Here is a 55,411-nt window from a genome sequence, read left to right as displayed (position 1 = left end):
CCGCCGGAGCCAGCGCCTCCTGCTGCTCCCGCGGCACGAACCGCACCCGGGGATGCCCCCGGTGCCAGCCCACCGACAGGCGGAGGTTGCCGACGCGGGCCAGGATCAGGCCGATCACCGCCGCGGCGAGTGCCGCCACCGCGCCGCCGGCCGCGAGGCCGATCCGGGCGCCGTAGGTGTCGGTGATCCAGCCGACGATCGGGGCGCCGACCGGCGAGCCGCCGAGGAAGACCATCATGTAGAGGGCCATGACGCGGCCGCGCATGGCCGGGTCCGTGGCCATCTGGATGCTGGTGTTCGTCGTGACGTTGACCGTCATGCCGAACAGGCCCAGCGGGATCATGAACAGGGCGAACATCCACAGCGTGGGGGTCGTCGCGGCCAGGATCTCCAGCGCGCCGAAGGCCATGGCCGCCACGATCAGCAGCCGCAGCCGGGCCGTGCCCCGCCGGGCCGCGAGCAGTGCGCCCACGAGCGAGCCGACCGCCATCAGCGTGTTGAACATGCTGTAGGCGCCCGCACCCGCGTGGAAGACGTCGTCCGCGAAGGCCGAGAGGTAGACGGGGAAGTTGAAGGCGAACGTCCCGACGAAGCCGACCAGGACGATCGGCCAGATCAGCTCCGGGCGGCCGGTGACGTAGCGCACGCCCTCCCGCAGCTGCCCCTTGCCGCGCGGTGCGCGCTCCACGGCGTGCAGCTCACGGGCGCGCATCAGCAGCAGGCCGGTGAGCGGCGCGATGAAGGACAGGCCGTTGAAGAGGAACGCGAAGCCGGTGCCGACGCCGGTGATGAAGAGGCCCGCGACGGCGGGGCCGACCAGGCGGGCGGACTGGAAGTTCGCCGAGTTCAGGCTGACCGCGTTCTGCAACTGCCCCGGACCGACCAGCTCGGAGACGAAGGACTGCCGGGCCGGGTTGTCCACGACGGTGGCCAGACCGACCGCGAAGGCGGCGACGTACACGTGCCACACCTGGACGTGCCCGGTGAGGGTGAGGACGGACAGGGCGATCGCCGTGAGCGCCATCGAGGACTGCGTCACGAGCAGTGTGGGCCGCTTGCGCAGCCGGTCGACGAGGACACCGCCGTAGAGGCCGAAGAGCAGCATCGGCAGGAACTGCAGCGCGGTCGTGATGCCGACGGCGGCGGAGGAGCCGGTGAGGCTGAGCACCAGCCAGTCCTGGGCGATGCGCTGCATCCAGGTGCCGATGTTGGAGACGACCTGGCCCATGAAGAACAGGCGGTAGTTCCTGACCTTCAGGGAGGAGAACATCGAGGACTTGCGCGAGAGCGGATCGGAGGCGGGCGGGGAATCGTGGGGGTCAGGTGCGGGGGCGGAAGCTGCTCCGGGTCCCGAACTCAAAGGGTTCGCCTCCTTGCGACGACTGCTGCTTACAGGTGCGCGAGCTTCTCCAGCACGGGGGCGGCGGCGCGGAGTTTCGCCCACTCGTCCTCGTCGAGGTTCTCGACCAGCGTGGCCAGGAACGCGTTCCGCTTGGCGCGGCTCTCCTCGAGCATGGCCTCGGCCTGCTCGGTGCGTGTGACGACCTTCTGGCGACGGTCCTCGGGGTGCGGCTCCAGCCGGACCAGTCCCTTGGCCTCCAGCAGGGCCACGATGCGGGTCATCGACGGCGGCTGGACGTGCTCCTTGCGGGCGAGCTCCCCCGGTGTGGCCCTGCCGCACAGCGAGAGGGTGCCCAGCACCGACATCTCGGTGGGGCTGAGCGATTCGTCGACCCGCTGGTGCTTGAGCCGACGGGACAGCCGCATCACTGCGGATCGGAGGGAGTTCACGGCGGCCACGTCGTCGCCATGGTTGAGGTCCGGCATGTTCTTTAGCGTAACTCATTACTCTCGCTAAATACCAACCGGAACACGCGCGACCGCCCGTGACGCCCGCCACTGAACCGTGACATCACTCATATGAGTGACAAGGCGGTGGAACGCGCCCCGCCGGACCGAACGCTGCCGCGACCCTCATGCCCATGGGGACCAGCGTGCTCAGCCTGCGAATAGACCACGACCTGCTCGAACGGCTCAGGCACCAGGCCGCGAAAAGGGGAATGAGCGTCCAGGACCATGTCCTCCGGACGCTCATTCGGGATGACTTCGACCAGCGCTTCCAGGCCGCCGTCGAGGAGACGGAGAGGTTCTACGGCGCCCCCGACTCCGGCGACGACGATCAGGTCAGACCCAGCGCCGGCATCAGGTAGTAGAACGCGAACACCGCCGCCACCGCGTACATCGCCGACGGCACCTCCCGGCCCCGCCCGGCGGCGAGCCGCAGCACCGCGAAGGTGATGAAGCCCATGCCGATGCCGTTGGTGATCGAGTAGGTGAACGGCATCATCAGCATCGTCACGAAGGCCGGGACGGCGATCGTGTAGTCCGCCCAGTCGATCTCCTTCACGGACCCGGCCAGGATCAGGAAGCCGACCGCGACCAGGGCGGGCGTGGCCGCCTGGGAGGGGACCATCGTGGCGACCGGCGTCAGGAAGAGGGCCGCGGCGAAGAGGCCGCCGGTGACGACGTTCGCGAGACCGGTCCGGGCCCCCTCGCCGACACCGGCCGTCGACTCGACGAACGCGGTCGTCGCGGAGGAGGAGCTGGCGCCACCGGCGGCGACCGCGAGGCCGTCGACGAACAGCACCCGGTTGATGCCCGGCATCTGCCCCTCGCCGTCGGTCAGCTTCGCCTCGTCGGAGACGCCCATGATCGTGCCCATCGCGTCGAAGAAGCACGACAGCAGCACGGTGAAGACGAACAGCACGCCGGTGAGCACGCCGACCTTGCCGAAGCCGCCGAACAGGCTGACCTGCCCGATCAGCCCGAAGTCGGGGCTCGCGACCGGGTTGCCGGGCCACGTGGGCGTGGTCAGGCCCCAGCTCGGCACCTCGGCCACCGCGTTGATGACCACCGCGAGGATCGTCATGGCCACGATGGAGATCAGGATCGCGCCCGAGACCTTGCGCACGATCAGCGCGAGGGTCAGCAGCACACCGAGCACGAAGACGAGGACCGGCCAGCCGTTCAGATGGCCGTCGCCGCCCAGCTGGAGCGGGACGGTGGTCTGGGCGGCGTCCGGAATCCGGGAGACGAAGCCCGCGTCGACCAGCCCGATGAGCATGATGAACAGGCCGATACCGATGGAGATGGCCTTGCGCAGCCCGTAGGGCACGGCGTTCATGACGCGCTCGCGCAGCCCCGTGGCGACCAGCAGCATGACCACGAACCCGGCGAGCACCACCATGCCCATCGCGTCCGGCCAGGACATGCGCGGGGCGAGCTGGAGGGCGACGACGGAGTTCACGCCGAGACCGGCGGCCAGGGCGATCGGGACGTTGCCGATGACGCCCATGAGGAGAGTGGTGAGCGCGGCGGTCAGGGCCGTCGCGGTGACCAGCTGCCCGTTGTCGAGCTGGTGACCGTACATGTCCTTGGCGCTGCCGAGGATGATCGGGTTCAGCACGATGATGTAGGCCATCGCGAAGAAGGTGGCCAGACCGCCCCGGACCTCGCGGGGCACGGTGCTGCCCCGCTCGGAGATCCGGAAGAAGCGGTCGAGTGCGCCGTACGTGCGCCCGGCTCCCGGCTGTTCAGGGGCGGGGACCTTGGCGGGAGCCGAGGAGGACATGTATTTGGTGTTTCCTACGAAGAGAAGTGGTCAGACATAAACCGTTTCAGTATGAACATATAAAGTCCCCCTCGGCCATCTCCGCGCGTAGACCTGATCGCCTCGTAAGCTGTCCCCATGGCGAAGTGGACCCCCCGACACGAGGCGCCGGAGCCCCTGGAGGGCCCCGTGGTCGCCACCATCACCGGCGGCACCATCCTGTGGTTCGTCCTCTTCCTGGTCCAGCTCCCGTTCTACGGCTGGTTCGACGACCACGGCCACACCTGGTGGGTGTGGACCTGCCTGGCAGGCGCCGGGCTGGGCCTGATCGGCATCTGGTACGTCCGCAAGCGCGACGCCGCGATCAAGCGCGCGGCGGCACAGGACCCGGCGGCCACGCCCCAGTAGCCGGAGCCGAGCCGCACCCGCGTACGGCGGGAAGGGGCCGTGTCGGGGGGTGTCTGGGTGTCCGCCCGCAGCGGTTGTCGCGTCAACGCACAGTCAGTCGGCACGCAAGCCCATCGCGACGTTCCGAGGACGGACACCCCCCGGCGCGGCCCCGACCCACACCCCGCGCCACGCGAAGAGGCGAACCCCCACCCGGCGCCACGCGAAGAGGCACGACCCCACCCGGCGCCGGACGAAGACACAACCCCGCGCTCTCCGACGAGACACGCACCCGCCCCCTCCCTACGCTCAGGAGATGGCGGCGAACGCTCGAGGACCGTCGGCGCGCCACCGCCGCCCGACCGGTGAGGAGCGCAGCGATGACGACGCGGAACAGTGCGGTCGAGGCCGACCGTGCCCTGAAGTCCAAGCACCGGGCGATGTGGGCCCAGGGCGACTACCCGTCCCTGGCCGCCGAGGTCATCCCCGAACTGGGAGCGACCCTGGTCGAGGCCTGCGGCGTGCGCCCCGGCCAGCGGGTCCTGGACGTCGGCGCCGGCTCCGGCAACGCCGCGATCCGGGCGGCCCTGGCCGGTGCGGACGTGGTGGCCTCCGACCTGACGCCGGAGCTGTTCGACGCCGGCCGGCGGGCGGCCGAGAAGCAGGGGGCGCGGCTCGCCTGGCAGGAGGCCGACGCCGAAGCCCTGCCGTTCGGCGACGCGGAGTTCGACACCGTGCTGTCCTGCGTCGGCGTCATGTTCGCCCCGCACCACCAGGAGGCCGCCGACGAACTCGTCCGGGTCTGCCGTCCGGGCGGCACCGTCGGGCTGCTGAGCTGGACGCCGCGGGGCTTCATCGGCCGGATGTTCGCCGTGATGAAGCCGTACGCGCCCCCGCCCCCGCCCGGGGGCAAGCCGCCGCCGCTGTGGGGGGACGAGGACCACGTCCGCGCACTCCTCGGCGACCGGGTCACGGACGTGCGCGCCGAGCGCCGCACGGTCCGGGTCGAGCGCTTCGAGACGCCCGAGGCGTTCCGCGACTACTTCAAGGAGCGCTACGGCCCCACCATCAGCGTCTACAAGAACCTCGCCGGTGATCCCGAACGCGCCGCCGCCCTCGACGCCGCCCTGGTGGACCTCGCCCGCGACGGGGACCTGGGAACGGGCTCGGGCGCGACCGTCCTGGAGTGGGAGTACCTGCTCCTCACGGCCCGGCGGGCGGGCTGACGGCGGGCCCCGGCACCGTGGTCCGACGGCGTACAACTGCCCTACGACCACGGCACGAAGTCCGTCCTTCCCAGGTCGGATCTTCGCCACATTCAGCGGGTGAAGCGGCAAAACCGCACGTACCGTCGAATGCATGACGCATCTCGACGCGGGTGCCCGGCCCGACTCCGCGCGGCCGGCGACGGTCACCTCACGCGAGACCGGCCTGACCGGTGCTCAGGTCGCCGAACGGGTGGAGCGCGGGCAGGTCAACGACGTGCCGGTGCGCAGCAGCCGGTCCACCGTCGACATCGTCCGGGCGAACGTCTTCACCCGCTTCAACGCGATCATCGGCGTGCTGTGGCTGATCATGCTGGTGGTGGCGCCGATCCAGGACAGTCTGTTCGGGTTCGTGATCCTCGCGAACACCGGCATCGGGATCGTCCAGGAGTGGCGGGCGAAGAAGACGCTGGACTCGCTCGCGCTGATCGGCGAGGTCAGGCCCACCGTGCGCCGCGACGGGACCGCCGCCGAGGTCAGCACGTCCGAGATCGTGCTGGACGACCTGATCGAGATCGGGCCCGGGGACAAGGTCGTCGTCGACGGGGTCTGCGTCGAGGCGGACGGTCTCGAGATCGACGAGTCGCTGCTCACGGGCGAGGCCGACCCGGTCGTGAAGCAGCCCGGCGACCAGGTCATGTCCGGCAGCTTCGTGGTGGCGGGCGGCGGGGCCTTCCAGGCGACGAAGGTCGGCCGCGAGGCCTACGCCGCCCAGCTCGCCGAGGAGGCCTCCCGCTTCACCCTCGTCCAGTCCGAGCTGCGCTCGGGCATCTCCACGATCCTCAAGTACGTCACGTGGATGATGGTGCCGACCGCGATCGGCCTGGTCGTCAGCCAGCTGTTCGTCAAGGAGAGCGGCTTCGACGACTCCGTCGCCCGCACGGTCGGCGGCATCGTCCCGATGGTCCCCGAGGGACTCGTCCTGCTCACCTCGGTCGCCTTCGCCATCGGCGTGATCCGGCTCGGCCGCAAGCAGTGCCTGGTGCAGGAGCTGCCCGCGATCGAGGGGCTGGCCCGGGTCGACACGGTCTGCCTCGACAAGACCGGCACCCTCACCGAGGGCGGCATGGACGTCACGGAGCTGCGTCCGCTGCAGGGCGCCGACGAGACGTACGTGCGGAAGGTGCTCGGCGCGCTCGGCGCGTCGGACCCGCGGCCGAACGCCTCCCTGAAGGCGATCATCGACGCCTACCCGGCCGTGGAGGGCTGGCGCTGCACCGAGGCCCTGCCGTTCTCCTCCGCCCGCAAGTACAGCGGCGCCGCGTTCGACGAGGGCGACGGGCAGTCCGGCCGGTGGCTGCTGGGCGCGCCCGACGTGCTGCTGGCGGAGGACGATCCGGCCCTGGCCGAGACCGGGCGGCTGAACGAGCAGGGCCTCAGGGTGCTGCTGCTCGCCCGGGTCGCGCGCGACCTGGACGATCCCGAGGTGGCGAAGGGGGCGCGGCCCACCGCCCTGGTCGTGCTGGAGCAGCGGCTGCGTCCGGACGCCGCCGACACCCTGCGCTACTTCGCCGACCAGAACGTCCGGGCCAAGGTCATCTCCGGCGACAACGCGGTGTCGGTCGGCGCGGTCGCCGCCAAGCTGGGGCTGTCGGGCAGCACCGTGGACGCGCGGCGGCTGCCCGCCGAGCAGGACGGGATGGCCGACGCCCTCGACGGCGGGACGGTGTTCGGGCGGGTCACCCCGCAGCAGAAGCGGAACATGGTGGGGGCTCTGCAGTCCCGCGGGCACACGGTCGCGATGACCGGCGACGGGGTGAACGACGTCCTCGCCCTGAAGGACGCCGACATCGGTGTGGCGATGGGCTCCGGCTCGGAGGCGACCCGGGCCGTCGCGCAGATCGTGCTGCTGAACAACAGCTTCGCGACGCTGCCGTCGGTGGTCGCCGAGGGGCGGCGGGTCATCGGGAACATCACGCGGGTGGCGACGTTGTTCCTCGTCAAGACGGTGTACTCGGTGCTGCTGGCCGTGCTGGTGGTGTGCTCGCAGGTGGAGTACCCGTTCCTGCCGCGCCACCTGACGCTGCTGTCGACGCTGACCATCGGCATCCCGGCGTTCTTCCTGGCCCTCGCCCCCAACAAGGAACGCGCGAAGCCGAACTTCGTGCGGCGGGTCATGCGGTACGCGATCCCGGGCGGGGTCGTGGCGGCGCTGGCGACGTTCGCGACGTATCTGATCGCCCGGGAGCACTACACGGGCGCCGGGGCGCTGGACGCGGAGACCAGCGCGGCGACACTCACGCTCTTCCTGATCTCGATGTGGGTGCTGGCGATCATCGCCCGCCCGTACACGTGGTGGCGGGTCGCCCTGGTCGCCTCGATGGCCGGGGCGTTCCTGGTGGTGCTGGTCGTGCCGTGGCTGCAGCACTTCTTCGCGCTGAAGCTGGTGGGCGTGACGATGCCGTGGACTGCCGTCGGCATCGCGGCGGTGGCGGCGGCCACCCTGGAACTCCTGTGGAGGTGGGTGGACCGCCGCTTTCCCGCTTAGCGCTCGGCTCGGGCGGTCAGGACTTCTGCCTTATGTCGTCCGCGAGCCGTGTGTGGCTGGTCGCGCAGTTCCCCGCGCCCCTGAGGGGGCGCTTCTACTTCACGTCGACGTAGTCGCCCGTGGCGTTGACGGCGGGGGTGGTCGTCGTGCCGGCGAAGCTGAAGCGCCAGTAGCCGTCGTAGGCGGCGGTGGCGGTGGCCTTCACGTTGCCGGTGCTGTCGGAGTACACCGTCTTGACGGTGGTGTACGTGCTGGTGCCCGCCTTGCGGAACTGGAGCTTGACCGGCTGGTTGGTGTAGCCGTGGTAGGCGTTGTCCTCCCAGTTGGCGCGGGACAGCTTGCCCGTGGACGTGATGGTCTTGCCCTTGTAGACGGGCTCGGGGCCGGCGTTGACGGTCAGCTTGGAGTAGCGCTGCACCTTGGTGGTGCCGAGGCCGCCCTGCGTCTTCTCCTCGTCGTTGCTGGTGACGGCGAGGGCACCGGCGCCCCAGGTGCCGGCGTCGGAGTTGTACAGGTCGCCGTCGGCCGGGCGGATGCTGATGACGCCCTTGCAGTTGAGGACGGTGGACGAGGCGGCGGTGCAGGTGGCCGGGTCGTCGCTGATGAAGACGTTGTCCGCGGTGTCGAGCGAGGAGCCGTGGTAGATCAGCGGGCCGGTGGCGAAGTTGTCGGAGCTGGTGTCGAGGTCGGCGGCGTGGGTCACGGAGTAGGTGACCGGCACGCTCACGACGTTGGTGGTGCCGACGACGATGTTCTTGCCGCTGTTGACCTTCACGTTGGAGAAGGTGACGTCGAGGGTCGAAGCGGTGGTGCCCGTGCCCGCGTCGGCCGAGGCGGAGCTGAAGGCCTGCTTGCCCGACGGGGCGTCGGCGGCGTGCGCGGCCGGAACGACGAGGGCGGAAAGGGCCAGGGCGCCGGAGACGGCGGCCACGGTGGCTCGCATGTGCATGTGTTCCCCAGGAGGAGAAGTGAGCTAGGAGTCTGACTGACTCGGAAGATCAGATTCACGAACCCCGGACAGGGTTGTAGGGCCCGGCCGGGTTTTGCCGTCTCATCCGCGACGTTCGACGCGCTCGTGGCACATGCACGGCGGATCCGGCGGACACGGCGCCGCCGGCCCCGGCATGGCTCCGGGACCGGCGGTGTCGTCGCTGGGCGGTGTTACTGCACGTCGACGAAGTCACCCGCGGCGTTGATCGCCGGGGTGGTCGTGGTGCCCGCGAAGGAGTAGCGGAAGTAGCCGTCCGACGAGGCGGTGACGGTGGTCTTCAGCTCGCCCGTGCTGTTGGACTTGATGGTCTTGAGGGTGGTGTAGGTGTCGCTGCCCTTCTTGCGGAACTGCAGCTTCACCGACTGGCCGGTGTAACCGTGGTACTTGTGGTCGTCCCAGTTGGCGCGGGACAGCTTGCCGGTGACCGTGATGGTCCTGCCCTTCCTCACCGGCTCCGGCGAGGCGTTGACCGTCAGCTTGGAGGCCCGCTGGACCTTGGCCGTCTTGTAGGCCTCGCGGATCACGTAGTCGCCGTCGTTGCCGACGGCAGCGGCCCACACCTTCCAGGTACCGGCCAGGATGTTGCTGTAGACGTTCTCGTTCGGGTCGGCGATCAGCGTGACCTTGCAGGTGGCGGTGGTCGCGCTGGAGTTGGTGCAGGTGCCGACCTGATCGTTGTCCAGGCTCTCCGGCACGATCGCGCCGTCGGCGTTCTCGGTGTCCGGACCGTGCCACAGCATCGCGAAGGCGTCCTGGATGCCCTCGGGGTCGGTGGCCGTCACGGAGACGGTGAAGGACTTCTTGACGGTCGTGCCGACCACGATGTTCTTGCCGCCGTTGACGGTCACACCCGTGATCTTGGTGTCGCCCAGGGAGTCGTCCGCCGGAGCGGCGGCGGCGAACGGCGTGGCCTTCGAGGTGGACGGGACCAGCGACGCCAGGTTCGGCGCGTGGTTGTCCGCCTGCGCGGCCGGGACGGCGAGGGCGGAAAGGGCCAGGGCGCCGGTGACGGCGGCCACGGTGGCTCGGATACGCATGCGTTCTCCAGGTGGAGAGGGGCCCCGGTGCTCATCGTCGGCTCTCGGGGCCCAAGTGATCGTGGAGTCTGTTGACTCACGTGATCAGATAGCCCAGTGATGCGCATGGTTGTACGACAGGTGAAAAAAATGTGCGGGAGTTTTCACCAACTGCCGTACGCCGCCCAGCCGTCCCTCACCGCCTGCCTCACCACCGGGCTCAGTCGAACCACCGGTCCCGCGCCAGTTCGTCCGTGCGGGACGGGTCCTCCAGCAGCGCCGCCACCTCGAACCGCCGCGGCCACTGCCCCGCCGCCCAGGCGAGCCCCGCGGCGACGCCCTCCAGGGTCGCGGCGTGCAGGACGCCGTCGTCGGTGAGCCGCCAGTCGATCTCCACGCCGTCGACGACGAGTTCCTCGTGCTCGACGTAGGAGGCCGGGGTCTGCCGGCCGAGCAGCACCCGCACCGGCTCCGGTACGTCGTGCTCGGTGCCCTCGGAGGTGACGTGCCCGGTGACCGACTCGCTCAGCCGCCGCACCTGGAACAGTTCGGCCAGCTCGGCGGCGCGTGACGGGCGGACGGGGAGCAGCGGCACGCCCTCGGTGAACGGCAGCAGGTCGGGCGAGTCGCACACCACCGCGTCGGCCGCGTCCACGACCTCCACCCGGCCGTCGACGACGGCCCGCAGGTCGTCCGGCAGGGTCACCTGCTCGGGGTCCAGATCGGCCAGCGCCCCGTACAGGGCGTGCAGGTGCGCATCCGTCACCTCCCGCTCGGGGTCGGCGAGCCGGTCGAGCAGCTCGGCCGCACCGCCGGGCTCGTCCAGCAGCGCGGCGACGGACGTCCGCACCCCCAGCGCCCGCAGCACCTGCTCGTCCTCGAACCCGGTCGCGTCGGCCTCGTCGTACAGCCCGCGCAGCAGCGGATCGCCGCCGGCGGCCCTGAGGCCGGCCGGGCGGCGGCCGTCGAGCACCGGGTTCCCGCGCAGCCACCAGGCCGTGTACGGCCGGACGACCTCGTGCGTGCCGTCCGGCAGGAGGATCCGCACGGGCTGCACGATCGCGTCCCTGAGCGGCGGCCGGGACAACAGCGCCAGCGCCTGCGCCCACTTGTCCTCGTCCACGAGATCCAGGTCCCGTACGGCGATGATCTCGGTGGCGACCGGCGGCACCGGGCTGTCCGGGAAGCGGTCCAGGACGTCCTCGCACCACACGTCGACGGCGTCCAGCAGGCCCGCGTCGTCGGGCTCGGCGAAGTCGCCCTCACGGGGCTCCAGTTCGTCCGGGTCGAGGACGACGTCGGTGGCGCGGACGATCGCGAAGTCCACCAGGACACCGCAGGCGGCGAGCGGCTGCTCGCCCCACTTGGCGGCCAGCTCGGCGTCCACGGAGGCGAGTTCGCCCTCCCGCATGACCTGGGCGAAGGGCCCGCCGGGGAAGACGAGTTCGCAGGCCGGGGCCGGTTCGCCGTCCTCGTCGGGCAGGGCGAGCGCGCCGAGCCAGGGCTCCTCGCCGGGCTCCAGACCGGCGTCCCGCACCAGCGCGAGCACGGTGTCGGCCCGTTCCTCGGCGTCGAGGGAGTCCTCTTCCCAGTTCACGCCGCCCTCGTCGTCCAGGGACGCGGCGACGGCCACCCGGACCTGCGGGGTGGTGAGGACCGCCCGGGGTGTCGCGGGCAGGGCGCCGAGCTTCTCCAGGATCGGGTGGGCGGCGTCGGGGTGGGCGACCTTCAGGCCGAGCCGGGCCAGCACCTCGGGGTCGATCCGCGCGGTCTCCGCACCCGGCAGCAGCACCTGCCGGGGCCCGATGGTCGTCCGGCCGTCGGCCAGCGGGACCGGAAGCCCCGACAGTCGGTCCGGGTCGATCCCGGCGAGGCTGTCGTAGAGCCGCCGCCACCAGCCGGGGTCCTTCTCCAGACCGGCCAGCCGGTCGATCGCGTCGGCCAGCGGGACACGGGCGACGCCCAGGGTCCGCAGCTCGGCCCGGCGTTCGAGACCGGCGGGCAGCAGGGTGGGGAGCACCTCGGCGAGCACCCGCACCGTGTCCGCACCCGCGCTCTCGACGACCTCGGCGTCGCGGGGTCGCAGGGTTTCCGGCAGCTCGTCGTCCTCGCGGGGCGGGAGCGCGGGCGGCAGGAAGGAGGTCCGCGGCAGCCGCTGGAGGATCGCCTGGCGCAGGGCACCGTCCAGTTCGCCCTTGCCGAGCGGGCCCGGCACGAGGTCGATGATCCGGGACGTCACCGGCCGCCAGTCGCCGAGGAGTTCGGCGTAGGCGTCGGCCGCCCGCTCGACGAGGAAGTCGGTCAGCGGGCCCGGGGCGGCGTGCCGGCGGGTGGAGTCCAGCGGGAACGAGGCGATGAGCAGGGCCGGGACACCGAGCGGTTCGTCGCTCGGGGTGGGGGCGTGCACGACCGCGCTGGTGCGGGGCCGGGCCGGGCTGCCGTCGCTGTCCACGGGCACGGCCCAGGTGACGGACCAGTGGGGCCGCAGCCGCTCCTCGACGGGCCGGTCGGCGAGGAGGCCGGGGGTGAGGGGTCCGTGGGCGGCGGTGGTGCGCCAGTGGGTGACGCCGTGGGCGGAGTCGTCGACGACGGTGAAGGGGCCGTCGGTGCGGCGGGTCAGGGTGCGCGGGCTCTCCCCGTTGATCTCGACGACCAGCTCTTCGAGTCCGGGGAGGGTGAGCAGCAGGGCGTCGTCGACGGCCCGCAGCAGACGCTCGGCGAGATCGGCTGCCGGGGTGTCCCGCAGCGGCAGGATGACGGCGGTGTCGTAGGGGGCGGGGGCGGTGCCCTCGGCGGCGTACGGCAGCCGCAGCAGGGGGACGTGCCCGTCGCGGCGCCGGACCTCGTCCCCGAGGCCGGGGCTGTGCCGGGCGGTCTCGGCGGCCAGGGCCCTGGCCTCGGCCAGCGACCACCGCACACCGCCGTGCCGGCCGACGACGGCGGGCTCGTCGGTGACGGACAGCACGGCGGCGAACCCGACGCCGAACCGTCCCACGGAGGAGGTGTCCCCGGTGTCCCGCTTGGCCGATGCCCGCAGGGTGGACAGCGACTCGACCCCGGCCGCGTCCAGCGGGGCGCCGGTGTTGGCGGCGACGAGCACGTCATCGCGCAGGGTGAGCCGCAGCCGCCCCGGCACTCCGGCCCGGGCGGCGGCGTCGGCCGCGTTCTGGGCGAGTTCCACGACGAGCCGGTCCCGGTAACCGCCGAGGACCAGATCCTCCTCGGCGTTGGCGTCCTCACGGAACCGGGCGGGGCTGGTGGCCCAGGCGTCGAGGACACCGCGCCGCAGACGGGCGGTACCGAACGGATCGGCCCCCTCGGCGGCGGGCCGCACGAACTTGCTGCTCACGTTCCGTTCCTTCTCCTCGTGGACGTGAGGGAAAGGTACCGCTTGCGGAGCGGACGGCGTGCGCCCGCCCGGCGCGGGCGGCCGGGAGGGGGCGGTGACCGGAAGACGTGGGGGCTACGAGTGCCCGAGTTCCTCCGTGTCCGCGTCCGCCGTCGGTGTCACCGAGCCGGAGTCCTGGGCAGGGCGCAGCGGGAACGGGTCGACCCGGGTCTCGTCGATGACCGGCGCGGGCGGCTGGGGCGGGCGGGGCATGACGGCCGCCTCGGAGTGGCCGCCGCAGCCGTAGGCGAGGGAGACCAGGCGGCCGTCGGCCGGGGAGAACTCGTTGGCGCAGGCGCCGAAGGCCTGGCCGAGGGAGCCGCCGATGGGGACGAGGAAGCCGCAGCTGACGCAGGCCGCGGGGGCCGACTGGGCCATGGGGGTCTTGGGTCCGAACGCCTCCTCCCAGCGGTCGGCCGCGCTGTGCAGGCCGTAGCGGGACAGGACGCGGGCCCGGCGCATGCCCAGCTCCTCGGCGACGGCCGGGATCGCACCGCGGGAGGGGGGCACCGCGAAACCGGACGCGGAGCCGGCGGTGAGGTCCGCGTCCTCCGCCTCGACCAGGTCCGCCAGCTCGTGGGAGACGGGGACGTTCGGCGCCGGCTCGTCCTCGCCCGAGTAGCCCGGCTCCAGCCGCAGGTCCTCGGCGTCGGTGGGCAGCAGATCGCCCGGCCCCATGTCGCCGGGACGCAGCCGCTCGCTCCACGGCACCCACTCGGGCGCCAGCACCGCGTCCGGCCCGGGCAGCAGCGCCGCCTCGTCCACCGTGACGATCTTCGCCCGGGAGGCCCGGGCCACCGTCACGGCCCAGCGCCAGCCCCGGTAGCCGAGTTCCCGGCACTCGAAGAAGTGCGTGACAACGCGGTCCCCCTCGGAGACCAGCCCCACGTGCTCGCCGACGATTCCCGGCGCGGCGGCCTCCTCGGCTGCGGCGCGGGCGAGGTCGACGGCCTCGGCGCACAGACGGTCAGGGGTGCGGCTTCGCGTTGTCGCTGCGCTCACAGGTATCGCTTCTCTCCATACGCCGTCTCACGAGTGCGCCACTCCCGGCACAGGGGCGGACGGAGCGGACCGGGGGACCGCGTCGACGTCCTTCATCCATTTTGCGGGATGGCTGAGATACGCACGCTACCCTTCCGCCCCACGTCGCGTACACCGACGGTCCTGTTGCACTGTCCACCGGCCCCCGGGCCGCCGCCCCGGACCGTCACCCCACAGGCCCTATACAAGCGGTAATGGCACTACCCATGGCCTTATCGGGGCACTATGACGTCGTGGCAGCCGCGAAGACACCCCCGGGCGCCACCGGGACCGGTGGGCCGAAAGGGGTCAAGGGAACTATCCGACCGGGCGGACCGGGCCGTGCGGGCGGCTTCTTCCGCACGGTCGGCCGTGCCCTGCACTTCCCGGTGACCGGCACGGCCCGCGGCATCCGCAAGGCCACCCACGCGCACGGGGCCGGCGAGTCCGGCCTCGGCAAGCTGATCGAACTGCACGGTGTGAACGGCGCCGGCGATGTCATGATCACGGTCGCCCTCGCCTCGACCGTCTTCTTCTCCGTGCCCACCGACGAGGCGCGCGGGCGCGTCGCGCTCTACCTCGCCATCACCATGGCGCCCTTCACCCTCCTCGCCCCCGTCATCGGCCCCCTCCTCGACCGTCTGCCGCACGGCCGCCGCGCCGCCATGGCCGGCGCGATGCTGGCCCGGGCGCTGCTCGCGATCGTGCTGTCCGGCGCGGTCGTCAGCGGCGGCCTGGAGCTGTACCCGGCCGCGCTCGGCGTCCTCGTCTCGTCGAAGGCGTACGGCGTGGTCAGAAGTGCCGTCGTGCCCCGGCTGCTGCCGCCGCGGTTCTCCCTCGTGAAGGCCAACTCGCGGGTGACCCTCGGCGGGCTCCTCGCCACCGGCATCGCCGCGCCCGTCGGTGCCGGGCTCCAGCAGATCGGGCCGCGCTGGCCCCTCTTCGGCGCCTTCGTGCTGTTCGTGGCGGGGACGATCCTGTCGTTCACGCTGCCGCCGAAGGTCGACTCAGCCAAGGGCGAGGACCGCGCCCTGCTGGCGGCCGACGAGGAGCACCTGCACGGGCCGCACCGGCAGCCGGTCAAGCGGCCCGGGCTGCGCACGGTGGGCCCGGCCGTCACCCACGCGCTGGCCGCCAACGCCGCCATCCGCTGCCTGACCGGGTTTCTGATCTTCTTCCTGGCGTTCCTGCTGCGCGAGCACCCGGTCTCCGGCCAGAGCGCCGCGGTGTCGCTGGGGATAGTGGCCGTCTCGGCGGGTGTGGGCAACGCGCTCGGTACGGCCGTCGGGGCGTGGCTGCGCTCCCGGGCGCCGGAGATCATCATCGTGACGGTCGTGGCCTGCGTGGCGGGCGCGGCGATCACGGCCGCGGTGTTCTTCAGCGCGGTGCTGGTGGCCGCGCTGGCCGCCGTCGCCGGGTTCGCGCAGGCCCTGGCCAAGCTCTCCCTGGACGCGCTGATCCAGCGGGACGTGCCCGAACTGGTCCGCACGTCGGCCTTCGCCCGCTCCGAGACGCTGTTGCAGATGTCCTGGGTGCTGGGTGGCGCGATCGGCATCGCGATGCCGCTCAACGGCACGGCCGGGCTGGCGGTGGGTGCCGCGATCGTCGGCGCCGGGTGGCTGACGACCGTACGGGGCCTGATCGACTCGGCCCGGCGCGGGAGCACGGGGCGGGCGCGGGTGGCCTAGGGCCTGTCAAAAGAGGGCGCGGAGCGTGGGGCCCTTCTGATGGATCTCACCGGGAGCCGTACCCCGCGTGGGCGGTGCGGCGGGCGGGCCCGATAGCCTTCGCCCATGAACACGTTGCAATCCGTTGTGCGACGCCGCCGCGCCGTCGCCGTCGCCGGCGTCGTATCCGCCGGACTGCTCGTCCTGTCGGCCTGTGACAAGCCGACGCCGATCGCCACGGTCACCGTGGGCAGCGACTCGGTGAACTCCGGAGCCACCTGCGGCGGCGAGGGCGACGCCCTGAAGCAGTCCGATCTCGCCGGGTGCCTGAAGGACAAGGGCATCAAGAGCATCTCCGTCGACCCCGACGAGACGGTGCGCTTCGGTGTCGACCCCGAGATCGCCGACGAGGGCTGGACGATCCTGATGAACGGTCAGCCGCTGACCGACTCCAGCACGAAGACCTACCGCACGATCCCGGGCAGCGTGTTCTTCAACGCCCAGTACGGCGCGCAGGGCAACTCGACGCTCGTCTCCATCAAGGAGGGCGACAAGGACGCGTCGGGCCTCTGGAACTTCAAGCTCAAGAAGGACGCCTGATCGCTGCCGCTGGTCTGGGCCGGGTGCTCGTGGCCGCTGCTGTTCCTGTGGAGAGGGACGCGGTGGCCCGGGCCTGCCCTGGTGACAGCGGCATCGAGGTGATCGCCGTGGGCGTCGGGCCCGCGCTCGCCGCCGCCTCCACCGCCACCGCCCTCACCGCCGCCGCCCTGAGAGACGAGCCCTACGGTCTCGTCGTCTCCGCCGGGATCGGTGGCGGGTTCCGGCCCGGGGCGCCCGTCGGGTCGCTGGTCGTCGCCGACGAGGTCGTCGCGGCCGATCTGGGGGCCGAGACCGAGGACGGGTTCGTGCCGGTCACCGAGCTCGGGTTCGGGACCGTGCGGCATGAGCCGCCCGCCGATCTCGTACGGCGGGTCGCCGAGGCCACCGGGGCCCGTACCGGGGCCGTCCTCACCGTGTCGACGGTGACCGGGACGGCCGCGCGGGCCGCCGCGCTGCGGGAGCGGCACCCCACCGCCCTCGCGGAAGCCATGGAGGGCTTCGGCGTCGCCGAGGCCGCCGCCGCGCACGGGGTGCCGGTGCTGGAGATCCGGGCGATCTCCAATCCCGTGGGGCCCAGGGACCGTGCCGCCTGGCGCATCCCCGACGCCCTGGCAGCCTTGACGGAGGGGTTCGGGAAGCTCGCGCCCGTACTGGAGGGTTGGAACCGGCATGACAGTTGAGCGGCTGCAGATCGCGTACTCGCCCTGCCCCAACGACACGTTCGTCTTCGACGCCCTGGCCCACGACCGGGTCCCGGGCGCCCCGGCCCTCGACGTGACCTTCGCCGACATCGACGTCACCAACGGCATGGCCGAGCGCGGCGAGTTCGACGTGCTGAAGGTGTCGTACGCGGTGCTGCCCTACGTCCTCGACGACTACGCCCTGCTGCCCTGCGGGGGCGCGCTGGGACGGGGCTGCGGGCCGCTGGTGCTGACCCGGGAGGCCGGCCTCGGCCTCGCCGGTCGTACCGTCGCCGTGCCCAGTGAGAAGTCGACCGCCTACCTGCTGTTCCGGCTGTGGGCCGCGGACACGCTGGAGGGCGGGGTCGGCGAGATCGTCGTCATGCCGTTCCACGAGATCATGCCGGCGGTGCGGGACGGCAAGGTCGACGCGGGACTCGTGATCCACGAGGCGCGCTTCACCTACCACGAGTACGGCCTGCACAAGCTCGCCGACATGGGCGAGCACTGGGAGCACACCACCGGGCTGCCGATCCCGCTGGGCGCGATCATCGCCAAGCGGTCGCTGGGGGAGCAGAAGCTGCGGCTGCTCGCCGACTCCGTCCGGACGTCCGTGCGCGCCGCCTGGGACGATCCCGAGGCGTCCCGGCCCTACGTCATGGAGCACGCCCAGGAGATGGACCCGGCCGTCGCCGACCAGCACATCGGGCTGTACGTCAACGAGTTCACCGCGGGTCTCGGCGAGGACGGCTACGCGGCCGTACGGGGGCTGCTGACCCGCGCGGCCGCCGAGGGGCTCGTACCGCCCCTCGGCCCGGACGCGCTGCGCTTTCCCTGAGGTCTCAGACGTCCAGCTGGTCGGCGACCGCGCGCAGCAGGCCGGCGATCTTCTTGCCCGCCGTCTTCTCCGGGTAGCGGCCCCGCTCCAGCATGGGCGTGATGTTCTCCAGCAGCGTCGTCAGGTCCTGGACGATGGAGGCCAGCTCGTCCGGCTTCTTGCGGGTCGCGGCGGCGACGGACGGGGTGGGGTCCAGGATGGCCAGCGACAGCGCCTGGTCACCGCGCTGTCCGGCGACGACGCCGAACTCCACTCGCTGGCCCGGCTTGAGCGTCTCGACTCCGGCGGGGAGGACCGAGGAATGGACGAAGACGTCGCCGCCGTCGTCACGGGAGAGAAAGCCGAAGCCCTTCTCACTGTTGAACCACTTGACCTTGCCGGTGGGCACGTCTGTCCTCGTCCTCGTACTCGTCGGAAAACTGCTTCTGGAAACGGCTCTTGATAGCACTCGGGCGGGTCGTACGGACCCGCCGGTACCAAGGCTAATGCTCTTGCAGCCGGTGACAAGACGTCACCCGGTTGTTCCTTCGCGCTGGGAACTACCCTGGTCGGGTGCGTGACAAAACCCAAACGAATTCCGCCGCTCCCGGTGACCGCCTGGTCCGGGCCGGAGCCGTCGTGTTCTTCATCGGTGCCCTGGCCACACTGGTCACGGTCGCCCCGCTGCTGCTCGGGACGACTCCCTTTCCGACGTACATGTTCGGATTGAGCATGCTCATGGCCGTCGGATTCCTGATGGCCGGTGCGGGAGTGCTGCGTTCCGTGGCAGCGGGACGGCGTCAGGCGCGTGCGGGACGGTAGTCCGAAAGCCACCGCGGGAATTCGGTCAGATCGGTGAGGACGACGTCCGCGCCCGCCGCGCGCAGTTCCTCCGGCGGGCAGGGGCCGGTGGCCACCGCGACCGAGAGGGCCCCGGCGGCCCGGGCGCCGCGGACGTCCCCGACGTGGTCGCCGACGTAGACGTCCGCGTCGTGCTCGCGCAGGGCCTCCGCCTTCTGCTCGGCCCACAGGTCGCCGATGACGGCGTCGGGCTCGATGCCGAGGTGGGCGAGGTGCAGTTTGGCGTTGGGCTCGTACTTGGCGGTGACGACTATCGCGCGGCCGCCGGCCTCCCGTACCGCCGCGATGGCCTCCCGGGCGCCGGTCAGGGCCGGGGTCGCGGTGATGGCGATCGCCGGGTACATCTCCCGGTACAGGTCCGCCATGGCCGGGATCTCCTCGGCCGGGAACCAGTTGATCAGTTCCTCGGCCAGCGGCGGTCCGAGCCGCGTGACCGTCAGGTCGGCGTCGATGTACACGCCCGTGCGCTCGGACAGCGCCTGGTAGCAGGCGCGGATGCCGGGCCGGGAGTCGATGAGGGTCATGTCGAGGTCGAAGCCGACGGTGAGTGCCATATGGGCCATTGTGCCCAGGCGGTGGGAACGGCAGACGTCCGCCGGTGGCCGGCGGGCGTTCCCCGGGGCGCCGGCTAGCGCGAGCGCTGTGAGCGCCACACCAGGAACAGGGCCGATGCCACCGCCGCGCCCCTGACCACCCACGGCCAGGTCTCCGAGACGGCCGCGTTCATGTGGCCCTCGGCGATGGGGGTGCCCCAGCGGCCGTCCATCCGGCCCCACAGCCAGACCAGGCCCCCCGCCAGGGAGAGGCCGGGCAGGATCACGACCGCCCACTTGGTCTCGGCCTGGGTGAGGCGCCGGGAGGCGTAGGCGATGAGCCAGCCGAGCAGCAGGACGAACCAGTTGCCGAGCACGGCACCGGCGACGAGGAGCCCGGCGGCGATCAGGAGGAGCGGGTTGCTCCAGTTCCCGGCGGGGAGGCGCACGAGACGGCGCCGGCCCCCCTTCTCGGTCACCTCGGCCGACTCCACGGCCGGGGCCGTTTCCTCGGCGGCCGTCTTCTCCTGCTCCGCCTTCCGCGGCGCCGGCGGCTTCAGCAGCTCGGGCAGCTCCACACCGCCCACGAAGCCCGGCACCTCGTCGCCCACGCCGAAGGGGCCGCTCTCCACCCGCCACCAGTCCGGCTGGAGCGCGCTGTCCCCGAGTTCGTGCCCGGCGGCCAGATGCGGCGGGGCCGCACCGTCGGAGGCCGCGGGGTGCGGGTCCTCGGCGGGCCGCGCCGGGCGGGGGCGCGGTACGACGCGCCGCATGACGCCCTTCGCCCGCTCGCCCCGCTCCTCCGGCCCGGTTTCACGCTGCACCGGGACCGAGGCGGGGGCGGCGCTGTACGGCTCACGTGCCGTGCCGCCCGCCGCCGCGGTCACGACGTCGTCGGGGCTGCCGAGGCGGGACAGGATGCGGCGGACGGCGGCGGGCGAGTCGACGGTGGCCTTCGAGCGGCGCTGGTCGATCTCGTTGCGCAGGTCGGCGACCAGACGCATGCGGGTGGCCGACGACAGCTGCCGCTGCTGGGCCACGTCGCCGACGCGGCTCAGATACTCGTAAACGACCTGGTCGCTCTCAATCCCCACGAAGTCCCCTCCGGGGCGGGTGCGTTGCGTGACGCCGTCGCCCGACGGTACCGCGAGTGCCCTGTCAGCGGCCAAAAGCCCGTCCCGCGTACGGGGGCGGGGCGGCGCACGAGCGGCCCGGCCGCCGGGGGCGACCCGCTACCGTGGACCGGATGAGCACCGAGGACAGGCCCCCGGCCCCCCGTTCCCTCGCGGAAGCGCTCCGCGCGCGGGGCGATGCTTCGCTGGGCGCGCTCCTGCGCGGCCGCCCGGATCTCATCACGCCCGTCCCCACCGACCTCACCCAGCTCGCGACCCGGGCCGGCACCCGGGCCTCGGTGGTGCGGGCCCTGGAGCGGCTGGACCGGTTCGCGCTGCAGACGGCGGAGGCGCTGGCCGTGGCCGCGGACCCCGCGACGTACGGCGAACTGCTCGGGCTGATGGCCGGGGACGACGCCGACCCGGCCGTCGTCGCGGCCCTGCCGCACGCCGTCGGCCTGCTGCGCGAGCAGGCCCTGGTGTGGGGCGACGACGACCGGCTGCGGCTGGTCCGCACGGCGCGTGAGCTGCTGGCCCCCTCGCCGCAGCACCCCTCGCCGACCGGGCTCGGCCCGACGGTCCAGGAGGCCACCGCCGGGATGTCCCCGGGCCGGATCCAGGAGATCGTCGCGGCCGCCGGACTGGCCTCGACGCACGACTCGGTCTCCGCGGTGACCGCCCTGGCCGGGCTGTTCACCGACCGGGCCCGGATGGCCGCGCTGCTGGCCGAGGCCCCGGCCGACTCCCTCGACGTGCTGGAACGCCTGGTGTGGGGGCCGCCGTACGGGCAGGTCACCGCCGATCCCGCGCCCCGGCTGCGCTGGCTGCTGGACCGCGGCCTGCTGCTGCCGACGGCGCCCGGGACGGTCGTCATGCCGCGCGAGGTCGCCCTGCACCTGCGGCGGGGCCTGGCGCACCGGGCGGCCGAGCCGGTGCCGCCGGTGGTCGAGGCGGCGGCCGCCCATCATCCACAGGTTGTGGACAGCACCGCGGCCGGGCAGGCGTACACCGCGCTCGCGACCGTCGAGGAGCTGCTGAAGGACTGGGACGAGGGCGGGCCGGCGGTGCTGCGGGCCGGCGGGCTGAGCGTGCGGGACCTGAAGCGGACCGCCGTCGCCCTCGACGTGCCCGAGCCGACGGCCGCGTTCTGGGTGGAGCTGGCGTACGCGGCCGGCCTGCTCGCCTCGGACGGCGAGGCCGACGAACGGTACGCGGCGACCCCCGCCTACGACGAGTGGCTGGAGCAGCCCGCCGCGGAGCGCTGGTCCCAGCTGGTCACGGCGTGGCTCGCGGCGACCCGGACGGCCGGCCTGGTGGGCGGGCGGGACGCCAAGGACCGGACGTTGTCGGCGCTCGGGCCCGGCCTGGACCGCTCGGCGGCGCCCGAGGTACGGCACCGGGTGCTGACGCTGCTGGCCGGGCTGCCGGAAGGCGCCGCGCCCGCCCCCGGGTCGGTGCTCGCCCGGCTGCGCTGGGAGCGGCCCCTGCGCGGCGACCGGCGCGAGGACGACCTGCGCGGCCGGCTCGCCGAGTGGGCCCTGTCCGAGGCGGAGCTGCTGGGCGTCACGGGCCGGGGCGCGCTGTCGGCCCACGGCCGTGCGCTGCTGGGCGCGCCCGCGGCGCCCGCGCCGGGTCCGGAGGCGGAACCCGCCGGGCCGGGGGACAAGCTGCCCGTGCACCACCATCATCACCGCGCCACCCCGCTCGCTCCCCTCTCCCCCGCCGAACAGGCCGTCGCGTCCGCCGCCGCGGCCCGGCTGCTCGCGCCGCTGCTGCCCGAACCGCTGGACCACGTGCTGCTCCAGGCCGACCTGACGGCGGTGGCGCCCGGGCCCCTGCAGCGGCCGCTCGCGGACATGCTGAGCGTGCTGGCGGACGTCGAGTCCAAGGGCGGGGCGACCGTCTACCGGTTCACGCCCGGCTCGGTGCGGCGGGCGCTCGACGCCGGTCGGGCCGCCTCCGACCTGCACGCCTTCCTTACGGCGCACTCCCGCACGCCGGTGCCGCAGCCCCTCGCGTACCTGATCGACGACGTGGCCCGCCGGCACGGCCATCTGCGGGTCGGCGCGGCCTCGGCGTACGTGCGCTGCGACGACGACGCGGTGCTCAGCGAGATCCTCGCCGACAAGCGGGCCGCCGGGCTGGGGCTGCGCCGCCTCGCCCCGACCGTGCTGGCCGCCCAGGCCGACCCGGCGGGCCTCCTGGAAGGCCTGCGGGCGATGGGGTTCGCGCCGGCCGCCGAGTCCGCCGAGGGCGATGTGCTGATCACCCGCGCACTGGCCCACCGCACCCCGCCCCGCACCCCGCCCGAGCCGGTCCCGGACGGCCCGCCCGTCCCCGACGACACCCTGCTGTCGGCCGCGCTGCGCGCCATCCGGGCCGGTGACCTGGCCTCCACCGCCCCGCGCAAGCCGGGCACCGCCCCGGCGGCCGACGGCGAGCTGCCCCGCACCGGCGCCGCCGAGACCCTCGCCACCATGCAGGCCGCCGTCCTGACCGGCGAGGCCCTGTGGATCGGCTACGTCAACGCCGAGGGCGCCGCCAGCCAGCGGGTCATCGCCCCGATCCGCGTCGAGGGCGGCTTCGTCACGGCGTACGACCACACCGCGGACGAGGTCCGTACGTATCCGCTGCACCGGATCACCGGGGTCGCCGAACTCGCCGACGACGCGGGCTGACGGCACCGGGGAGGCCGCGTCACCCGTTCGGGTGGGGATGGGCGTTCATGCACGCCACGCCGGGGATTTCCCACGCTCGGGCGACCTTCCCGGGCGTGCCGCATCACGCCGTGCGCGCGGGGGCAGCCACCGGGTGTTCCTGTCAGCCGCTCCGAAAGGAAACCCCCATGCGCGCTGTCCGCCGAGTCGCCGCCGTCCTCGTCACCGCCGCCCTGATGACGTTCGGCGGGCTCGCCACCCCGGCCTCCGCGGTGGGCATCGACGTCGCCGGCCTGGTCCTGGAGACACCGCAGATCTGATCCGCCGCCGCGCGGCTTCGGGCCGGTCCGGGCGCCCCCGGGCCGGCTCGCGGCGGTGCGGTGCCGCCGTCCCCCGATGTCAGTCACCGAAAGGCCGTGCCGTCCGAATGCGTGAGAACCTGCCCGTCGCCGCTCTCTGTGCCGTGGTGCTCGTGGGGGTGCTCGCGCCCTCCGCCGCAGCGGCCCCCGCGGCGCCGCTGCCCCTGCCCGTCGCAGCCGTGGAACCGCTGGTCACCGAGGGGGTCTCCATCGAGGGCCCGCTGGTCCAGAACGTCAGTCTGCCCACGCTGACGTAGCGCGGCGGGTGCGGTAGCTGTCCCCGTCGAGCCGCACGAGGTCGGCGTGGTGGGCCAGGCGGTCCGTCATCGCCGGGGCCGACGGGCCGAAGACCTCGTCCCAGCGCCCGAGCGGGCGGTCGCTGGTCACGATCAGCGAAGCCCGCTCGTAGCGGTGGGCGACGAGCCGGAAGAACAGGCTCGCGGTCGCCGCGTCGAAGGGCGTGTAGCCGATCTCGTCGACGATCAGGAGGGGGTGATCGTCGAGAGCGGTCAGCTCCGCGTCGAGCCGGCCGGCGGCCCGGGCCTCCGTGAGCCGGGCGGCCCACTCTGCGGCGGTCGCGAACAGCACCCGGTGCCCGGCCTGGCAGGCGCGGACGCCCAGGGCGACGGCGAGATGGGTCTTGCCGGTACCGGGCGGCCCGACGAGCACCACGTTGCGCCGGGCGGCGACGAACTCCGCCTTGCCGAGCCGGGCCACCGCCTCCCGGTCGAAGTCCCGGGGGTGCTGCTGGTCGAAGTCCTCCAGCAGTTTGCGGGCGGGGAAGCCGGCGGCACGGATCCGGGCCTCGGTGTCGGTGTCCGGTTCCGGCTGCCGGGGGACGGCCGGCGCGGCCACCGGGGCCCCGGGTTCCGCACTGTCCCGGGGCGGGTCGTCCTGCGCGTGCCCTGCCTGATCCTTCCCGTTCTGCGCGTGCCCGGTCTGCGCGTGGTCGGCGTGGCCGCGGTCCGCCTGCGCGACCATCGGCCCGGACATGTAGGCGAGGATCGCCGCGGAGGCGATGAACGCCATGTGGATCACCGTCCCCCACAGCAGCGCGTGCCGGGAGGTGTGGTGGACGTCCACGAACATCTGCAGCAGGTGCACGGAGGAGATGCCCACGATCGCCGTGGCGAGTTTGACCTTCAGCACGTTGGAGTTCACGTGCGAGAGCCATTCGGGCTGGTCACGGTGGCCCTGCAGGCCGATGCGCGAGACGAACGTCTCGTAGCCGCCGACGATCACCATGATCAGCAGGTTGGCGATCATGACGACGTCGACCAGCTTGAGCACCGCGAGCATCACGTACGTCTCGGTGGCGTGCCCGCTCACGCACATGAGGATTAAGGTCCAGAGCTCCTTGAAGAACTTGTAGACGTAGACGCCCTGGGCGGCCACCAGCCCGAAGTACAGCGGGGCCTGGAGCCAGCGGGTGGCGAACAGGGCGTATCCGAGCGTGGTGGTCGTCGGGTTGCGCACGTGCGCCATTCTTCGGGGCCGCGAGGGAAAAACTGAATTCACACCACACGTTGGGATGAATAGGCATTCAGTACGACTGGACGCACAGATCACACCACCCGGCCCGGTCGATCAGGCACACTGGACGTTTGGCCGAGGCGTCGTGCTGTCGAGCCGTCCGAGCCCTCCGGCCGCAGAAAGGGTGCCGCGCGTGAATGGTCCGCTGATCGTCCAGTCCGACAAGACCCTGCTCCTGGAAGTCGACCACGAGCAGGCCGACGACTGCCGCCGGGCCATCGCCCCGTTCGCGGAACTGGAGCGGGCTCCCGAGCACATCCACACCTACCGCGTCACCCCGCTCGGCCTGTGGAACGCCCGCGCGGCGGGCCACGACGCCGAGCAGGTCGTGGACGCGCTCGTGCAGTACAGCCGCTACCCGGTGCCGCACGCGCTGCTCGTCGACATCGCCGAGACGATGGACCGCTACGGCCGTCTCACCCTGTCGAAGCACCCTGCGCACGGGCTGGTCCTGACGACCATCGACCGTCCGGTGCTGGAGGAGATCCTGCGGTCGAAGCGGATCACGCCGCTGGTCGGCGCCCGCATCGACCCGGACACGGTCGCCGTGCACCCCTCCGAGCGCGGGCAGATCAAGCAGACGCTCCTGAAGCTGGGCTGGCCCGCGGAGGACCTCGCCGGGTACGTCGACGGCGAGGCGCACGCGATCGAGCTGGCCGAGGACGGCTGGGCGCTGCGGCCGTACCAGAAGCAGGCCGTGGAGAACTTCTGGCACGGCGGTTCGGGCGTCGTCGTCCTGCCCTGCGGCGCCGGGAAGACGCTGGTCGGAGCCGGGTCGATGGCCCAGGCGAAGTCGACCACGCTCATCCTCGTCACGAACACCGTCTCGGCGCGCCAGTGGAAGCACGAGCTGGTGAAGCGGACCTCGCTGACCGAGGACGAGATCGGCGAGTACAGCGGCACCCGCAAGGAGATCCGGCCGGTCACCATCGCCACCTACCAGGTGCTGACGACCCGCCGGAAGGGCGTCTACCCGCACCTGGAGCTGTTCGACTCCCGGGACTGGGGACTCATCGTCTACGACGAGGTGCACCTGCTGCCCGCGCCGGTCTTCAAGTTCACCGCCGACCTCCAGGCGCGGCGGCGGCTCGGCCTGACCGCCACGCTGGTCCGCGAGGACGGCCGCGAGTCGGACGTGTTCTCCCTGATCGGGCCGAAGCGGTTCGACGCGCCGTGGAAGGAGATCGAGGCGCAGGGCTACATCGCGCCCGCCGACTGCGTGGAGGTCCGCGTCAATCTGACCGACTCCGAGCGGCTCGCGTACGCCACGGCCGAGACCGAGGAGAAGTACCGCTTCTGTGCGACGACCGCGACCAAGCGGAAGGTCACGGAGGCGCTGGTCCGGAAGTTCGCGGGGCAGCAGATCCTCGTCATCGGGCAGTACATCGACCAGCTGGACGAGCTGGGCGAGCACCTCGGGGCGCCCGTGATCAAGGGCGAGACGTCGAACGCCCAGCGGGAGAAGCTCTTCGACGCCTTCCGGGAGGGCGAGATCAGCGTGCTGGTGGTGTCCAAGGTCGCGAACTTCTCGATCGACCTGCCGGAGGCGACGGTCGCCATCCAGGTCTCGGGCACCTTCGGCTCCCGGCAGGAGGAGGCCCAGCGCCTCGGCCGGGTGCTGCGTCCCAAGTCGGACGGCCACCAGGCGCACTTCTACTCGGTGGTCGCCCGGGACACCATCGACCAGGACTTCGCCGCGCACCGCCAGCGCTTCCTGGCGGAGCAGGGGTACGCGTACCGGATCGTGGACGCGGACGAGCTGCTCGCGGAGAGCTGAGCGGGAGGGGCCGTGGGCGGCGGCTTCGCCGGGCTGACCGCGGCCATCACCGCCGCCGCCTCCCCGGGACAGCCGGGTGAGCCCCCGGGACGGCCCGGCCGTCTCACTTCCCGGGACCGGCGGTCGTCTCACTTCCACGGACCGGCGGGTCGACTCACTTCCCAGGACGGCGGGTCGGCTCACCTCCCGGGACAACCGGGCCGGTTCACTGCCCAGGACCGGTGGATCGGCTCACCTCCCGGGACGGTCCGGCTTCCGTCCGGAACAGGCGGGTCGGCTCACTTGTGGCGGCGGACCACGCCGACTTCCTCTCCGTACTGGCCGAGGACGATCACGTCGAAGGCGGCGCCCGCGAAGACCTTGACGGCGCGCAGGGCGTCGCCGAGGCGGTGGCGGTGGCTGCCTGCCACGGCGGTGGCGCCGGGCGGGCGGCCCGGCCCCGGGGCGGGGTGGATGGTTGCTGCACTCATGTCTCCATGGTGCGTTTCCACCTGTAAGGCCCGCGTCGGTCTCGGGGCCGAAACACCCGGGCGCCGCATACGCCGCTGGGCCGACCCGCTCCCCCGAGGAGTAGGGGCCTGTCCCCTAAGGGGTTGGCGGGGACGGGAAAACCGTTGGCGGTCACCGCCCCCGCTCCTCTAGGATCTCCGCTCTTGCCCGCCTCCCTCACGGAGTGCCGCCGACCGGACGGAAACCGGCCGGCATCTCACCGCCCACTCTCAGCAGGTCCCTCCGGAGGCACCCCCTTGTCCAGGCCCGTCGACGACCCGCTCGCGCGTGAGCGCTCCCACCTCTCCTCGTCCCGGTCCGCCCTGCGCGCCATGCGTGAGGACGTCGAGGCCCTCGACATCAGCGACGTCACCGCGAACTGGGTCAACGCGGAGGTACTGGCCCGCCAGATCGATGAGCGCGTCAAGGCGCTGGCCGACCTCAGCGACACCCCGCTGTTCTTCGGCCGGCTCGACTACCTGCACGCCCCCGGCACGGAAGCGGCGGAGGGCGCGGAGGGGGAGCGCTTCTACATCGGCCGCCGCCATGTGCACGACCAGGACGGCGACCCCATGGTCATCGACTGGCGCGCGCCGGTCTCGCAGCCGTTCTACCGGGCTTCCAAGAAGGACCCGATGGACATCGCGCTGCGCCGCCGCTTCGGTTACACGCGCGGTGACATCACGGCGTACGAGGACGAGCACCTGTCGGACCCCGGCGAGGCGGCCCGGACCAGCAAGCTGCTCCAGCAGGAGATCGAGCGGCCGCGCGTCGGCCCGATGCGGGACATCGTCGCGACGATCCAGCCGGAGCAGGACGAGATCGTCCGGTCCGGGCTCTCGGGCACGGTGTGCGTGCAGGGAGGCCCGGGCACCGGGAAGACCGCCGTGGGCCTGCACCGGGTCGCCTACCTCCTCTACGCCCACCGCGAGCGCCTCGCCCGCACCGGCACCCTGGTCATCGGACCGAACCGGTCCTTCCTGCACTACATCGAGCAAGTCCTGCCCGCGCTGGGTGAGTTGACCGTGCAGCAGGCCACCGTCGCCGACCTGGTGGCGCACGTGGAGATCAAGGGCACGGACGACGCGACCGCGGCCGTCGTCAAGGGCGACGCCCGGCTGGCGCGGGTGCTGCGCAGCGCCCTCTACTCGCACGTCACGATGCCCACGGAGCCGGTCGTGGTCGTGCGCGGCTCGCGGCGCTGGCGGGTCCCGGCGTACGAACTGGAGGACATCGTCCGCGAGTTGCTCGACCGCGACATCCGCTACGGCGCCGCGCGCGAGGCCCTGCCGCAGCGCATCGCGCACGCCGTGCTGGTGCAGATGGAACGGTCGGGTGAGGCGCCGGACGACCGGGTGCAGGACGCGGTGGCCCGCAACAGCGCGGTCAAGGCCGCGGTGAAGGCCCTCTGGCCGGCCGTCGACCCGGCGAAGCTGGTGCTGCGGCTGCTGTCGGACGCGGAGTTCCTCGCCATGCACGCCGAGGGGATCCTCGACGAGGACGAGCAGAAGGCGATCCTCTGGGCGAAGTCGCCGCGCAGTGTGAAGGCGGCGAAGTGGTCCACCGCGGACGCCGTCCTGATCGACGAGGCCACCGACCTGATCCAGCGCACGCACTCCCTGGGGCACGTCGTCGTCGACGAGGCGCAGGACCTCTCCCCCATGCAGTACCGGGCGGTCGGCCGCCGCTGCACCACCGGCAGCGCGACCGTTCTCGGCGACCTCGCGCAGGGCACGACGCCGTGGGCGACCCGGAGCTGGCCGGATGCGCTGACCCACCTCGGCAAGCCGGACGCCCTGGTGGAGGAGCTGACGGCCGGCTTCCGCGTCCCGACGGACGTCATCGCCTACGCCTCCCGGCTGCTCCCGCACATCGCCCCCGGCCTGACTCCGGTGGCCTCGATCCGAGAGAACCCGGGCCACTTCGAGGTCCGGCCGGTCTCCGGCACGGAGGACGTCGTGGAAGCCTGCCGCGAGCTGCTGCGCAAGGAGGGCTCGACGGGCCTGATCGCGGCGGACGCCCGTGTGCCCGAACTGGCCGGGGCCCTGGCGGAGGCCGGCATCCCGTACCTCGGCCCCGGCGAGGAGACCACCCAGGACACCCGCCTGACCCTGGTCCCGGCGTCACTGGCGAAGGGCCTGGAGTACGACTACGTGGTCCTGGACGAACCCCGGGCGGTGGTCGACGGCGAACCCGACGAACGAACGGGCCTGCGCCGCCTGTACGTAGCCCTGACAAGGGCGGTGTCGGGCCTGACGGTGACCCACATGGCCCCGCTGCCGGACCAGCTGGTTTAGCCGAAGCCGCGCGCGCCGTGGACGCGGCCGATGAGTTCGGGCGGCGGCAGGAGTCTGATGCAGGACATCCGATCTCTGGAGGCCGCCCCATGGCTGAACCACACGTTCTGGAAACCCGGGAAGCTCTGGAAAGGGCGATCCGCGTCGAGCGGTCCGCGCTCGCTCAAGACCTCGTCGGGCTCAGCGAGGCGCAGTGGGCGAAAGCATCGCTGTGTGAACGCTGGACCGTCGAGGAGGTCGTAGCCCATCTCACGGCGGGGGCGAGCACGAGGATGTGGCGCTGGCTGCTGAGCATGGTGGCCGCTCGGTTCGACTCCGGTCTGCACAACGGCCGACGACTCGCACAGCACCGTGGTGCCACACCTGAAGAGACCTTGCGGCGTTTTCGCGAAGTCGTCGACGGGCCTGCCGGGCCGAGCGGACACACTGCGGCCTGGCTGGGCGAGACAGTCGTCCACAGCGAGGACATCCGCCGGCCGTTGGGGCTCGTGCGGACACCCCCCCGTGGCCACGACGACGGCCGTGGCCCGGTTCTTCGCCGGCCGCGATTTCACCGTCGCGAGCAACACAGCGATCGCGGGCCTGCGGGTCGAGGCCACGGATGGGCCGTTCAGCACCGGCTCGGGGGATCGGCTCCTGCGGGGGCCGACCCTCTCGCTGGTGATGGGGATGGCAGGCCGTGCGGCGGCCTGTGAGGACCTTGAGGGGGACGGTGTCGAAGTCCTGCGCACCCGTCTGCGCTCGGGTCGAGGAGCGAACTGAGGGCGGCAAGGGTGGGCGCAGCCGCACCCCCTCGGGCCGGGCCGCGCACCCAGCCGGCCCTCGCCGCGTCGGGCAGCCTTCTCAAGAGCCGTCCAGCGCAGCCCGCCACTCCGCGACAGCGTCCGCGGACACCGGCTCGTCCCAGCCCCCCGGCCGGGCCGCCCCGCCGATGTGGAAGCCGTCGACCCCGGCCTCCAACAGCACCGGCACATGATCGAGCCGCAGCCCGCCCCCCACCAGCAGCCGCTGCTCGTACCCCGGCTCTCCGGCCCGCCCGGCCTCCGCGAGCAGCACGGGCAGCCCCTCGTCAACTCCGCCCGAAGCCCCGGCCGTCAGGTACGTGTCCAGCCCCGGCATCCCGTCCAGCTGCTTGCGCAGGGCGTCCCGGTCGGCGGCCCGGTCGATGGCCCGGTGGAACGTCCAGGGGCATCCGTCCAGCACCGCCACCACCCGCTCCACGGCCGCGAGATCGACCGCGCCCCCTCCGTCGAGGAAGCCCAGCACGAACTCCGACGCCCCGGCCTCCCGCAGCTCACCGGCCACCCGCACCAGCCGTTCGGGATCCCCGGCCGCGAACCCGTCCGCCAGACGGATCATCACCCGCAGCGAGATGTCGACCGCCCGCCGGATCCCGGCGACGGTGGCGGCCGACGGGCTGAGCCCGTCGGCCGCCATGTCGGTGACCAGCTCGAGGCGGTCCGCGCCTCCCGCCTGGGCGGCGACCGCGTCCTCGACGCCGAGGGCGATCACCTCCAGGACTGCACGCTTGCTCATGGGGCCCCTTCGTCGGCATGCGTCGGCGTTCGATGACAGGTCTGACTGACAGGTCTAGTCCAATCAAGACTACGCTGCCCATCCGCGCCGCCTCCGATGCCCCTGGAGCGCGCTCAGCCGTAGATGTTCAGCTCCTTCGCCTCCACCCCGGCCAGCTCGAAGTCCGGTGCCCCGTCGACCGGCCGCCCCGTGTACAGCCGTACGAGCGTCGGCCCGTCCCCGATGAACCGGCCCGGCGGCCGCTCCCCGCCGCTCTCACCGAGCCGCAGCGGCTCGTCCAGATCGTCGAGGTCGGCGTGGACCGGCACGTGCCCCCGCTCGCGGGTGATCCGGGCGAGCAGCGCGAGCGCGTCCGGCAGCCCGGCCCCGCCGTAGGCCCCCGGCTCACCCAGGGCCTCGCGCACGTCCCCGGCGTGCACCCACTCCCCCAGGGCGAGACCGTCCAGCTTCCCGCCCGCCCCGGCGATCACGGGCCCGGCCTCACCCATCCCCCGCTCCAGCTCGTCGACGATCTGCGCGTCGCTCCAGTCGGCCCGATCGGCGATGTCCCGGTCGTTGGCCTCGGGCGTGAACACGCCCTTCTCGAACCTGCCCTCCGCCACCCGCGTGAGCGCGGCCGAGCAGTGCGCCAGCACGTCCCGCACCGTCCAGCCCGGACACGCGGCGACCGGCCGCGCGAAGTCCTCCCCGGCCCGGCCCCGCAGCAGCGGGATCAACACGTCACGCTCGATCATCAGCAGCCTCCCGGGCTGCTCGGGGTCCCGTACGTCATGCACATCAGCAGGGGTCGTCATACCTCCACGCTAGGTGCCCGGGCCCGCTCAGCGGGAGAATGCCCCCATGGCCGATCTCGACTCGCTGCGCACCCGTTTCGCCCGCACCCTGGAAGCGGTCCGGGGCCCGGCCGCCGGCCCGGACCCCGCGCCGTACGCCGACAACCTGCTGGCCCGCTGGCAGGAGCCCCCACGCCGGTACCACACGGTCGAGCACCTCACGGCGGTCCTCGACCGGGTCGACGAACTGCAGCGGTACGCGCGCGACCCGGACGTGGTCCGGCTGGCCGCCTGGTTCCACGACGCGGTCTACCTGCCCGACCGCTCCGAGAACGAGGAACGCTCGGCCCGCCTCGCCGAACGCGCCCTCGCCGAAGCCGGTGTTCCCGACGCGAAGACCGCCGAGGTGGCCCGCCTGGTCCGGCTCACCGTCACCCACGACCCCGCCGACGACGACCCGGACGGCCAGGTCCTGTGCGACGCCGACCTCGCGGTCCTCGCCTCGCCCCCGTCGGCGTACGCCGCCTACACCACCGCCGTCCGCGAGGAGTACCACTTCGTCCCCAACCCGGCCTTCCGCGAGGGCCGCGCCGCGATCCTGCGCCAACTGCTCGGCCTCCCGCGACTGTTCAGGACACCGCACGGCACGGCCGAGTGGGAGGCCACGGCCCGCTACAACCTGCGGTCGGAACTGGAGATGCTCGCGGATTCGCCCTCCGGGCCAGGCATTGCGCCCTAGGGTTGGCCGCACCGCGTCACAGGGAGGGAACACGGATGGACCACATCAGCGAGCCCGAGGTCATCGAGCCGAGCCTGCCGTTCTGGGTCACCGTCACCGAGGAGGGCGACGACGACTCGATGGGCCTGTTCGGCGGCGGGGAGCCCGCGCTGCGGTCCGTCCCGCTCGGTCCCCTGCGCAAGAACCTCGCGGAGACCGTCGACGCTCTCCAGCAGCTGTTCGAGGATGCCGCGGCCCGGGGCGGCACCCTGCCGCTCGCCGAGGCCCAGCTGTCCTTCCAGGTCACCGCGAGCGGCGGCGTCCAGCTCCTGGGCACCGGTCAGGTGCAGGGCACCCGCGGACTGACGCTGATTTTCAAGCGGCCTTCCTGATGCCTCCCTCAGGGGGCGCAACAACCGCACTGTGAATTAAAGTTGTCCGACGAACGGCCGAGGGGCAGGGGGACGGCATGAGCGGTAGCGCGGCAAGCGGGAACACAGCGGCGACGACCGCAGAACCCGAATCCGCCCGCTCCGTCTGACCCGCCGCGCATGCCCCAGCACAAGGCCCTGCTCATCGGAGCGAGCGAGTACGACGACCCACGCATCCAGGACCTGCCGTTCGTCCGCGACGACCTGCAGCGGATCCGGGACGTGCTCGTGGAGCGCGGTTTCCAGGCCGCGGAGATCGTCGAGAGCAAGCGCGGCATCACACCGAACACCGTCAACGGACGCATCCGCGGTTTCCTGCGCGACGCCGGCCGGGGCGACACATTGCTGATCCTGCTCAGCGGGCACGGCCAGCACTTCGAGGGCAAGGACTTCTTGATCCCCGAGGACGCCACCTTCGACGTCGGGGTGTTCGCCGAGAGTTGCATCGAGATCGGCTGGGAGCGGGAGCTGGAGGACTCCTCGGCGGCTCATGTCGTCTTCCTCGTCGACGCCTGCCGCGAAGGCATCGACCGGGACACCATGGCGGCGCTTCCCGGAGTGCAGCCATGGCCCCGTCGCAAGGTCGCCGACGCGCTGCGGCGCAAGGTGGCGTACGTGCATGCCTGCACGGCACCCCAACTGGCCCTCTTCGTCGGTGAGAAGGAGACGGTCCGGCCGGGCTTCGACCCCGGTACGCAGCCGGGTGAGTCGTTCAGCCTCTTCTCCCGCGCCCTCGCGGACACGATCGCAGGAGACCCGCACGCCCTGCGTCTGGGCGAGTTCGCGGCGAAGGTGCAGAAGCGGGTCGAGGAACTGCACCGTGCGTACGGCAAGACGCGCCAGCCCCAGCAGATCACTGTCGTCACGGAGACGGCGGCCGCGCCGGGCGGTGAGGACTTCCCGCTGCTGCCAGGACCCGACCGGAGCACCGAGGCGCACCCGTGGATCCGTTCGGCCGAACGGCATCCGATCTGGCAGCGCACCCCGGACGGCCCCGCCCGCCGCCACCTCCAGGAGACGTGCGCGTCCCTGGCATCCCGCCTTGCCTCGGCCTACGAGATCGCGGTGCACTCCCTGCGGGACGACCCGTGGCACGACGCCGAGCTGGCCCGGCGCACCCACGACAGGCTCGGCTTCCTCACCGGCCGGCTGACCGACGGTACCGAGCTGTCACCGACCGAGGCCGCGCTGGCGGTTCTACTGCCCTTGGTCGAGCAGACATTCTGGACCCAGGAGGCCGCACAGCGCGTCGGCGTGCTCGGCACGGACGGCTGCGCCACCGGCCCCGACCACACCCGCTTCCGCAAGTTCGGCCAGGGGTTCCCACGGCTCAAGCGGAGGCTGCTCACCCTGCACGACAAACCGGCGGCCCGGGACTCCGTGGAGCGGATCCGCTGGTGGCTGTTCCACCGCTGGCTGATCCAGCAGCCGGAGCTGTACGCGGCGGAGACGCTCAAGTCCTTCCTCGGCGAGGTGGCGGGCGGCTCGGACCAACCTCCTTGGGTGTCTGACGCACTTTCGGCGGATCGCCTGATGCGGCTGTTGAAGGAGCACCGCACGGCACCGTTCTCGGTACGTCGGGCCGTCGCCCGCCCCACGGGAGGCACGTCCCACGAGGAGCACGACGTCATCGCCGCCGCCACGGGTGACGAGCACGAAGTACGTGCTCCCCTGGTCTCCGCCCTGCTGAAGGCCGCCTCGGCGATGGCCGTGGACCCTCTCGACCTGCCCGAGATCGTCGTCGAGCACATCGGTATCTACGACAGCGTCGACCTGGACGAACTCCTGGCCACCGTGCGCCGCTCCGACTGGCGCCACTCCGGTGTCGGGCGCTCCCTGAACGCGGTGTGCACCCATCCGGCCGTCCAGATCGCCCTGCGGGAGCACGCCACCCGCGTCGACACACTGCTGCGTGAGATCAACCGCGGCGACAACCCGGCTCTGGCCCCGCTCTGTGCGCTGCCGCCCTACGCCGACGGCAGCCGGGTACGCCTCGACGGCAACACGCCCGACCAGTTCTCGGACGGGATCCGCTTCCAACTCGCCGAGGACCGTGTCCAGGAACTCCTCATGGGCGAACAGCTCTACGGTGATCGCGAACTGGCGGTTCGCGAGCTCTACCAGAACGCCCTGGACGCGCTGCGCTACCGGGACTGCCGCACGCAGTATCTCCAGCGCACCGGGCAGGCCGCGGTTCCCTTCGAGGGCCGGATCGAGTTCGTCCAGGGCGTCGGCTCCGACGGACGCCCTTACCTGGAGTGCCGCGACAACGGCATCGGCATGGGTATCACCGAACTCGCCAGCGTCTTCTCCCAGGGCGGCACCCGCTTCGTCGACCTGCCCGAGTACATCGAGGAGCAGGTCGCGTGGAGCGAACTTCCGGAGCCCAAGCTCAGGCTGTACCCGAACTCCCGTTTCGGCATCGGTGTCCTGAGCTACTTCATGCTGGCCGACGAGATCGTGGTACGCACCTGCCGCATGGGGCGCGACGGCCGACCCGGGCGATCGCTCCAGGTGACGATCGCGGGGCCGGGAAACCTGTTCCGGGTCGAGGACGTGGGCGAGGGAACCGAGCCCGGCACGACAGTACGGCTGTTGCTGTCACGGCAGGGCAAGCATGTGTCGTGCGTGGACGCGCTGCAGAGGTTGCTGTGGGTGGCGCCGTATCGGACGTCGGCCGTGCACGGATCTCGGGGGCACGAGTGGGTACCGGGGGAGTTGTCTCTCAAGGGGCTCGGGATCGAGATCGCCAGGTTGCAGCCTGACCGGTTCCACGATGACCCCGTGTGCATCGCGTCCGATTCTCCTGACCTCTGGTGGATCGACCACAGCGGCATCGTCCTGTCGGATGGCCTGTTGACGGAGTCAGACCCGGCCTTCCGAGCGCGGCACCGATTGCCCCACGGCATCGTCGTGAATCTGCATGGTGAGCACGCGCCAGTACTCACCGTGGACCGGAAGAACGTTCGCTCCTTCGATCACCACCATGTGAGAGGTGTGATGACCTCCGTCGCGCCGAGCGTGGCGCGGCCTGGTCTCGCCCTTCCGACTGCGGACTGGCTCAACGAGTTCGGTACGTACGCCTTGTGGTTCGGGGACCTCGTGACCGAGCAAGCTCAGCTTGCCGATCTGAGGTGGCGGATCGGAGGTGCTTCTGTGCCTTTCAGTGAGATCGGTTACTTCCCCGCCGATGACGATCTGGCTCCCCTGGTAACCGGTTCCTACCCGGAGGGACCCCATCCAGGGATCGCACGCTATTTCTACAACATGCCGTCCGCCGTGCTGTGTTGGCGGCTGCGTGCGCTTTACCGGGCCGGTCTTGGGGGCGCAGTCGTACTTGGAGGGTCGTATCCGGCCGACGAGTTGCGCGCCAGGCCATCGGACATGCGCCTGCTGACGAAGAGCCCTAGCCGATGGGACATCTCGTACAGGGAGTGGCGGAGGCACCAGTTTCTGGGGCCGCTTGCCGTGAGGACCCTGGGAAGCCTCATGGACTGGCGCGACCCCGCCCGACCGCTGAGCGCCGCTGACGTCTTCCAGTTGAGTCAAGGGATCGAACGCCCGCCTGCGGAAATCGCCGACCGGCTGACCACTCTGGGCTATGAGGTCGAACCGTTGGCCGGCTTCGTTGCCGGATACGAAGACCTACCGCTGCTGCGAAGGATGGGCAGTTCCGCTGGATGGCTGACTCCCGGCTCTGCACTTTCCGGGCCTCAGATCTGCTTCAGTGCGATGAACCGCAAATGCTCCACCACTCAAGCCGCGCAGCGCCTCCGGGAACTGGGCTTCCTCGTACCGACCGACCACCCGGTCAGGGAGCACTGGACTGCCGAGGAACGACGCATCCTCACGCGCTTGTGGTTGTCGCACGCCACACCGCCCTCCCCGGAGGAGGCCCTGCGCATCTCCCGGGCCCAGCTGATTTCGTTGGCTCATGAAACAGACGCGACGGTGCTCCGCATCGCGGATCTTCTGTCCGGTCTGGGATTCAGGTTGCCCGGCAACGTCACGGACATCCCGGAACCCACAGAGGACGACCGGTCGCTCCTCCGCTATCAAATGCAGCGACCTTGGGTGGACCGGGAAGTCTCGCTCCTCTACATGACCGCCGTCGCTCGCAGCCTTCACAGGCCCGTCGAAACGGTCGCAGCACGGCTGAGGGAGCTCGGCTACTCAGTGGAGACGGTCCCCGACACCGAAGAGCAGTTGCCGTCCCCGGTTCAGACCAGACTCGTCAACGGTAACGTCAGGCTGAACCCCAACCGTCCTCTGCGCCTTGACGAAGTCGCTCGCAGTGCCCAGAGGGCAGGTATCCCTCTGGCAGAGGCGATCTCCCACTACACCGAGTGGGGCTACCGCTGTTCTGTTTCTGCCGAGGCCCTCTACGCAGTCGGTTACTTCGACAGCACTCATTTCACCTACGGACCGTTTCGCGACCCCGTCACGTACGGTCCGCTGTCTCCCGCGGTAGTGGCAGCAGTAGGTGACGGAGCCGCCGATGTCCTCGCCGCCTTCGGATACGACCTCGTTCCCCCCTCCGACGCCTGGCTCAGGGAGCGCGAACTGGAGAGGGACCTGTACCGGTCCCTGACCGCCGAGCCCCACTGGCCTGCCACCCGTCCCGACGACCCTCCACTCTCCCTGGTCACCTTGGCCGTCGTAGCCATGTCGGCTGCCACAACCCTCCGTGCGGCCGCTTCGAAGGCCACCGAACTAGGCATGCGTCACGAGATCGAGGACTGGTTTCCCGGCCCGGAAATCCCGTCGCCCCCCGCCCCTGCGCCCTCGTAGCCTGCCCCCCATGTGGACAACGGGAGCGGAACAGGTGGAGCAGGCCGTCGCCGAGTGCGTGGGCCTGTTGGGGGCGGTCACGGACCGGGACTGGGAGGGCGTTCGGGCCGGGCGGCTGGAGTGGAGCTGCCGGGGGACGGCCGTGCACATCGCGAGCGATCTCATCGCGTACGCGGGACAGTTGGCCGGGCGGGAGCCCGAGGGGTACACGCCGTTCGAGATCTCGCTGGACGAGGGGACCGACAACGCGGGCGCGGTGCAGGTGATCCGCACGACGGGTGCCCTGCTCGCCGCGGCGGTCCGCACCACCCCGCGGGACGTGCGGGCCTTCCACCCGTATCCGTTCCGCAGCGCGAACCGTGAGGGCTTCGCCGCGATGGGCGTGGCCGAGGTGCTGCTGCACACGCACGACATCGCCGAAGGGCTGGGCGTGCCGTACGAACCGGCGCCCGAGCTGTGCGAGTTCGTGCTCACCCGGATCTTCCCGCACGTCCAGCCGGGGCCCACCCCGTGGCCGACCCTGCGGTGGGCCACCGGCCGCGGGGAGCTGCCCGGCCGCGCCCCGCTCACCGAGTGGCGCTGGAACAACAACCTGGTGATCGGCACCGAGCGGCTCACTCTGGAGGGGGTCACCCCGGCGGCCGCGGCCGACCTGTCCACGGTCGGCGACGGCGGCTTCGAGTGGATCGAGGGCGGCCCGATGGAGGGCACCCGGGTCGGCACCGGGCTGGTGTACAAGCAGTACGAGGACGGCGTCCACCGGCCGGAGTGGGGCACGTACGTGCTGGTCCGGCGCGAGGACGGCCGCGCGATCGGCGCCATGGGATTCCACACCGTCCCGGACGAGGCGGGCCGGGTCGAGGTCGGCTACGACCTGGTCGAGGGTGCCCGCGGCCACGGCTACGCCACCGAGGCGCTGCGGGCCCTGGCGGCCTGGGCGCTGCGGCTGGGCGAGGTGCGGACCGTGGTCGCGAACGTCGAGCGGGACAACCTGCCGTCGCAGAACGTGCTCTCGCGCGCCGGGTTCACCCGGGTCGCCGAAGACCCCGAGCATCTGCGCTACGAGCTGCGCGCGTCCCGGGAGGGGTAGCGGCCCTTGGGCCGCCGCAGCCCGGCCGCGTGCAGCAGCCGTACCACCTCGCGGCTGCTGACCTCCACGGCACCGGCCCGCACCGCGTCGGCGTACCGCTGGTCGGGGATGTCGTAGTGGTCGCGTTCGAAGGCCCGGGGCGGGACGCCGAGGCGGGCGGCGAAGGTGTGCAGTTCGTCGTAGGAGACGTCGCTGATCAGGTGGGACCACAGGCGGCCGTGGCCGGGCCAGGTCGGCGGGTCGATGTAGATCGTCACCGGGGCCTCACGAGGACGCCGGGCCGCCGATGGCCTCGCCCAGCGAACCCACCGCGGCGACCTTCACGCCCGCCTCGCTGCACACCCAGTGCGGGTCGGGCCCCAACTCCGGTTCCACGTCCAGGGCATGCGGGCCGCCGGTGCCGCACACCGGGCACAGGGGCCAGCGGCCGTAGCGGTCCAGCAGGGCGTCCTGGACGTCCTGCGCGACCAGGCCGGCCACGTACCGGGCGCCCTCCGGCCACTGCTCGACCCACCACCGCCGCTGCTTGACGGACTCCTCGACCAGCGACACGACGTCCGCGTCGGCGACGCGGCCCGCCATGAGGTCGGCCAGCACGAGGGCGCGCGCGGCGTGCAGCGCCTGCTCCAGGGGGCTGATGGGTTCCATGCACCCATTGTGCGCACTCTTGACCCGGACGCCGCGCCGAAAATATCTTTCAATCGTGACCCGTGACGTGAAGGAAATTTTCGCCCGTGAGCGGGGCGGCTCCTCCGGGGCGAGCGGCGCCCCGCCCGCCCCGGCCGCCCTCGCGGCCAAGGTCCGCACGCTGGGCCCGTCGATGACGCGCTCCATGCAGCGCGTCGCCGAGGCCGTCGCGAGCGACCCGGCGGGCTGCGCGGCCCTCACGGTCACCGGCCTGGCCGAGCTCACCGGCACCAGCGAGGCCACCGTCGTACGCACCGCCCGCCTGTTGGGCTATCCGGGTTACCGGGACCTGCGCCTGGCCCTCGCCGGCCTCGCCGCCCAGCAGCAGTCGGGCCGCGCACCGGCCATCACGACGGACATCGCGGTGGACGACCCGATCGCCGACGTGGTCGCGAAGCTCGCCTACGACGAGCAGCAGACCCTCGCCGACACGGCCGCCGGTCTCGACACGGTCCAACTGGCCGCGGCCGTCGCCGCCCTGGCCACGGCCCGCCGCACCGACGTCTACGGGGTCGGGGCCTCCGGCCTGGTCGCGCAGGACCTCACGCAGAAGCTGCTGCGCATAGGGCTGATGGCGCACGCCCACAGCGATCCGCACCTGGCCGTCACCAACGCCGTGCAGCTGCGCGCGGGCGACGTGGCGATCGCCGTCACGCACTCCGGGTCGACGGGGGACGTCATAGAGCCGCTGCGGGTGGCCTTCGAGCGCGGGGCGACGACGGTGGCGATCACCGGCCGCCCCGACGGTCCGGTCACGCAGTACGCCGACCACGTCCTCACCACGTCCACCGCACGGGAGAGCGAGCTGCGCCCGGCGGCCATGTCGTCCCGGACCGGTCAGCTCCTCGTGGTGGACTGCCTGTTCGTGGGGGTGGCGCAGCGGACGTACGAGAAGGCGGCGCCGGCGCTGTCGGCGTCGTACGAGGCGCTGGCCCACCGGCACCGTTCCTGAGGCAGCCGCCCCGCCCAGCACCGGAAAGACACGGAAAGAGCCGTCCATGACCTCCACCTCCCACCCCCGAGACCTCAGGACCGAGTTGGAGTCCCTGACCACCGAGGCCTTCCGGCCGGAGCTCGCGGACATCGACCGGCTGCCCACCCTGGACATCGCCCGGCTGATGAACGGGGAGGACGCCACGGTGGCCGGGGCGGTCGCGGCGCGGCTGCCGCAGATCGCCGCCGCGATCGACGCGGTCGCGCAGCGGATGGCCCGGGGTGGCCGGCTGGTCTACGCGGGTGCGGGAACGGCGGGCCGGCTGGGCGTCCTGGACGCCTCCGAGTGCCCGCCCACGTTCAACACCGATCCCGCCAGGGTCGTCGGCCTGATCGCGGGCGGCCCGGGCGCCGTGGTCACCTCGGTCGAGGGCGCGGAGGACTCCCGCGAACTGGCCCGTACGGACCTGGACGCCCTCACCCTGACCCCCGACGACACGGTGGTCGGCATCTCCGCCTCGGGCCGCACCCCGTACGCCATCGGCGCGGTCGAGCACGCCCGCGCCCGCCACTCCCTCACCGTCGGCCTCGCCTGCAACCCGGGCAGCCCGCTCGCGGCGGCCGCCGACCACGGCATCGAGATCGTGGTGGGCCCCGAACTGCTCACGGGCTCCACCCGCCTGAAGTCCGGCACGGCGCAGAAGCTCGTCCTCAACATGATCTCGACGATCACGATGATCCGGCTGGGCAAGACCTACGGGAACCTGATGGTCGACGTCCGTGCCTCCAACGACAAGCTCCGTGCCCGCTCCCACCGGATCGTGGCCCTCGCCACCGGCGCCGCGGACGACGAGATCGACCGTGCCCTGGCGGCCACCGGCGGCGAGGTGAAGAACGCCATCCTGACCCTGCTGGCCGACGTGGACGGCCCGACGGCGGCCCGCCTGCTGGAGGAGTCCGGCGGCCACTTGAGGGCGGCCCTGGAGGCTCGCCCGTAGGACCTGCCGTCAGGCGGTCGCGTGTGCCACCCGCCCCGTGTGACGGAGGATCTCGTCGGCCAGGCGGTCGTCCAGTGCCGAGGGCAGGGTGTGGCCCATGCCCTCGATCAGGACCAGGCGGGCACCGGGGACGGCCGCGGCGGTGGCTTCGGCGTGCGCGGGCGGGAACATCGGGTCCTCCGTGCCGTGCAGCACCAGCGTCGGCGCCGTGACGGAGGCCAGGTCCGCCGTGGAACCGACGGGGGCGGCCCCCGCGAGCGTGTGGTTGAGCGCTGCCCGCAGATCACGCGCCCGCTCGTACACCCGCTGCTCCATCGCGCGGTACTCCTCCTCGCCGAACGGCAGCACCGCACCGTGCAGGACACGCCACAGCGGCAGCCGGGCGGCGAGGTGGGCCTCCAGGCCGGCCTGCGGTTCGGGGAAGGCCGAGGCGAGCGTGGCCAGCAGCTCGGGCTCGGGCGGAGGCAGTTCGCCGGGGAGCGGAGCCGCCCCCTCCAGGGCGCGCAGGACTGCCGCCGCCGTGTCCGTTCCGAGGGGCTGCGACGACAGGCTCGTCAGGGTCAGCACCCGGTGCGGGTGGGTGACGGCCAGCAGCTGGCCGATGATGCCGCCGAGGGACGCGCCCACCACGTGCGCCCGCTCCACTCCGAGCCCGTCCAGGACCGCGAGCGCGTCGGAGGCCATGTCGGCCACGGTGTAGGGCCGGGCGGTGAAGTCGACCCCGGACGAGCGTCCGGTGTCGCGGTGGTCGTACCGGATGACCCTGCGGCCTCCGTCGACGAGGCGGCGGACGATGCCGTCGTTCCACTGGATGCCCTGCGCCTGTGCGCCCATCACCAGGAGCACCGCGGGGTGTTCCGCCTCCCCGAAGTCCTCCGTCCACAGCTCGATGTCCGCCGTGTGGACCATCCGCTCGCGACCCGGCGGGCATGCGTTCTTCGATTCATTTTCCTGCATGGTCGTTCAGGTTAATGGGTCGGGGCAGGGTGCGCACCCGCTTTCTCTGTGGAGGGGAGTTGGACGCCGCGGTGCGGTACGGGCACGCTGACCCCATGGCGGGTGTCAAGGGACAGGTGCAGAGGCGTGGCGTGGAGCGCCGCCGCGCCATGGTCGACGCGGCGATCGAGCTGTTCTCGCGCCAGGGGGTCCGCGGCACCGGGGTGGCCGCCGTCGCCGAGCGCGCCGGCGTCACCCCGTCCGCTCTCATCCACCACTTCGGCAGCAAGGACGCTCTCGTGCGAGCCGTGCTGGAGGAGGCGGACCGGCGCGCCCTGGAACGGCTGTCCATCCCGTCGGACGCGGAACCCACCCTGGACGAGGCGTTCGACTGGTTCATCCGGGACGCCGAGCACACCGCCGCCACCGAACGGGACCTGGCCGCCCTGCACACCACCCTCACGGCGGAGAACCTGGATCCCGGATCCGTGCTGCACACCTGGTTCCGGGACCGCGGCCGGGCCCTGCGCACGCACCTGGCCTCCCTGTTCACGCGCGCCATGGCCGACGGTTCCGCGCGCACGGAACTGAACCCGGCCGTCCTGGCCGCCGAGACGGCCGCGTTCCTCGAAGGGGCCCACCTGCTCTGGCTGCTGGACCCGGAGCACGTCGACCTGACCTCCGTGCACCGCAGTTACTTCGAGGGTCTGGCGTCCCGGCTCCGGCCCGCGTCGGCGTCCTAGCCGTGCCTCACTGCCAGGCAGCGGTGTCCGGGTCGATGCCGTGGGACCGGGCGTCGGCGTCGACGATCCGGCGGAACCACGCGGCGAGGCCGGGGCGGATGCCGTCGTAGTGGGCGGTGAAACCCGGGTCGTCCTCGTACATGCGCCACAGGCAGACCTGCATCTGCCGGGTGAGGGGGAAGTACGCGGTGAACACCTCGCGTTGCCGCTCGACGAGCCGGTGCGCCTGCGGACTGCCCGCGGTGACACCGGCGTCCATCGCCTCCCCGAGGGCCCGGTCGAGGGCCGCCACCGTGTCGGCGACGGCCTGCCACTCCTCCGGACTCCGGGAGGCCGAGCGTTCGGCGTACTGCTGCCATTGCACCGTGTGCCCGTAGCGCTGACGGGCTTGCACCGGCCAGTCCGGGTCCCACTCGGGGCCGAAGATCGCGGCCTGCTGCTCGACGGTCAGCAGCACGCCCCGCTCATGGGCGTCGAGCATCCGGTCCAGTCCGGCGCTGAGCCGCTGGAGCCGCTCGATCCGTTCGGCGACCTGGGCCTGCTGCGCCCGCAACGCGCCCGGCACGTCCACGGTCGGGTCGTCCAGGACGGCCCCGATCCGGTCCAGGCCGAGTCCGATCTCCCGGTAGACGACGATGCGGTGCAGGCGTTCCAGGTCACCGGCGGTGTAGAGCCGGTAGCCGGCGGCCGTGCGCAGGGACGGACGCGCCAGCCCGATCTCGTCCCAGTGGTGCAGCGCGCGGACCGTCACGCCCAGCCGCGCCGAGACCTGACCGACGGTCAGTCCATCGGTGTCGGGGTCGTCAGGCATGCCCCCCATTGTCACCGCGACCGGCGTCCGAAGGGGTGATGCCGACTGCTGCAAGGTCCTTCGCCTCCTGACTGTCCGGGTCGAACGGCTTGGCCGCGGTGAACACGATCCGCGCGTTCTCGGGCGTGATCACCTCCACGTCGCGGGTGGTCCAGGGAGTGTCCCGGGGGCCGTCGACCGAGTCCGGCCGCAGCGCACGACAGGACTCGACGAGGGAGTCGACCTCGCCGAGCACGCACGCGAAGCTGACGCTCATCGCCGGTGCCTGCTCGGGAACGCTCTCCGCCGAGACGAGGAGGACGTCCTGGAACGCCCACCGGCGCAGGTGCGTCAACGTGCCGGGAATGCTGAACAGTTCGAAGAACCCGAGCCCGCGGACCCAGAAGTCCACCGAAGCCGCCAGATCGCTCGTGGGGATCGTCACGAACGCGGGCATGCCGTAGATGCCGCGGAACGGCTCCGGCGCGACGGCGTCAGGACCGGGCGGGGGCACAGGGCTCATCTCGAACGCGTTGTAGTAGTCGCTCATGCACCCCACCCTCCGGCCTCACGCGGCGTGAGGGTCAAGCCCGATCAGCCGGAGAGCTGGAGGAGCACCTCCTCCTCGTCCGCGTGCCTTTCCTCCTGTTCTTCCAACGCCCTGTCGGCCAGGGCGTTGACCGCCGCGTTGAAGCGCTCCATCGAGGTGGGGCGGTCCGGGCCCAGGACGTACTCCTTGAGGGTCCGGCGCTCGGGTGCCATCGGGTCGTGCCGCGGCTCGCGTACCGAGTCGAGGATCTCCGGCAGCCGGTCGCAGTCCCGGTCGAGGAGGTAAGCGCCCCCGGCGGTGGTGTACGCGGCCCGGAACGCCTCGTCGCTCAGGCCGTTCGCGTTGGTCAGGACGTACGGTTTGAGGCTCGCCACGAAGTCCGCCACCACGGACGACACATCGCTGACGAGGATGTCCGCCTGGTCGAAGCACGCGTACAGCGTGGGCAGTTGCCGAGTGATCACCTGGTGCCGGGCGGGGCCCCGGCTCTCCCAGAAGATCCGGTGCCAGGCGGCACGCAGCTCGCGCCACTCCGCCTCCCCCTCCAGGCCGGCCACCCGGGCCTCGCGCGTCTGCTGCGCGTCGTCACCCCTGAGCCGCCCCGACAACTCGCCGAGCCGGGCCTGGATCTCGGCGAGCCGCGGCCGGGCGGCGGCCATAGCGGCCTCGGCCTCCCGTGCGTCGCGCCGCTCGTTGTCGGCGCGCAGCAGCTCCCGGACGGCCCGGTCCGCCTCGGCCGCCCCACGCGAGCGCTTCCCGGTGAGGGGGTGCGGCTTGTAGAGGACCCGTACGTTCTCGGCGAGCAGCTTCTCGACCAGCCGCACGCCCATCGGGATCAGCGACGTGTGGCAGTCGTCGTCGCTCCAGCCCTCCCAGGTCGGCGCGTACAGCACGGTCGGCAGCGGCCCCGGCACATGGTCGGCGTGCAGCCGGATCGACGACAGCTGCGGGCGGCCCACCTCGACGATCGCCGAGTCGCTGATCGCGTGCCGCACCCGCTGGTAGCGGTCCCGCCCGGCCCGCCCGGCCACCCAGATCTCGTCGTACACCTTGCTGACCCGGTTGCTGCTGGCGAGCTTGTCGCTGTCGCCGTGCCCGATGAACACGTGCTTGGCCTCGGCGACGCGCAGCATGTGCACGTTCTTGCCCGCGTTGCCCGGGTAGAGCACCACCCGCAGTTCGGGCAGCTCCAGCTGCGCCACGTCGTCGGCCTTCGGCACGCACACGACCGGGATCGACGTACGGCCGAGGTAACGGAACGAGGCCCGCTCCCGCAGGATGATCAGCGGCCGCCGGTCGAGCTGCTCCAGCGTCTCGATCCACATGTTGACCTGGTACATGAAGTCCCGGGACACGGACGCGAAACTGAAGTACAGCGCCACCTCCGGCCGGTAGCCGGCGAGTTGGCGGTTCACCTCGGCGATCACCTCGTCACCCGACGGCATCCGGCGGGCCCGGCGCAGCTGTCCCAGCAGCGCCGCGACGGCTGCGGCCGCGAGCCCGGCGGTGAGTGCGAAACCGATGCCCGCGGGCTCCCAGGCCCCCGCCGCGAGCGCGACGAGCAGACCCGCGTGGGCGGGCAGGTCCAGGTGCAGCAGCTTGCGCAGGAACCGCCGGTAGAGAAGAGCGGGCGGGGGCGTCGGTATGCCCGCCCCGCTCATGTCGAGGTTGCGCACGACGACCGGCAGGATGCGCCGCCGCCGGATGGCGTGATGCACCGCCGTGTACAGCACCACCAGCGTGAAGTGGGCACTGAGCACGGCCAGCGCGGCCACCAGCACCGCGTCCGGCGCGTCCATGCGCTCGGCCAGGGCCAGCAGCATCACCGTCCGCACGGCGAACCGCAGCGTGCGGGTCAGCTGCAGCGCGGCCAGCCGCCGCACGAAAGCGGGTGAGCGGGTGTGCAGCACCTCGTCGGCGGCGTACGTCACCGCCGAGGCGGCGGCGAAGCCCCACAGCGACGGAAGCAGCGCGAAGACGGGCAGCGCGGCGAATCCGGCGGCGAACAGGAACACGAGCAGAAGGTCGGTCTTCCCACGCACACGCAGGACACCGCACAGCCAACGGAACGTCATAAGACAGGATTCCTCTGGGGAAAGGATGTGTTTTCCGGAGTGGCGAGCGGTGGGGCGAACGCCGGTGTATGCGCGATACGCCTGTTCGACGGCGGTGAAGGGCGAATGGTTGTACATCTACCGTTGGCCATTACTTCACCGTGACTTCGTCTCCTGGTTGACCTGCCGCACACGGGCCCGCAGGGTCTCCCTCACGGGCAGCGAGCGCAGCACCTCGGTCAGGTGCTCGGCCGTCCGTACGTTGCACCGCCCCAGATCGACCAGGGCGAACGGCTCGTCACTCGCCCCGGTCACGGGGTCGACGCCCAGCGACGGCAGCACGACCCCGACTCCGGCGAGGGCGTCCCGCAGCGATTGCACGATCTCTTCGGTCGAACACACTTCCTTCTACCTCCACGCTGAGTTCTCGGTTCACCACACAGCGTGGCCGAAGTGCCCCTAGCCTGGCCAGATACGGCGGTCCAACAACCCGATCTGTTCGACAGGGAGTTGCCCATGCCCGGCTCCAGGGATCTCGACCCGTCCTCCTCCCCGCGGGCCCTCCTGGGCGCGGAACTTCGTCACGCCCGCGAGAAGGCCGGCCTGAGCCAGGAGGAACTGGGCCAGCGGCTGTTCGTGAGCGGGTCGTTCATCGGGCAGTTGGAGGCGGGGACGCGGAGGTTGCAGGCGGAGTACGCGCGGTTGCTGGATGAGGAGTTGGGGGCGGGGGACTTCTTTCAGCGGAACTGTGGGGCTGCGGCGAAGTCGAAGTATCCGGAGCACTTTGCGGAGGCGGCGGAGGCGGAGGCGGCAGCTGCGGAGATCAGGCAGTTCGCGCCGCTCCTCATTCCCGGACTGCTACAGACCCCTGCGTACGCACGGGCGGTGTTCCGCGCCTACCGGCCTACAGCACCGGAGGAGGTGATCGAGGAGTTGGTGACCGCCCGGATGGACAGGGCCCGCATCCTCGACGATCCAACAAGCCCGTTGTTGTGGATGGTGATTGACGAGGCTGCACTGCGGAGGGAGACCGGTGGGCGAGAGATCATGGCAGGAGCGCTACGCCATGTCACGGCCCTGATCCACAGGAACCGGATCATCGTGCAGGTGCTGCCGTTCGGCGCGGGAGCCCACGCGTCGATGGAGGGCTCCATGAAGCTGATGGATTTCGAGGACGCGCCTCCGTTGCTCTACTTCGAAGGAGTCGGCACGGGACGGCTGGAGGACGACCCGGCAACCGTCCACCATCAGCGGCGCACCTTCCAGCTCCTCACCGCCTGCGCCCTCTCCCCGGGCGGATCCCTGGCTCTCATCGAAGACATCGCGCAGGATTACGGCCATGAGGAACACGCCTGAGTGGTACAAGTCCAGCTACAGCGGCGGCAGCGGCGGCGACTGCCTGGAAATAGCCGACGGCCACCGCTCCCTCATCCCCGTTCGCGACTCCAAGAACCCCGAAGGCCCGAAGCTCGTGTTCCGCGCCACCGCCTGGACCACATTCGTCGAGAACCTCAAGGACGAGACAGCCTGAGCTTCGGGACCCGGGCTTCGAGCCCTCTTTTCAAGGAATGGGTGGTGGGCTTCAACCCACCCTCCCACCCGGTGGGTTGACGCGGAGCATCCGACTTGCCACGGACAGTCACGCGCGTCTAACGTTCCCTGCACAAAAGCAACAGCCCCCGCCCGGTGCGCCAACACCTGCGGGGGCTTAACCAACGAGATCGAAAGCAGTCGATCCCATGGCTGACGCCAACTTTAGTGCTGCCTCCCCGTCCGCGCACCCCATGGCGGGCCCGGGCTACGGCAAACGCACGACCCCCGGCCAACCCTCGCGCACGAACCACGACTTCGCCCACCTCTCACCCCGCGAAGCCGCCATCGCCACGTACCTCGACCGGCTCCCCGACGGCGCCGACATCTCCGTGAAAACGCTGGCCAAACACCTCCCCTACGGCCAGTGCGCCCTCGGCACCGCCCTCAACCGCATCCAGCAGGCGGGCCACCTGCGCCGGGGCCGGGAGTGCATCACGGCCGACGACGGCAGCTCCCGGTGGATCACCCGTTCGTGGTGGTCCCGCACCGCACGGGATGACGACTGGTGGACCGCCTTCACCCGCGGCGACGTACCGCAACAGCCGGCACGCCCCACCCGCTCCCGCGCCCACGTCCTCCTGGCCGCCCTCGGCCGCACCGCACCCGTCCTGACCCTCTCCGAGGCGGACTGCGCGACCCTCGCCCCACTCGTGACGGGCTGGTTCGAACGGGGCGCCTCGGAGGACGACGTCCTGCGTGCGCTCACGGCCGGCCTGCCGACGCCCGTCCACCACCCCGCCGGCCTGGTCCGCAACCGCCTGACCGGCAAACTCCCGCCTCCACCCGCCCCACGTCCGCCTCTCCGAGTCCTGGAGTGCTCGAACTGCGGCGCCCCGGGCCGCCCGGAAACCCTGCCAGGGGGGCGTTGCAGCACCTGCCGGGGCGAACGCGCCCCCGCGCAACCCTCCGCACCACTGCCCGCCCCCGCAGTCCACGAGCACGCGGCCCAGATCCGCACTGCGATGCACCAGCGACGAGAAGAGAGGACACATACATGACGGCTCCTACCGGTTCCCTCATGGCCGTGGAGATCTCCTCATCGACCGCGACAACCACACCCTCACCGTCTTCAGCGAGCCGAGAGACGGTCGCTACCGGCAGGTCACGCCACACCCCTGGGGCGCCACCGTCGAGCTCCCCGCCCCCGTCGACATCACCCTGGACACCGGGAAACTCAAGGACTACTCCGACTGAGGACAATGGGCACCATGAACCACGCTCAGCTCACCGCCCTGGGCCGTGCCCTCCGTGTCATCGGCGAGCACGGCGAGGCCCTCACCTCCGACACCCCGGACGGCAAACTGCACGAGGTCAAGGCCGACCTGAAGCGCGCGCTGGACCTGCTGGAGGACAGCGTCACCACGGCCGCGCCCAGCACACGCTGCCCCGAGCACCCGAACGGCCCGGTCGACGAGGCCGCCCCCGACCTGTGCCTGCTGTGCGAGACGCGGCGCAGGGCGGCCCGCCGGGCCGAGTTCAACGGGCCCACCCCCCAGCAGCAGCCCACCGAGCCCGCACCGTCCCGCTACGGCGTGCGCGGCGACCGCCCCCAGCCCCAGCAGCGCTGGCTGGCGGAGCTGTGGAACGGCCAGGCCTGGCAGCTGTGCGGCACCCCGCGCCGGGACCGCCGCGAGGCGGAGCTGTTCATCGCCGCCCAGCGCAAGGCACCCCGGGCCGCCATGGCGTACCGGCTGGTGCACGAGTTCACCGACTACGAGGTGCTGCGGGTGTGGGGGACGCCGATGCGGGTCGACATCGAACCCATGGGCAACCTGTAGGTCATGCCAGCAGCGGCAGGGGCCGGAACTCGTGCCCCTCCCACAGCCGCCGCGACGCCTCCTCCGGGTACGCCCGCACCTCCGGCTCCGCATCCAGCACCTGCACCAGCCGCCGCTCGTCGTCGTACGCCGGCCAGCCCGGGTCGCCCGAACGCGCGAAGGACGTCCAGGACGCGCGGAAGCGGGACGACAGCGACAGCGCCTCGGCGGACGGCTCCGTGCCCGCGAAGAGCAGCAGCCCCAGGTCCGCCCCGAACGTGCCGAACAGCAGCGGGATGTCCAGGGCGTGGCAGGCGCCGAGCGCGCCGCCGTTGCCCGGGGCGGGCCAGGTCAGTTCGTAGAGGTGCGCGCGTCCGCCGCCCGCCCGCTGCGCCCGGGCGAGGTGCAAGGTGGGCATGCTGAACAGCCAGTCCGTCTGGACACGTTCATAGAGCTCCGAAGGGGAGGACTCCGGGAAGGCCGCGCGGTAGGCCTGCTCACCGTCGGGGCCGGGGGCGAAGAGACGGAGGGCCGAGGCCGCCCGCTCCTGGCTGATCTGCCCGAGTTGGCCGGCCATGGCGACGAACAGCCGGTACTCGTCGCGGTTGTGGCCGACGAGCAGTTCCACGTCCTTCGCCGCACCGGCCGCCAGCGCCTGCCACGGCGTGGCCGGCAGCACCTCGCCGTCGACCACCGGAGAGAACGGCGTGACCGTCGGCGCCGCCTGGCCCCAGCGGTCGGTGTACTGGGGCATCTTGAGACCCAGCGCCTCGCCCGCCGAGGTCAGCTCGCGCGGGGCGATCGTCGACAGGTCGGCGACCGTGGGGCGCAGGCCCACCTCGGCGGCGAGGGCCGTGCCGATGTCGCGGGCCAGGGCGTCGGAGAAGAACGTCCCCGGCACGCTCTGCGCGATCGCCCGCCGGAACAGACCGGCGGCCCGGGGCATGCAGAGCAGTGCGGCGACCGAACCGGCGCCGGCCGATTCGCCGAAGACCGTGACCTGGCCGGGGTCGCCGCCGAAGGACGCGATGTTGTCCCGCACCCATTCCAGGGCGGCCACCTGGTCGAGCAGGCCGCGGTTGGCGGGCGCTCCCTCGATGTGGGCGAAGCCCTCCATGCCGACGCGGTAGTTGAGGGACACGACGACCACGTCACCGTCGGTCGCGATGTGCCGGGCGTCGTAGCCGGGGCTGCCGGCGTGGCCGAACTTGTAGGCCCCGCCGTAGATCCACACCAGCACGGGGCGGTGGGCCGCCGGGTCGGGCTCGGGGGTCCAGACGTTGACCGTGAGCCAGTCGTCACCCTGGGGCACGTCGATCAGACCCGGACCGCCCATCAGGCCGAGGTCCTGCGGGGGCGGCGGGCCGAAGGCGTGTGCGTCGCGTATGCCGTCCCAGGCGGGGGCGGGCCGCGGGGCCTGGAAGCGGGCCTCGCCCACCGGCGGCGCGGCGAAGGGGATGCCGCGGAAGACGGCGAGGCCCTCCTCGTTCCGTCCGCGTAACGCACCGGCGGTGGTGCGCACCACGGGGCCGGGCTGCTCTGAGGGGCCGCCCGGCGAGGGGCGGGAGTCGGTCGTCGTCATCTGCGGGGTCTCCTCAAGGGGTGCCGGTGAACAAACGTCCGATCAGTCTCCTTGATCGGCGCAGGCCGATCCAGACACCCCGTCCGGAGGGAGGTCAGCTGAGGGTCTTCAGCGCCGCCGGGTCGTACGCGGCCAGTTCCTCGAAGCGGCCGTCCAGCACCTTGCGCGCCCACTCGGGGTCCTGGAGCAGGGCGCGGCCGACGGCGACCATGTCGAACTCGTCGCGCTCGAAGCGGTCGAGGAGGTTGTCGAGGTCGCCGACCTCGGCGCTCTCGCCCTGGAAGGACTTGAGGAAGTCGGTACCGTCCAGGCCGACGGAGCCGACGGTGATGGTGGGCTTGCCGGTGAGCTTCTTGGTCCAGCCGGCCAGGTTGAGGTCCGAGTCGTCGAACTCGGGGACCCAGTAGCGGCGGGTGGAGGCGTGGAAGGCGTCGACACCGGCGGCGGCCAGCGGCGCGAGGATGGACTCCAGTTCCTCCGGCGTCTCGGCGAGGCGGGCGCGGTAGGCCTCCTGCTTCCACTGGGAGAAGCGGAAGATGACGGGGAAGTCGGCGGAGACGGTCTCGCGGACGGCCGCGACGATCTCCTCGGAGAGCTTGGCGCGGGCGACGCGGTCGCCGCCGTAGGCGTCGGTGCGGCGGTTGGTGCCCTCCCAGAGGAACTGGTCGAGCAGGTAGCCGTGGGCGCCGTGCAGTTCGACACCGTCGAAGCCGATGCGCTCGGCGGCGGCAGCGGCCTCGGCGAACGCGCCGATCACGGCGTCGATGTCGGCCTGGGTCATGGCCTTGCCGGTGGGCTCGTCGGCGCCGATGCGCAGGCCGGAGGGGCCGACGGCCGGGGCGTCGGCGAACGGGGGCTCGCCCTGGTTGCGGACCATGCCGATGTGCCACAGCTGCGGCACGATCGTGCCGCCGGCGGCGTGCACCGCCTCGGCGACCTTCGCCCAGCCGGCGAGCTGCTCGTCACCGTGGAACCGCGGCACGCTGTCGCTCTGCCCGGCCGACTCGTGGCCGACGTAGGTGCCCTCGGTGACGATCAGGCCGACTCCTCCGGCGGCGCGGCGCGCGTAGTACGACACGACGTCCTCGCCGGGGACGCCGCCCGGGGAGAACATGCGGGTCATGGGCGCCATCGCGATCCGGTTCGGAACGGTCAGGCCGCCCAGCGTTACGGGCCGGGACAGGATTTCGGCGGCGCGGGAAGCGGCGACGGTCACGGGGGTCTCCTTGGGATACCGGACAGTGCACGCATACCGGTCAGTATGTGCACACGCATAGGACCTAGTGTTCAACCACCCGGTCCGGTCGCGCCATCCCGCCCCCGCTGTGATCCCGCACACGCCGGAGGGCGGCACCCCCTGCCGGAACAGGGAGTGCCGCCCTCGGTAAGGACGTTGATCAACCCGGGAGATTCCCAGGGGTCGATCAGAAGTCCATGTCACCGCCCGGCATGCCGCCGCCGGCGGGCGCGGCGGCCTTCTCCGGCTTGTCGGCGATGACGGCCTCGGTGGTGAGGAACAGCGCGGCGATGGAGGCGGCGTTCTGCAGGGCGGAACGGGTCACCTTCGCCGGGTCGATGATGCCCTCGGCGATCATGTCGACGTACTCACCGGTCGCGGCGTTCAGGCCGTGGCCGACGGTGAGGTTGCGGACCTTCTCCACGACGACGCCGCCCTCGAGACCACCGTTGACGGCGATCTGCTTCAGCGGGGCCTCCAGCGCGAGCTTCACGGCGTTGGCGCCGGTCGCCTCGTCACCGTCGAGCTCCAGCTTCTCGAAGACCTGGGAGGCCTGCAGCAGGGCCACGCCACCACCGGCGACGATGCCCTCCTCGACGGCCGCCTTGGCGTTGCGCACGGCGTCCTCGATGCGGTGCTTGCGCTCCTTGAGCTCCACCTCGGTGGCGGCACCGGCCTTGATGACCGCGACACCGCCGGCGAGCTTCGCCAGGCGCTCCTGCAGCTTCTCGCGGTCGTAGTCCGAGTCGCTGTTCTCGATCTCGGCGCGGATCTGGTTGACGCGGCCCTGGACCTGGTCGGCCGAGCCGGCACCGTCGACGATGGTGGTCTCGTCCTTGGTGATGACGACCTTGCGGGCCTTGCCCAGCAGGTCGAGCGTGGCGTTCTCCAGCTTGAGGCCGACCTCCTCGGAGATCACCTCGCCGCCGGTGAGGATGCCGATGTCCTGCAGCATCGCCTTGCGGCGGTCGCCGAAGCCCGGGGCCTTGACGGCGACGGACTTGAAGGTGCCGCGGATCTTGTTGACGACCAGGGTCGACAGGGCCTCGCCCTCGACGTCCTCGGCGATGATCAGCAGCGGCTTGCCGGACTGCATGACCTTCTCGAGGAGCGGCAGCAGGTCCTTGACGTTGCTGATCTTCGAGTTGGCGATCAGGATGTACGGGTCGTCGAGGACGGCCTCCATACGCTCCATGTCGGTGGCGAAGTACGCCGAGATGTAGCCCTTGTCGAAGCGCATACCCTCGGTGAGCTCCAGCTCCAGACCGAAGGTCTGGGACTCCTCGACGGTGATGACGCCTTCCTTGCCGACCTTGTCCATGGCCTCGGCGATGAGCTCGCCGATCTGGGTGTCGGCGGCGGAGATGGAGGCCGTGGAGGCGATCTGCTCCTTGGTCTCGACGTCCTTCGCCTGCTCCAGCAGGGCGGCGGAGACGGCCTCGACGGCACGCTCGATACCCCGCTTGAGGGCCATCGGGTTGGCGCCGGCGGCTACGTTGCGCAGACCCTCCTTGACCAGGGCCTGGGCGAGAACGGTCGCGGTGGTCGTACCGTCACCGGCGACGTCGTCCGTCTTCTTGGCGACTTCCTTGACCAGCTCGGCGCCGATCTTCTCGTACGGGTCCTCGAGCTCGATCTCCTTGGCGATGGAGACACCATCGTTGGTGATCGTGGGCGCGCCCCACTTCTTCTCGAGGACGACGTTGCGGCCCTTGGGGCCGAGCGTCACCTTGACGGCGTCCGCGAGCTGGTTCATGCCGCGCTCGAGGCCGCGCCGCGCCTCCTCGTCGAACGCGATGATCTTGGCCATGTGAAGTGGTCCCTCCAGGACTGGGGGTGATGACTCCGGACCGCGCCCGCGCCCGCGACGGACGGCTCGCTTGCCTCGTGGGTTCCTTCCCCACCCGGCCTGCGGGCCTCACCGACCCGGTCCTTACGTTGTCACTCTCACCTTCAGAGTGCTAACGCAATGATTAGCACTCGGGCATGGCGAGTGCAAGCGCCTCCCGGGGATCGGGCGGTCACGTCAGCCCCCGGCGAACACCCCCGGCATGCGCTTCGAGCAGGCCGAAGGGCCCGCACCCCCCGGGGGGTGCGGGCCCTTCTCAGAAGACCGGTCGCTTGAGCGTTGGTCGTGGTGCGCGTTCAGGCAGAGACGCGAACCATGTCGGCCTGCGGTCCCTTCTGACCCTGCGAGATCTCGAACTCGACCCGCTGGCCCTCTTCAAGGGTGCGGTAGCCGTCCATCTGAATCGCGCTGTAGTGGACGAAAACATCCGCACCACCGTCGACCGCGATGAAGCCGTACCCCTTCTCCGCGTTGAACCACTTGACGGTGCCCTGAGCCATGCCTAACTCCCCTATTACTGGCCCTTGCACAGATCCACACTTCGCGGATCCGGGTCAGACCTCACCCCCCACGGTTGGGGGCGTGCGCCGGAACGCGTCGACCGCGGCTGAATGTATCTGTCCAACTGCCGTCTGCAACAGGTCAATCGGACGAGAAATCTGGACGCGCAGGGTCCGGAATGTGGGGAGAATTCGCCCGAATTCAGGGCAAGTCGGGCCACACAAAGGGAACAAAAGCCGCAAAAGACATACACACTTTGGCTACATCTTGTCGGGCTCGTAGCGGGAATTCAGGGTTCCGATCAGGGAATCGGGG

At 71.7% G+C, this 55,411-nt stretch carries 51 protein-coding genes (1 of these 51 running past the window's edge); 26 read left to right on the top strand and 25 right to left on the bottom strand.

Features of this window, described 5'->3' with window-relative positions; translation table 11 throughout:
• Together AB0F04_RS14375 and AB0F04_RS14370 are read right to left on the bottom strand one after the other, a co-directional pair.
• Positions 1-1,360, bottom strand: the 5' portion of a protein-coding gene (locus AB0F04_RS14375; protein ID WP_362041201.1) for an MFS transporter. The gene continues 5 nt to the left of window position 1, outside the view; the window shows 1,360 of its 1,365 coding nt (coding positions 1-1,360); its start codon is at positions 1,358-1,360; its stop codon lies off the left edge, out of view.
• Between the two features lie 29 nt (positions 1,361-1,389).
• Positions 1,390-1,827 carry a MarR family transcriptional regulator gene (locus AB0F04_RS14370; protein ID WP_053672640.1) on the bottom strand — a complete coding sequence of 146 codons (438 nt, stop codon included), beginning with the start codon at positions 1,825-1,827 and terminating at the stop codon, positions 1,390-1,392.
• A gap of 149 nt (positions 1,828-1,976) precedes the next feature.
• Between AB0F04_RS14370 and AB0F04_RS14365 the strand changes: the two genes are divergently transcribed.
• Positions 1,977-2,210 (top strand): ribbon-helix-helix protein, CopG family, encoded by a 234-nt coding sequence (locus AB0F04_RS14365; RefSeq protein ID WP_362041199.1) that lies wholly within the window; start codon positions 1,977-1,979, stop codon positions 2,208-2,210.
• On the opposite strand, the gene AB0F04_RS14360 is transcribed toward AB0F04_RS14365, so the two are convergent.
• The gene (locus tag AB0F04_RS14360; protein WP_362041197.1) at positions 2,180-3,631 is read right to left on the bottom strand and encodes an NCS2 family permease; all 1,452 of its coding nucleotides are present in this window, start codon (positions 3,629-3,631) and stop codon (positions 2,180-2,182) included. The two genes, AB0F04_RS14365 and AB0F04_RS14360, sit on opposite strands and share 31 nt — an antisense overlap.
• 117 nt (positions 3,632-3,748) lie before the next feature.
• On the opposite strand from AB0F04_RS14360, the gene AB0F04_RS14355 reads away from it, so the two are divergent.
• From AB0F04_RS14355 to AB0F04_RS14345, 3 genes are all read left to right on the top strand, one after another.
• Positions 3,749-4,018 (top strand): DUF2530 domain-containing protein, encoded by a 270-nt coding sequence (locus AB0F04_RS14355; protein WP_362041196.1) that lies wholly within the window; start codon positions 3,749-3,751, stop codon positions 4,016-4,018.
• Between the two features lie 359 nt (positions 4,019-4,377).
• The gene (locus AB0F04_RS14350; protein WP_362041194.1) at positions 4,378-5,223 is read left to right on the top strand and encodes a methyltransferase domain-containing protein; all 846 of its coding nucleotides are present in this window, start codon (positions 4,378-4,380) and stop codon (positions 5,221-5,223) included.
• A 133-nt stretch (positions 5,224-5,356) separates the two neighbouring features.
• Positions 5,357-7,750 (top strand): HAD-IC family P-type ATPase, encoded by a 2,394-nt coding sequence (locus AB0F04_RS14345; protein WP_362041191.1) that lies wholly within the window; start codon positions 5,357-5,359, stop codon positions 7,748-7,750.
• Between the two features lie 94 nt (positions 7,751-7,844).
• Here AB0F04_RS14345 and AB0F04_RS14340 read toward each other — a convergent pair whose 3' ends face one another.
• The 4 genes from AB0F04_RS14340 to AB0F04_RS14325 form a co-directional block, all read right to left on the bottom strand.
• Positions 7,845-8,699 (bottom strand): hypothetical protein, encoded by an 855-nt coding sequence (locus AB0F04_RS14340; RefSeq protein ID WP_362041189.1) that lies wholly within the window; start codon positions 8,697-8,699, stop codon positions 7,845-7,847.
• Between the two features lie 212 nt (positions 8,700-8,911).
• On the bottom strand, positions 8,912-9,778 hold the full coding sequence (locus AB0F04_RS14335; RefSeq protein ID WP_362041187.1) for a calcium-binding protein: 867 nt from the start codon (positions 9,776-9,778) through the stop codon (positions 8,912-8,914).
• A 199-nt stretch (positions 9,779-9,977) separates the two neighbouring features.
• Entirely contained in the window at positions 9,978-13,106 is a 3,129-nt protein-coding gene (locus tag AB0F04_RS14330; RefSeq protein WP_362041185.1) for a molecular chaperone Hsp90, read from the bottom strand.
• 114 nt (positions 13,107-13,220) lie between these two features.
• Entirely contained in the window at positions 13,221-14,147 is a 927-nt protein-coding gene (locus AB0F04_RS14325) for a DUF3027 domain-containing protein (protein ID WP_362041183.1), read from the bottom strand.
• A gap of 272 nt (positions 14,148-14,419) precedes the next feature.
• Between AB0F04_RS14325 and AB0F04_RS14320 the strand changes: the two genes are divergently transcribed.
• From AB0F04_RS14320 to AB0F04_RS14305, 4 genes are all read left to right on the top strand, one after another.
• The gene (locus tag AB0F04_RS14320) at positions 14,420-15,853 is read left to right on the top strand and encodes an MFS transporter (RefSeq protein WP_362041181.1); all 1,434 of its coding nucleotides are present in this window, start codon (positions 14,420-14,422) and stop codon (positions 15,851-15,853) included.
• 105 nt (positions 15,854-15,958) lie between these two features.
• Positions 15,959-16,432, top strand: a complete 474-nt coding sequence (locus AB0F04_RS14315; protein ID WP_362041178.1) for a DUF2771 domain-containing protein — start codon at positions 15,959-15,961, stop codon at positions 16,430-16,432.
• A complete protein-coding gene (locus AB0F04_RS14310; RefSeq protein WP_362041938.1) occupies positions 16,402-17,112 on the top strand; it encodes a futalosine hydrolase in 711 nt (236 codons plus the stop codon). The genes AB0F04_RS14315 and AB0F04_RS14310 overlap by 31 nt, the downstream gene beginning before the upstream one ends.
• Positions 17,102-17,950 (top strand): 1,4-dihydroxy-6-naphthoate synthase, encoded by an 849-nt coding sequence (locus AB0F04_RS14305; RefSeq protein ID WP_362041177.1) that lies wholly within the window; start codon positions 17,102-17,104, stop codon positions 17,948-17,950. The genes AB0F04_RS14310 and AB0F04_RS14305 overlap by 11 nt, the downstream gene beginning before the upstream one ends.
• A 4-nt stretch (positions 17,951-17,954) precedes the next feature.
• Here AB0F04_RS14305 and AB0F04_RS14300 read toward each other — a convergent pair whose 3' ends face one another.
• Complete coding sequence (locus AB0F04_RS14300) at positions 17,955-18,338, bottom strand: cold-shock protein (RefSeq protein WP_003991106.1); 384 nt, start codon at positions 18,336-18,338, stop codon at positions 17,955-17,957.
• 164 nt (positions 18,339-18,502) lie between these two features.
• Between AB0F04_RS14300 and AB0F04_RS14295 the strand changes: the two genes are divergently transcribed.
• Positions 18,503-18,751, top strand: coding sequence for a hypothetical protein (locus tag AB0F04_RS14295; protein WP_053672617.1), 249 nt, complete (start codon positions 18,503-18,505; stop codon positions 18,749-18,751).
• On the opposite strand, the gene AB0F04_RS14290 is transcribed toward AB0F04_RS14295, so the two are convergent.
• Together AB0F04_RS14290 and AB0F04_RS14285 are read right to left on the bottom strand one after the other, a co-directional pair.
• On the bottom strand, positions 18,730-19,353 hold the full coding sequence (locus tag AB0F04_RS14290; protein ID WP_362041175.1) for an HAD family hydrolase: 624 nt from the start codon (positions 19,351-19,353) through the stop codon (positions 18,730-18,732). The genes AB0F04_RS14295 and AB0F04_RS14290 overlap by 22 nt on opposite strands.
• Positions 19,354-19,418: 65 nt before the next feature.
• Positions 19,419-20,417: a hypothetical protein gene (locus AB0F04_RS14285; RefSeq protein ID WP_362041173.1), complete on the bottom strand. Its 999-nt coding sequence runs from the start codon at positions 20,415-20,417 to the stop codon at positions 19,419-19,421.
• Between the two features lie 152 nt (positions 20,418-20,569).
• On the opposite strand from AB0F04_RS14285, the gene AB0F04_RS14280 reads away from it, so the two are divergent.
• The 3 genes from AB0F04_RS14280 to AB0F04_RS14270 all read left to right on the top strand — a co-directional run bounded on the left by AB0F04_RS14280 (position 20,570) and on the right by AB0F04_RS14270 (position 23,708).
• Entirely contained in the window at positions 20,570-23,113 is a 2,544-nt protein-coding gene (locus AB0F04_RS14280; protein ID WP_362041172.1) for a helicase C-terminal domain-containing protein, read from the top strand.
• Between the two features lie 167 nt (positions 23,114-23,280).
• Positions 23,281-23,412, top strand: a complete 132-nt coding sequence (locus AB0F04_RS14275; protein ID WP_362041171.1) for a hypothetical protein — start codon at positions 23,281-23,283, stop codon at positions 23,410-23,412.
• 107 nt (positions 23,413-23,519) lie between these two features.
• Positions 23,520-23,708 carry a hypothetical protein gene (locus AB0F04_RS14270; RefSeq protein WP_362041169.1) on the top strand — a complete coding sequence of 63 codons (189 nt, stop codon included), beginning with the start codon at positions 23,520-23,522 and terminating at the stop codon, positions 23,706-23,708.
• Here AB0F04_RS14270 and istB read toward each other — a convergent pair.
• Entirely contained in the window at positions 23,686-24,936 is a 1,251-nt protein-coding gene (gene istB / locus AB0F04_RS14265) for an IS21-like element helper ATPase IstB (RefSeq protein ID WP_362041166.1), read from the bottom strand. The genes AB0F04_RS14270 and istB overlap by 23 nt on opposite strands.
• Positions 24,937-25,117: 181 nt before the next feature.
• On the opposite strand from istB, the gene AB0F04_RS14260 reads away from it, so the two are divergent.
• On the top strand, positions 25,118-26,761 hold the full coding sequence (locus AB0F04_RS14260; protein WP_362041165.1) for a DNA repair helicase XPB: 1,644 nt from the start codon (positions 25,118-25,120) through the stop codon (positions 26,759-26,761).
• A gap of 278 nt (positions 26,762-27,039) precedes the next feature.
• Here AB0F04_RS14260 and AB0F04_RS14255 read toward each other — a convergent pair whose 3' ends face one another.
• Positions 27,040-27,231 (bottom strand): hypothetical protein, encoded by a 192-nt coding sequence (locus AB0F04_RS14255; protein ID WP_362041163.1) that lies wholly within the window; start codon positions 27,229-27,231, stop codon positions 27,040-27,042.
• Between the two features lie 276 nt (positions 27,232-27,507).
• Here AB0F04_RS14255 and AB0F04_RS14250 point away from each other — a divergent pair, with 276 nt between their 5' ends.
• Entirely contained in the window at positions 27,508-29,547 is a 2,040-nt protein-coding gene (locus AB0F04_RS14250) for a UvrD-helicase domain-containing protein (protein WP_362041161.1), read from the top strand.
• A gap of 89 nt (positions 29,548-29,636) precedes the next feature.
• Positions 29,637-30,242 carry a maleylpyruvate isomerase family mycothiol-dependent enzyme gene (locus AB0F04_RS14245; RefSeq protein ID WP_362041159.1) on the top strand — a complete coding sequence of 202 codons (606 nt, stop codon included), beginning with the start codon at positions 29,637-29,639 and terminating at the stop codon, positions 30,240-30,242.
• Between the two features lie 148 nt (positions 30,243-30,390).
• Here the strand turns inward: AB0F04_RS14245 and AB0F04_RS14240 are convergent, their stop codons facing one another.
• Together AB0F04_RS14240 and AB0F04_RS14235 are read right to left on the bottom strand one after the other, a co-directional pair.
• Positions 30,391-31,083, bottom strand: a complete 693-nt coding sequence (locus tag AB0F04_RS14240; protein WP_362041157.1) for a copper homeostasis protein CutC — start codon at positions 31,081-31,083, stop codon at positions 30,391-30,393.
• Between the two features lie 113 nt (positions 31,084-31,196).
• A complete protein-coding gene (locus AB0F04_RS14235; RefSeq protein WP_362041154.1) occupies positions 31,197-31,877 on the bottom strand; it encodes a maleylpyruvate isomerase family mycothiol-dependent enzyme in 681 nt (226 codons plus the stop codon).
• 46 nt (positions 31,878-31,923) lie between these two features.
• On the opposite strand from AB0F04_RS14235, the gene AB0F04_RS14230 reads away from it, so the two are divergent.
• The 4 genes from AB0F04_RS14230 to AB0F04_RS14215 all read left to right on the top strand — a co-directional run bounded on the left by AB0F04_RS14230 (position 31,924) and on the right by AB0F04_RS14215 (position 38,886).
• Complete coding sequence (locus AB0F04_RS14230; protein ID WP_362041153.1) at positions 31,924-32,595, top strand: hypothetical protein; 672 nt, start codon at positions 31,924-31,926, stop codon at positions 32,593-32,595.
• A gap of 35 nt (positions 32,596-32,630) precedes the next feature.
• A complete protein-coding gene (locus AB0F04_RS14225) occupies positions 32,631-32,966 on the top strand; it encodes a hypothetical protein (protein WP_362041152.1) in 336 nt (111 codons plus the stop codon).
• Positions 32,967-33,125: 159 nt separating this feature from the next.
• Complete coding sequence (locus AB0F04_RS14220) at positions 33,126-37,796, top strand: caspase family protein (protein ID WP_362041150.1); 4,671 nt, start codon at positions 33,126-33,128, stop codon at positions 37,794-37,796.
• A gap of 34 nt (positions 37,797-37,830) precedes the next feature.
• Positions 37,831-38,886, top strand: a complete 1,056-nt coding sequence (locus AB0F04_RS14215) for a GNAT family N-acetyltransferase (protein ID WP_362041935.1) — start codon at positions 37,831-37,833, stop codon at positions 38,884-38,886.
• On the opposite strand, the gene AB0F04_RS14210 is transcribed toward AB0F04_RS14215, so the two are convergent.
• Together AB0F04_RS14210 and AB0F04_RS14205 are read right to left on the bottom strand one after the other, a co-directional pair.
• On the bottom strand, positions 38,856-39,143 hold the full coding sequence (locus AB0F04_RS14210; protein ID WP_362041148.1) for a DUF4031 domain-containing protein: 288 nt from the start codon (positions 39,141-39,143) through the stop codon (positions 38,856-38,858). The genes AB0F04_RS14215 and AB0F04_RS14210 overlap by 31 nt on opposite strands.
• A gap of 7 nt (positions 39,144-39,150) precedes the next feature.
• Entirely contained in the window at positions 39,151-39,534 is a 384-nt protein-coding gene (locus AB0F04_RS14205; RefSeq protein WP_362041145.1) for a hypothetical protein, read from the bottom strand.
• Between the two features lie 55 nt (positions 39,535-39,589).
• On the opposite strand from AB0F04_RS14205, the gene AB0F04_RS14200 reads away from it, so the two are divergent.
• Entirely contained in the window at positions 39,590-40,525 is a 936-nt protein-coding gene (locus tag AB0F04_RS14200; RefSeq protein ID WP_362041143.1) for a MurR/RpiR family transcriptional regulator, read from the top strand.
• Between the two features lie 46 nt (positions 40,526-40,571).
• Positions 40,572-41,504: an N-acetylmuramic acid 6-phosphate etherase gene (gene murQ / locus AB0F04_RS14195; protein ID WP_362041142.1), complete on the top strand. Its 933-nt coding sequence runs from the start codon at positions 40,572-40,574 to the stop codon at positions 41,502-41,504.
• 9 nt (positions 41,505-41,513) lie between these two features.
• Here murQ and AB0F04_RS14190 read toward each other — a convergent pair whose 3' ends face one another.
• Complete coding sequence (locus tag AB0F04_RS14190) at positions 41,514-42,461, bottom strand: alpha/beta fold hydrolase (protein ID WP_362041140.1); 948 nt, start codon at positions 42,459-42,461, stop codon at positions 41,514-41,516.
• A gap of 95 nt (positions 42,462-42,556) precedes the next feature.
• On the opposite strand from AB0F04_RS14190, the gene AB0F04_RS14185 reads away from it, so the two are divergent.
• Positions 42,557-43,183, top strand: coding sequence for a helix-turn-helix domain-containing protein (locus AB0F04_RS14185; RefSeq protein WP_362041138.1), 627 nt, complete (start codon positions 42,557-42,559; stop codon positions 43,181-43,183).
• A gap of 7 nt (positions 43,184-43,190) precedes the next feature.
• On the opposite strand, the gene AB0F04_RS14180 is transcribed toward AB0F04_RS14185, so the two are convergent.
• The 4 genes from AB0F04_RS14180 to AB0F04_RS14165 all read right to left on the bottom strand — a co-directional run bounded on the left by AB0F04_RS14180 (position 43,191) and on the right by AB0F04_RS14165 (position 46,979).
• A complete protein-coding gene (locus tag AB0F04_RS14180; RefSeq protein ID WP_362041137.1) occupies positions 43,191-43,994 on the bottom strand; it encodes a MerR family transcriptional regulator in 804 nt (267 codons plus the stop codon).
• Positions 43,987-44,523, bottom strand: coding sequence for a VOC family protein (locus AB0F04_RS14175; RefSeq protein ID WP_362041135.1), 537 nt, complete (start codon positions 44,521-44,523; stop codon positions 43,987-43,989). The genes AB0F04_RS14180 and AB0F04_RS14175 overlap by 8 nt, the downstream gene beginning before the upstream one ends.
• Positions 44,524-44,567: 44 nt before the next feature.
• Entirely contained in the window at positions 44,568-46,598 is a 2,031-nt protein-coding gene (locus AB0F04_RS14170; RefSeq protein WP_362041133.1) for a hypothetical protein, read from the bottom strand.
• A gap of 135 nt (positions 46,599-46,733) precedes the next feature.
• Complete coding sequence (locus AB0F04_RS14165; RefSeq protein WP_362041130.1) at positions 46,734-46,979, bottom strand: hypothetical protein; 246 nt, start codon at positions 46,977-46,979, stop codon at positions 46,734-46,736.
• Between the two features lie 114 nt (positions 46,980-47,093).
• On the opposite strand from AB0F04_RS14165, the gene AB0F04_RS14160 reads away from it, so the two are divergent.
• The 4 genes from AB0F04_RS14160 (at position 47,094) to AB0F04_RS14145 (ending at position 49,948) form a co-directional block, all read left to right on the top strand.
• A complete protein-coding gene (locus tag AB0F04_RS14160) occupies positions 47,094-47,933 on the top strand; it encodes a helix-turn-helix transcriptional regulator (RefSeq protein ID WP_362041128.1) in 840 nt (279 codons plus the stop codon).
• A complete protein-coding gene (locus AB0F04_RS14155; RefSeq protein ID WP_362041127.1) occupies positions 47,917-48,108 on the top strand; it encodes a DUF397 domain-containing protein in 192 nt (63 codons plus the stop codon). Before AB0F04_RS14160 ends, AB0F04_RS14155 begins: the two co-directional genes overlap by 17 nt.
• Before the next feature lie 253 nt (positions 48,109-48,361).
• Entirely contained in the window at positions 48,362-49,168 is an 807-nt protein-coding gene (locus tag AB0F04_RS14150; protein WP_362041933.1) for a hypothetical protein, read from the top strand.
• Positions 49,169-49,378: 210 nt separating this feature from the next.
• The gene (locus tag AB0F04_RS14145; protein WP_362041125.1) at positions 49,379-49,948 is read left to right on the top strand and encodes a hypothetical protein; all 570 of its coding nucleotides are present in this window, start codon (positions 49,379-49,381) and stop codon (positions 49,946-49,948) included.
• A 1-nt stretch (position 49,949) separates the two neighbouring features.
• On the opposite strand, the gene AB0F04_RS14140 is transcribed toward AB0F04_RS14145, so the two are convergent.
• From AB0F04_RS14140 to AB0F04_RS14125, 4 genes are all read right to left on the bottom strand, one after another.
• Positions 49,950-51,509: a carboxylesterase family protein gene (locus AB0F04_RS14140; protein WP_362041123.1), complete on the bottom strand. Its 1,560-nt coding sequence runs from the start codon at positions 51,507-51,509 to the stop codon at positions 49,950-49,952.
• 94 nt (positions 51,510-51,603) lie between these two features.
• Positions 51,604-52,725: an NADH:flavin oxidoreductase gene (locus AB0F04_RS14135; protein ID WP_362041121.1), complete on the bottom strand. Its 1,122-nt coding sequence runs from the start codon at positions 52,723-52,725 to the stop codon at positions 51,604-51,606.
• Between the two features lie 208 nt (positions 52,726-52,933).
• Positions 52,934-54,556 carry a chaperonin GroEL gene (groL, locus tag AB0F04_RS14130; RefSeq protein ID WP_053672570.1) on the bottom strand — a complete coding sequence of 541 codons (1,623 nt, stop codon included), beginning with the start codon at positions 54,554-54,556 and terminating at the stop codon, positions 52,934-52,936.
• 335 nt (positions 54,557-54,891) lie between these two features.
• On the bottom strand, positions 54,892-55,095 hold the full coding sequence (locus AB0F04_RS14125; RefSeq protein WP_010035953.1) for a cold-shock protein: 204 nt from the start codon (positions 55,093-55,095) through the stop codon (positions 54,892-54,894).
• Positions 55,096-55,411: the final 316 nt, after the last annotated feature.

This window comes from Streptomyces sp. NPDC029041, assembly GCF_040637515.1.
GTDB lineage: Bacteria > Actinomycetota > Actinomycetes > Streptomycetales > Streptomycetaceae > Streptomyces.
This window is presented reverse-complemented; position numbering and strand designations above follow the sequence as displayed.

What these genes read in the sequence shown, in the direction of transcription:
- AB0F04_RS14370 (WP_053672640.1), bottom strand. Translation starts at nt 1,827, where the DNA reads ATGCCGGACCTCAACCATGGCGACGACGTGGCCGCCGTGAACTCCCTC.
- AB0F04_RS14365 (WP_362041199.1), top strand. Translation starts at nt 1,977, where the DNA reads ATGCCCATGGGGACCAGCGTGCTCAGCCTGCGAATAGACCACGACCTG.
- AB0F04_RS14360 (WP_362041197.1), bottom strand. Translation starts at nt 3,631, where the DNA reads ATGTCCTCCTCGGCTCCCGCCAAGGTCCCCGCCCCTGAACAGCCGGGA.
- AB0F04_RS14355 (WP_362041196.1), top strand. Translation starts at nt 3,749, where the DNA reads ATGGCGAAGTGGACCCCCCGACACGAGGCGCCGGAGCCCCTGGAGGGC.
- AB0F04_RS14350 (WP_362041194.1), top strand. Translation starts at nt 4,378, where the DNA reads ATGACGACGCGGAACAGTGCGGTCGAGGCCGACCGTGCCCTGAAGTCC.
- AB0F04_RS14345 (WP_362041191.1), top strand. Translation starts at nt 5,357, where the DNA reads ATGACGCATCTCGACGCGGGTGCCCGGCCCGACTCCGCGCGGCCGGCG.
- AB0F04_RS14340 (WP_362041189.1), bottom strand. Translation starts at nt 8,699, where the DNA reads ATGCACATGCGAGCCACCGTGGCCGCCGTCTCCGGCGCCCTGGCCCTT.
- AB0F04_RS14335 (WP_362041187.1), bottom strand. Translation starts at nt 9,778, where the DNA reads ATGCGTATCCGAGCCACCGTGGCCGCCGTCACCGGCGCCCTGGCCCTT.
- AB0F04_RS14315 (WP_362041178.1), top strand. Translation starts at nt 15,959, where the DNA reads ATGAACACGTTGCAATCCGTTGTGCGACGCCGCCGCGCCGTCGCCGTC.
- AB0F04_RS14305 (WP_362041177.1), top strand. Translation starts at nt 17,102, where the DNA reads ATGACAGTTGAGCGGCTGCAGATCGCGTACTCGCCCTGCCCCAACGAC.
- AB0F04_RS14290 (WP_362041175.1), bottom strand. Translation starts at nt 19,353, where the DNA reads ATGGCCCATATGGCACTCACCGTCGGCTTCGACCTCGACATGACCCTC.
- AB0F04_RS14280 (WP_362041172.1), top strand. Translation starts at nt 20,570, where the DNA reads ATGAGCACCGAGGACAGGCCCCCGGCCCCCCGTTCCCTCGCGGAAGCG.
- AB0F04_RS14275 (WP_362041171.1), top strand. Translation starts at nt 23,281, where the DNA reads ATGCGCGCTGTCCGCCGAGTCGCCGCCGTCCTCGTCACCGCCGCCCTG.
- AB0F04_RS14270 (WP_362041169.1), top strand. Translation starts at nt 23,520, where the DNA reads ATGCGTGAGAACCTGCCCGTCGCCGCTCTCTGTGCCGTGGTGCTCGTG.
- istB (WP_362041166.1), bottom strand. Translation starts at nt 24,936, where the DNA reads ATGGCGCACGTGCGCAACCCGACGACCACCACGCTCGGATACGCCCTG.
- AB0F04_RS14255 (WP_362041163.1), bottom strand. Translation starts at nt 27,231, where the DNA reads ATGAGTGCAGCAACCATCCACCCCGCCCCGGGGCCGGGCCGCCCGCCC.
- AB0F04_RS14245 (WP_362041159.1), top strand. Translation starts at nt 29,637, where the DNA reads ATGGCTGAACCACACGTTCTGGAAACCCGGGAAGCTCTGGAAAGGGCG.
- AB0F04_RS14240 (WP_362041157.1), bottom strand. Translation starts at nt 31,083, where the DNA reads ATGAGCAAGCGTGCAGTCCTGGAGGTGATCGCCCTCGGCGTCGAGGAC.
- AB0F04_RS14235 (WP_362041154.1), bottom strand. Translation starts at nt 31,877, where the DNA reads ATGACGACCCCTGCTGATGTGCATGACGTACGGGACCCCGAGCAGCCC.
- AB0F04_RS14230 (WP_362041153.1), top strand. Translation starts at nt 31,924, where the DNA reads ATGGCCGATCTCGACTCGCTGCGCACCCGTTTCGCCCGCACCCTGGAA.
- AB0F04_RS14225 (WP_362041152.1), top strand. Translation starts at nt 32,631, where the DNA reads ATGGACCACATCAGCGAGCCCGAGGTCATCGAGCCGAGCCTGCCGTTC.
- AB0F04_RS14220 (WP_362041150.1), top strand. Translation starts at nt 33,126, where the DNA reads ATGCCCCAGCACAAGGCCCTGCTCATCGGAGCGAGCGAGTACGACGAC.
- AB0F04_RS14205 (WP_362041145.1), bottom strand. Translation starts at nt 39,534, where the DNA reads ATGGAACCCATCAGCCCCCTGGAGCAGGCGCTGCACGCCGCGCGCGCC.
- murQ (WP_362041142.1), top strand. Translation starts at nt 40,572, where the DNA reads ATGACCTCCACCTCCCACCCCCGAGACCTCAGGACCGAGTTGGAGTCC.
- AB0F04_RS14190 (WP_362041140.1), bottom strand. Translation starts at nt 42,461, where the DNA reads ATGCAGGAAAATGAATCGAAGAACGCATGCCCGCCGGGTCGCGAGCGG.
- AB0F04_RS14185 (WP_362041138.1), top strand. Translation starts at nt 42,557, where the DNA reads ATGGCGGGTGTCAAGGGACAGGTGCAGAGGCGTGGCGTGGAGCGCCGC.
- AB0F04_RS14180 (WP_362041137.1), bottom strand. Translation starts at nt 43,994, where the DNA reads ATGCCTGACGACCCCGACACCGATGGACTGACCGTCGGTCAGGTCTCG.
- AB0F04_RS14175 (WP_362041135.1), bottom strand. Translation starts at nt 44,523, where the DNA reads ATGAGCGACTACTACAACGCGTTCGAGATGAGCCCTGTGCCCCCGCCC.
- AB0F04_RS14170 (WP_362041133.1), bottom strand. Translation starts at nt 46,598, where the DNA reads ATGACGTTCCGTTGGCTGTGCGGTGTCCTGCGTGTGCGTGGGAAGACC.
- AB0F04_RS14160 (WP_362041128.1), top strand. Translation starts at nt 47,094, where the DNA reads ATGCCCGGCTCCAGGGATCTCGACCCGTCCTCCTCCCCGCGGGCCCTC.
- AB0F04_RS14155 (WP_362041127.1), top strand. Translation starts at nt 47,917, where the DNA reads ATGAGGAACACGCCTGAGTGGTACAAGTCCAGCTACAGCGGCGGCAGC.
- AB0F04_RS14150 (WP_362041933.1), top strand. Translation starts at nt 48,362, where the DNA reads ATGGCGGGCCCGGGCTACGGCAAACGCACGACCCCCGGCCAACCCTCG.
- AB0F04_RS14145 (WP_362041125.1), top strand. Translation starts at nt 49,379, where the DNA reads ATGAACCACGCTCAGCTCACCGCCCTGGGCCGTGCCCTCCGTGTCATC.
- AB0F04_RS14140 (WP_362041123.1), bottom strand. Translation starts at nt 51,509, where the DNA reads ATGACGACGACCGACTCCCGCCCCTCGCCGGGCGGCCCCTCAGAGCAG.
- groL (WP_053672570.1), bottom strand. Translation starts at nt 54,556, where the DNA reads ATGGCCAAGATCATCGCGTTCGACGAGGAGGCGCGGCGCGGCCTCGAG.
- AB0F04_RS14125 (WP_010035953.1), bottom strand. Translation starts at nt 55,095, where the DNA reads ATGGCTCAGGGCACCGTCAAGTGGTTCAACGCGGAGAAGGGGTACGGC.